Source organism: Ligilactobacillus equi DSM 15833 = JCM 10991, assembly GCF_001435735.1.
Taxonomy (GTDB): domain Bacteria; phylum Bacillota; class Bacilli; order Lactobacillales; family Lactobacillaceae; genus Ligilactobacillus; species Ligilactobacillus equi.
Map to the genome: position 1 here is coordinate 1 of NZ_AZFH01000001.1, position 57,671 is coordinate 57,671.

The following is a 57,671-nucleotide window of genomic DNA, read 5'->3' on the forward strand; positions in this document are numbered from 1 at the left end:
TGGCCCTACACATTTGGTTTGTCGAAACTTTGTTTAGTTTTCAAAGATCTACTCGCCGTCTTGCGACAACTTCTATATCATAACCTTAACAAACAAAACTGTCAAGAATTAATTTTAAATATTTTTATCTAAACTGCTCAAATAACTTTTAAAATTGTACCAAATTCAATTAATTGAGTTAAACAATTAAAAATTGATACCTGAATCAGCAACAATTAATATCATACTTGCTTTTACCAAAATCGTCAAGAACTTTCTCGAATTTTTTTCAAAACTAAACAAAAAATCTTTAGGTCTTTCCTAAAGATTTCTCGCTTTTATTCTTCTGGTAAAATTTCGTAAGCTAACATATCCGCGAAAGTTTCACGTCGAACCACCAATTGTGACTTACCATTTTCACAAAAGACTACGGCTGGACGACCATTACGATTATAATTAGAAGCCATCGTGTAACCATAAGCCCCCGTTGACGGAATCGCTAAGATGTCACCTGGTTGCGTGTTTGGTAAAGGACAGTCTTTAACCAGGATATCACCAGACTCACAGTACTTCCCAACTACAGTAACAATTTGTTCATTTAAGGCTTGTGGAGCTTTGGCCAAGAAAGCTTCGTACTTTGCTTGGTATAAAGCTGGACGAATGTTGTCTCCCATCCCGCCATCCACGGCTAAGAAGTGACAAACCCCATCGACATCTTTACGTGAACCGACTGTATATAAGGTTGTGGCTGCTTCACCTGCTACGGCCCGCCCCGGTTCTATCCAGATTTCTGGCATAGCTAAACCTTGACGTTGCGTTTCATCCTTAACCGCCCCTAAAATATCGTGAGAAAACTGTTCTGTATCAATTACTTGATCTTGGTCAGTGTAGCGAATCCCAAATCCCCCACCAATATTCAGTTCCTTAGTCACGAAGCCCAGTTCATCTTGCCACTGTTTCATCATTTGAACCATCTTCTTAACAGCCATTACAAAGCCAGCTGTTCCAAAAATCTGGGAGCCAATATGGCAATGCAACCCTTCAACTTCAATACGTGGATTGGCTATTAACATTTCCAAAGCTTTCCGTGCTTGACCAGAAATAATATCAAAACCAAATTTGGAGTTCGCTTGTCCAGTGGAAATATAGGAGTGGGTTTCCGCTTCAACCCCGGGAGTAATACGTAATTGAACTTTCATAGTCGTGTGATGTTTCCGCAAAATCTTATCTAAAAATCTAATTTCTTGGAAGTTATCAATAACAATACGACCAATTTTTTCTTCAACCGCCATTTCTAATTCTTCTGGTGTTTTATTGTTACCGTGAAATTCAATCATTTCTGCAGGCATCCCACCTTTTAAGGCAGCATAAAGTTCCCCACCAGAAACCACGTCACAACCAACCCCTTCATTAGCAACCAAACGATACATGGCCAGCGCCGAAAAGGCTTTACTTGCATATGAAACGTGAAAAGGCACCCCAGCTTTAACAAAGGCCTTTTTGAAGTCACGTAATTGTTGTTTAATCGCTGTCACATCATAGGCAATGACAGGTGTTTGGTATTCTTGTGCTAGTTGTAAGGCGTCCACACCACCGATTGTTAGATGTCCAGCCTCATTTGTTGGTACTTTTAACACGTTCTTTCATCCCTTCTTTTAAAAAATAAAGAAGCCAGAAAACCCAGCTTCTTTTCCCACTATTTTTCGTCACTCTTTAAGACGCCACCTACAGCGTAGCGATCTTTTTTCATTTCATTTAAAATAACGTGGACATGTTCAGCTGGGGCACCAGTATTCGCAGTGACCGCTTTAGTTACATCTTCCACCAAGTGTTTCAATTGGTCTTGTGAACGACCTTCGATTAATTCAATATGAACAAGTGGCATAACCCGACTCCTCTTTTCTTCTTACTATATTGCTATCATTATAAACAAGATATAATCAAAAGGCAATAAATTATTAACCTTTCCCCTAAATTTTTAACGGATTTTTTGTTAGAATAAATAAGTGAAAAATAAGAAAAGAGGATTTACATGACAGTAACAAAACAAGAACTTTCAGCTTGCACCAGTATTTTAATTGGGAAAAAAGCCTCTATTGACGGTTCAACAATAATTGGACGCAATGAAGATGCTAAAAGCGCTTGGCCAAAACACTTGGTGATTCACCCGCGGACTAAAATCCCTAATCATACTTTTACTTCCAACGATACCGGTTTAAAGCTTAACCTTCCTGAAGTCGCCTATAAATATAGCGCGACACCTGAATGGACTGATAAATTCGGTTTATTTGAAGAAGATGGTATTAATGAGTATGGCGTAGCCATGTCAGCAACCGAATCAGCTTACGCCAACCAAAGGGTTCTCGGTGCTGATCCGTTCGTAACTGGAGGTATAAGCGAAGAAGCCATGGTGACCGTTGTTTTGCCTTACGTCAAAACCGCCCGCCAAGGAATTTTACGTTTAGGACAAATCATCCAAGAACACGGAACAAGCGAAGCTAATGGAATTTTATTTGCGGACCAAGACGAAGTTTGGTACATGGAAGTTGGTTCTGGCCATTACTGGGTCGCCCAACGCATTCCCGACGATGCTTATGCCGTCGTAGCTAATCAATTAGCAATTCAAGAAATCGACTTTGAAGATCCCGACAACTTCTTGTTTGCTCCGGGGATTCAAGAATTTGTAGCTCAAAACCACTTAAACCCTCACCCTAATGGTTTTAACTTCCGCCAAATTTTTGGAACTCAAACTTTAAGCGATGAGATTTATAGCACTCCTCGGGTTTGGTATGGTCAAAAAATGTTCAACCCTGAAATTAGTCAAGACCCAATGAGCGAAGAACTCCCCTTTATACGCAAAGCCTCTCGACTTTTAGATTTAAAAGATGCTACTGACTTTCTGAGCTCCCACTATCAAGGGACAGAATATGATCCTGTCGGTCAAGGCAGCTCCACCCAAAAACACAAGTTCCGACCTATTTCTTTAGCCAAAACCCAAGAGGCTCATGTTTTACAAATTCGGCCCAACTTACCACCAGCAATTGCTGGTATCCAATGGTTAGCTATGGGAGTCGCAGCGCAAAGCGTTTTTGTTCCTATTTATCCTGGAGCAAGTGACGTTCATCCAGCTTACAAGATAGGGCAAGAAGAATACCAACCAGATTCTGCTTACTGGATCTACAAACACGTCGGGGTCTTAGCTGACGCTCACTACCACGAATTCATGCCTTTAGTCAAAGAAGTGCAAGAAAAATTAAATATTTACTACCGTTATGAAGTTCATGCCAGCGACATACAAGCTCTTAAACTTGAAGGACAAGATCTAACCAATTTTTTAACTGAAAAAAACATTACGTGGCAAGCTAAGGGAATTGAGGCTTACCAACAATTGTCCCATAAATTAATTACCTTAGCCACCGATAAATCACCTTTAAATTTCAAAACTGACGCCAACTTATAGGAGTGTTAACCAATGAATATACAAACCTATCCCACCGGGGTCTTACTCCCTGATTTAGGCTTAGACACTTTAGGACAAACCACGATTTTAACTCACCTTAGTCAAAGCAACCTCGATCTTTTGACCAAATATCCTGACCATGACTTTTACCTCAGTCTTGATTTATTCATGCTATTACAAAAAATGACACGCTTAGGTATCTTAGCTACCTATCCATCAAATATGAAAACTTTACCCTTGGGTTATCCCACTACCATCGGACCTTATACGGTAACTGCCTTAGCTAGTGATAATGGCTATCTTGGAGCCATTGCCCTTATCTTGGAAAAAGATGGTCAAAAAATTGGTTACCTCCCTAGCTTTTTACCACAAGGTATCCACAAAACGCGCATTAAAAAATTAAAAAAGCACTTAAACGCCGCACAACTAGATATACTCTTAATTGCTCAAAGTATGGCCACTGAGCAACCCGCCCTAAACTATAAACAACTAACCAAGTATTTTACTACGCAACTGGCAACAGCGTCTTCCTTTGCGGCATATCCCTACAGTCCCGAGCTCTTATTGAGACTTGATGACCTAGCTCAAAAACAAGGTCACCCCCTAAACTGGCAACCTGACTTCCAGGCATACCTCCAGGCTTTTGACCTTTATCACGATTTTTCATCGGTTGGACAGTTAGAACAAGTTAGCCAAGCGGACTTAACCTTAGGTTACGATTTAAATCTTACCGCCACTATGACACCGGCCGAACTCAGAGAAGTCGTCCACGTAATTGCCGCCCAAAAAACTATTTACTTTTAGAAGAGGAATCACTAACATTCCAAGACGAATGTCAGTAATTCCTTTTTATTATCACAAAACACTTCTTCCTCATCATTAGCTGATGAAATGTGTTATACTAAAGTTAACATAACTAATCAGGAGGTCTATTACTATGGATTACCCTTATCAAGAACAATTCGAACGTTATCTAAAAGATGTTAAAAAACTCAAAGATTCAACCATTGCCGATTTCTATAATGACTTAACCGACTTTTTTAATTACGAATCCCACTTTAATCGTACCTACCAAGAAATTGGACTGGTCAAAGTCCTCAGCGAAAATGACGTTCGTGACTATCTCGAAATGCTATCAATTAAGCGTGAATATAAAAATACCACCTATAATAAGGTGCTCTCTCATCTAAATATTTACTTCATTTTCCTTTTCACCATTAAAGCCTCAGCGGACTTACCAACCATTAATATTCACGGCAAAAAACGTTCTACTGAACTCGCCGTCCCCCTTAATTGGACCGATGATTTGGAAACTTATCTAGCCGACGAAAGACTTACCGACTATACACGCCTAATTATGTTGCTAACTGCACGATTTTATTCCGTCAAAGAAATGATGGCAGAAGGTTTCTATCGCGTCTTAGAACATGAAGACTTCACCCCTAGTCAAGCCACTTTTTATCAAGATTTTCGTCAAAGACAAGCAACCATGCGCTTGCGTCAAGCCTGTGATGACCTCTTTTTGAAGCAACACATCCGACCTGATGCCCCACGTTTAACCATCTATGCCCTGCATAAATATCTTAACAAAGATACTGCAACTTTAGGATTTAAGCCTGCCCCCCGTGAAATGTTACAAGCTGCGGTCATGAACTTTATCATCCAAAATCAAAGCTTAAGTGATACCCAATTGATGAATATTATGCATCTTCCTCCTCAATCCTTAGCTTACTATCGTAATTTAATCCTCAAAAAAATGCGCTGAGATTCAGCGCATTTTTTAGTAGAAATCATTTAATTGATCAGCCAATTCAATCATTTCGGCATCATTTTCATTATCCTGTAAGAATAAGTTCACACATTCGCGTGCTAATTGCCGTTCCCCTGCATTTCTAAAGAAGTAAGCCGCATCCCGTAAGTAATCAGGATTAGATTCCAAAACGGGCTTAGCAGCAACATAGTTCTCCACTGCTCTTTCATAGTCATCTAAACGTGCGTATGATTGTCCCAAATTCCAGTAAATTTGAGCATCAATTTCATCATTCTTCAGATAAGTGGTCAAAAAGTCGATGTTTTCTTGGTCCTTTTGGTTAGTAAGGTAAAGATTACTTAATTCCAGGACTAGAGTTAGGTTATCAGGATCTTGTTCCAGAGCTTCTTGAATATATTTTTCCGCCTTTTGCGGTTGACCCAAAGCTGTCGCATAGCGGGCCGCTAATTGGTATAACAGGACATTATATTCATCGACTGCTAAACCTTCCTGTACCGTAATCAAGGCATCGGCATAATCACCGTGTTTTGCTTGCAGTTCAGCTAAGGCCGGATAAGTCGTCGCATAATCCGCCTTTTCTTCCTTCAACTTAGTGTAGTTTTTGATAGCCTCTTCTTCTTGACCTAATTGTGCTTGGGTAAAGGCCAATTGGAAACGCGTATCGGCATCCAAATCTTCTTCGTGAATCTGTTCTAAGTAAGCCAAAGCTTTTTCAAACTTTCCAGCTAAAGCATAGGCCATCCCTAAGCGTTGCACTAAGTTCACCCGGGAATAGTTGATAACTCCAGACTTGATTAAGTCTAGGTAGTATTCCGCCGCTTGTGGGTATTTCTTCATATTGAAATATAGCTCTGCCAAGGCGAATTGAATTACTTCTTCATCAGGCGCTAAGCGATAAGCTTCTAAGAGTTTTTGCTCACTGACTTCAAACATCGCTTGGGTTTGGTACAAGTCAGCTGCTACTAAAAGGCTAGAAATATATGCCGGTGAGTCTGGACTAATGTCTGCTAGATAATTCAAAGCTTCTCCATCTTGACCATCATTAATGGCAATATCTGCCAAAGCAGTTTTCAAATCATCTTCATTCGGAAAATCCGCTAAGAGCTTTTGGTAGGCACGTTTGGCCATATCATTCAAACCTAAAGCATAGAGTTCTTCTGCCATAGAATAGACCATTTCAGGACTATCCTTACGTAGAGACCAAATAAATTTTTTCTTGGCTAAATCCAAGTCACCATCACTGAGGGCTTGGAGCATTTCTTCTGCAAATGTCATGTTATCTTCCTTTTCTTTTCCAGCAAAAAGACCGAGACAAAGTCCCGGTCTTTGTGTTAAACAAGCTTATTTAACAGCATCCTTTAAAGCTTTACCTGGCTTGAATGCAGGAACCTTGCTTGCAGGAATTTGAATTTCTTCACCTGTTTGTGGGTTACGACCCTTACGAGCAGCACGGTCACGTACTTCGAAGTTACCGAAGCCGATTAATTGTACCTTTTCACCTTCTGCTAAAAAGTCTTGAATTGAACCAAAAACTGCGTCAACTGCAACAGTTGCGTCCTTCTTAGTCAAACCTGTCTTTTCTGCAACAGTATCGATTAATTGTGCTTTGTTTGCCATGTGTAATTTCACCTCCTCTAAAGAGATCGACTGCCAAAGACAGCCTTGCTTACCTGATGCTACAGGTAAAAACAATGACTCACAAAATCATTGCTCACTTAATAAAATACCATATAAAGCTTGATATAGCAAGCTTTTTGCCCCGAATTTTTGCTCAGCTTCAGGGATTTTTTACTTTCTTCTTCTTTCAATTAAGTGAATTGGCGTTCCTTCAAAATCAAAGGCTGCTCGGATTTGATTTTCTAAGAAACGTTCATAAGAAAAGTGCATCAAATCCGGATCATTAACGAAAATTACGAAAGTTGGTGGCTTAACCGCTACTTGGGTTCCATAGTAAACCCGTAGTCGCTTACCATTGTCAGTTGGCGTTGGGTTGTGAGCAATAGCATCCATTAAGACATCGTTTAAGACCGCAGAAGAAATCCGTTGTGAGTGGTTTTCATTAACCTTCTTAATCATCGTTGGCAAGCGGTCTAATCTTTGTTTAGTTTTAGCTGATACAAAGACAATTGGCGCATAGGAAAGATATTGGAATTCTTGACGAATCAAATTTTCGAAATCCTTCATGGTCTTATTGTCCTTTTTCAGAGTATCCCACTTATTAACCACGATAATAATGCCTCGCCCGGCCTCATGGGCGTAGCCCGCCACGTGCTTATCTTGCTCCCGAATTCCTTCTTCAGCGTTTAATACCACACAAACCACATCAGAACGATCAATCGCTTGCATAGCTCGTAAAACAGAATATTTTTCAGTACTTTCGTAAACCTTACCTTTTTTCCGAATCCCAGCCGTATCAATCATAGTGTATTCATCACCGGTTTCTGTGACAAACTTGGTATCAATCGCATCACGGGTCGTCCCTTCAATATTGGAAACAATCACCCGATTTTCTCCTAGAATGGCATTAACCAAAGAAGACTTACCTACATTCGGCCGACCTATAAAGGAGAACTTGATAGAGCCATCTTCTTCATCAGTAATTTTTTCCGGGAAATTCTGGCAAATCAAGTCTAATAAATCCCCGGTTCCAATTCCATGAGTCCCAGAAATTGGGAGTGGATCACCGAAACCCAAAGCGTAGAAATCATAGATTTCCGCCCGCATTTCCGGATTATCAACTTTATTAACGGCTAAAATTACAGGTTTATCTGTTTGATATAAAATCCGTGCAACTTTTTCATCGGCGTCTGTTACCCCTTCACGTCCAGATGTTACGAAAACAATGACATCCGCTTCATCAATCGCAATTTGGGCTTGTTCCGTAATTTGGGTTACAAACGGTTCGTTCCCCATATCAATCCCACCGGTATCAATCAAATTAAATTTTTGTCCCATCCATTCTGAACTAGTATAGATTCGATCCCGAGTAACCCCTGGCGTATCTTCCACAATTGAGATTCTTTCACCGGCAATCCGGTTGAAAATAGTTGATTTCCCAACATTAGGACGTCCAACAATCGCCACAATTGGTTTTGCCATATCCTTACCTCTTTTCTTAAATCAGTTCTTTTTTATCATTTTTCAGCAAAAACTGACCCAAAAGTATGACTTTTGGGTCAGTTTCAAAGTTGACTAACTTAGTCTTGTTTTAATTGGTCACCAATTACATCACCTAAAGTGAACCCAGTTTCTTCTTCTGGAACTTCAACTTTTTCAGGTGCTGGAGCTACTTCTTTCTTTTCAGCAACTGGCTTTTCTTGTAAAGCCTTGATTGATAATGCTAAACGGTGAGCAGCAACATCAACACTTAAAACCTTAACTTGTACAGTTTCACCAGAATTCAATACTTCGTTTGGTGTTGCAATGTGCTTGTGTGAAATTTGTGAAATGTGCACTAAACCTTCTACTCCAGGGAAAACTTCAACAAAGGCCCCGAAAGTAGTTAAACGTTTAACAGTACCTTCTAAAACATCACCTTCGGCAACTTCTTGGGCAACCTTGTCCCATGGTTGTGGTAATGTTTGCTTGATTGACAATGAAATGCGGTCACGTTCTTCGTCAACAGCTAAAACTTTAACGTTAACTTCTTGACCGACCTTCAAAGCATCGGCAGGTTTGTCAATCCGTTCGAAGGAAATTTCTGAAACGTGAACTAAACCATCAACACCACCCAAGTCAACAAAAGCACCAAAGTTAGTTAAACGAGCAACCTTACCTTCGACAACATCGCCGACAACAAGTTTGTCCATAACTTCCTTCTTCTTAGCTTCACGTTCTTGTGCAACTAATTCTTTACGTGAAAGAATCAAACGGTTTTCGCTTGGTTCAATTTCAACAATCTTAAATTCTAATGTTTGACCCTTGAATTGCTTCAAGTCTTCTACGAAGCGGTCGGAAACCATCGAAGCTGGTACGAAGCCGCGTACGCCTGCATCAACAACTAAACCACCCTTAACAATTTGGTTAACTGGGGCTGTAATTGTTTCGCCTGCTTCAAATTTCTTTTCGATGTCTTCCCAAACTTTGCGTTCAGCAAGGCGACGTTGTGACAAGAGGTAGCTACCGCCTTCTTTGTCAGAACCGATTTTAGAAACCACCACTAAATCAAGCACGTCACCAACTGATAATTCAGCATCGTTGCTCAATTCACGCGCAGGAACTACACCTTCAACACCGGCGTTTTCAATTCCAACGATCACTTGACGGTCATCATCAAAGGCTAAAACTTCCCCTTTGACAACGTCACCAACTTTAACATCTTGTACGCTGTTTAAAGCTTCCAATAAATCCTTGTTTGCTTCTGTTTCACTCATGGACTATGTCCTCCTTAACGACTAACTCTAAATTACATTTTATACTATTACTACTTAAAATACCAGTAAAAAATTTATTTTTATCGATTATTTTTCTTTTTGAGCCACCAAATCCATAATCACTGCGACTACTTCATCAATATTTAAACTCGTAGTATCTACCTCAGTAGCATCTACGGCCTTGACTAGAGGCGAAATTTCTCGATGTGAATCTTTGTAATCTCTTTGAGCAATTTCATCTTCTAAAATCTTCAAATTGGAAGGAATACCTTTTTCAAGATTTTCCTTGTGGCGACGTAAAGCTCGTTCAGCTACTGAAGCGATCAGGAAGATTTTAACTTCCGCTTGCGGTAAAACCGTGGTCCCAATATCACGACCATCCATAACGATGCCTCCAGTTTGCGCAATATCTCTTTGCCTTTGAGTTAAATCAGTGCGAACACTAGCTTGAGCCGCCACTGCTGAAACATTGTTAGCTACTTCCGGCATACGGATAGCTTTAGTAACATCTTGACCATTTACTAAAACCTTCTGTTCTGGTTCTGCAGGGACAAACTCTAAACTAAAATCTTGTAATAACTTCGCTAAAGCGAGGTCATCAGTCACGGCGATACCTTTTTGCAGTGCCGCCCAGGTAACCGCTCGATACATAGCACCCGTATCACAATAAATGTAACCTAATTTTTTAGCTACAAGTTTAGCTACTGTACTTTTACCCGCACTTGCCGGACCATCAATAGCAATTTGCATTTTCTTCATCATTTAATACTTCCTTTACACACAAAAATTGTGGCCCAAAGCCACAATTTTGTTTTATTTTACTCTTAACTGTTGTCCCGGTGTTAAATTGCTGTTCGCAGATAAACCAGGATTTAACTGAATTAATTCACTGACTGATAACCCGTGGTTGGCAGCTACCCGATAAATTCCCTGTCCTGCTGCCACCGTAGCATAACTAGCTGTTTCATCAGATGCTTGCGCACTTTCACTTTCAGAGGATTCCGATGTAACAGATTCTTCTGTCGTAGTCATTGTTTCTTCACTAGAGACAGCTTCACTAGCTGACTCTTCTTTTTCACTTTTAGACGTAGCTTTCTTTTTAGAAGAAGTTTTGACTTTACTTGACTTTTCACTACTTGAGGATGCTATGGTCACTTCGTTATCGGAGCTACCCGTAGGATTAGAGGTATTTTGAGAGACAAAGTACAGTCCAATCACCCCTACAATAAGGACAACAAAAATTACTAATAAACCAGTTGTCAACATATTATTTTTCTTATTACTTTTCCGACTAGCTGTTCGTGAAAGATTCCCCTTATCATCTTTATCATCTTCAAATGTATTATTCCATGGTTTCTTTTGATGATCACTCATAATGTTCTGCCCTCGTAATGATTACCGAGGTAAACTCCCTTCTATCGTGAACTTGGCCTTTTTCCCTGACCTTAATACATCTTATTTTATCACACCCTACCTTAATTCGGTAGCTCAAGGTCGCTATTTTTTCCAAAATCCTTAAAAAGCACTTCTAAACATTGCTGATAATTTTGAATTTTTAATTTGTTGGTATCTACCTCGTCCTCTTTTTTTTCTAGTTGCAAAGTCTGGAAGGGGATGGTTGCCGCCCCTAATTGACAACAATTTGTCGTATGCTCAACGACTACTTGCTCATGAAAGTAAGTTAAAATTTGTTGTCGACGACAAGTTTCACTATGAATATATTCTAAAATTTCCTGCAATGCTCGCGCCTTTTCTTGCTTTCTTTGTGTCCACATTTGCTCTAACTGCCCCGCTGTAAAACCATCATTAAAAAAGCGAGCCAATAACGCTTGACCGGGATCTTTTGAATTTAGCGACTGTGGATTTTGACTATAAAAGTTAATCGCTTGTGGATCTGGCAAGTAATCTTGCCCTAAAAAACGGGCTAAGCGCTCATCACCGGGACTATACAAAAGCACCGCAATGGCTTGGCGACCATCTCGCCCAGCACGGCCAATTTCTTGAAGATAATCCTCTAATGTCACCGGTAGGTGGTAATGAATTACATAACGAATATTTTTCTTATTAATCCCCATACCAAAGGCACTCGTAGCAAAGACGACGTCTAGATGTCCACGTAAAAATTGTTCCTGAATAATAAAGCGTTCCTGGTTACTCAACCCCGCATGATAAGCTCCAATCCTTAAATTACTCATCTGCCCCAGAACTTGAGCCATCTGACTAGCCTTCTTCTTACTAGAAAAGTAAACCAGACCAGGGCCTTGTAACCTACCTAATAAGTTCTGAAGTTGAACTTGTTTATCAGTCTCATTTTGACTCTCAAAACTCGCTAAATAAATGTTAGGACGGTCAACCGATAAACGTACTTCAAAGGGGTCTTTCATATTTAAACCTTTTTGAATATCGCCACGCACTCTGGGCGTTGCCGTGGCTGTCAAAGCCAAGGTCGGCGGGTTATGCATTTGTTTTTTTATCCGACCCAAATGCAAATAATCCGGTCGAAAATCCGGACCCCACTGGGAAATGCAATGAGCTTCATCGACGACTAACAAACCTAAATCTAACTGAGCCAAACCTGTACTAACTTCCAAATTTTGAAAAATTTCCGGAGCTAAAAAAATGAATTGATAACTGGTCAAATTCCGCAAAACTAACTGCCGACTAGCCCAGTCTTGCATCGAATTAATCGCTACCACTTTTTTTACTCCTTGCAAGCGCAACTGTTCAATTTGATCTTGCATCAATGATAATAAGGGAGTGATAATAACAACCGTTTTTTGTAAGTAACGTCCGATAAATTGATAACACAAAGATTTTCCTTGACCCGTCGGTAAAATTGCGATGGTATCTTGCTCGGCTAAAAGACTTTCAATCACAGCTCTTTGTCCTGCATGAAAATCTTCATATCCAAAATTAGTTTGTAAAAATTGTTGTAGTTTGTCCATAGCCTACCTCACGCATTTTTTGAATTTGATAAATTCGAAATTTAATAAACTCAACATCTACTCGCTTTTGCTGCATATCCTTATAGCGCCATTTTTCCGGCGAACCATGATAATACTGTCTTAAAATCTCCCGATCAGCAGCTTGAACAAAGGCTTGTTTACGGTCAAAATCAGGATATAAAATAGCCGCTAAGAGAAGATGATCATTAACTGTACTGATTTTAACCCCCCTTAGTTGGGCAATTTTTTGTCGTGAATAACCTTTTAAAAAAAGCCGGTAACTTTCCTGAGCTGGTTCAGAAAAAAGTACATTTCGTCGTAAATAAGGTTCAACTAGACACTTTAACTTATCATTTGCCTGTAAAAAGTATTCCCCCAACCGACTGACCATATCAAGATAATTTACTTCAACTTGTTTGGGTGTCCACCCCACTTTTTTTGCAACCTGTGTTTGAGTAAAACCCGTCTGCTGGTGACCAGCTAATAATAAAGCGAAGGCCAGGGCCGCTTGTGGTTTTTCTTGTGCTAAAAAAGCATCCAAAGCTTGACTAAAATCCACCACGAACTGAGCCTTATCTACCTGTTGCAAAACCATTTTAACTTGATTTTGCAGGAAAATTCTCTGGCTCAAAACCCGGTAATGAGAATTACTATAACTAAGTTCAGAACACACCTGTACCCATAAGGCCAAGGCTTCAGGCCAAAGCTTCATATTGATGCGCCCAAAAAGTTCAGGCTTTTGAATGCAAATTCCAGTTTGCGTAGCCGCCAAAAAAGCTTGTCCCTGATTTGTGAGCACCATCCCTGCCTCACCTTCACTCAGGTAACCTTTTTTTTGTAAGTTTTTAATTTCTTGATCGAAAATCTCTTTCTTTAAATGCGGGTTCAAATAATAGTACTTAAGCCAGTCGTAAGTCCAAGCCCAAAAAGCAACTGACGAGGTTACTTTACCAAGCATTAACTGCCTTAAAACTGCCGGCCTCCGAGCTTGTTGCTGGTCAAAATAACGGAGCCACTTTTCCTCCATAATTGACAGCACCCTTTCTTTTTTCTTTTTATTATACTACGAATTTCTCAAAAATTTCCCTAAAACGCTTACTCATGATTTATTTTTAGGTTAATCAAACTTTTTTTACGGTACACCTAAAAAAACTCTTTTCAGATTGAAAATTTTACGTTACAATACATGAGTACCAAATAAGAAAGGAGTTTTTTCTAGTGACAAACGTAGAAAAAAACGCAAACCCACACAAGTTGGTTTCACGAGCCAACGGTGTTTCTTTAGAGGAAATTAACGGAACAGTGGAAGTTCCTAAGGGAAAAAGCTTCTGGCATACTTTACTCGCCTACTCGGGACCAGGTGCTTTAGTAGCTGTTGGCTACATGGATCCAGGTAACTGGTCTACCTCAATTACTGGTGGTCAAAACTTCCAGTACATGCTAATGTCAATTATCTTAATTTCAAGTTTAGTTGCGATGTTACTGCAATATATGGCCGCTAAACTTGGAATTGTGACCCAACTTGACTTAGCCCAAGCCATTCGTGAAAGAACCGGTAAAGGTTTAGGAATTGTCCTTTGGATTATGACTGAGCTCGCCATCATGGCCACCGATATCGCTGAAGTTATTGGGGCTGCCATTGCCTTATATCTTTTATTCGATATTCCTTTAATTATTGCCGTTTTCATTACCGTTGTTGATGTTTTCGTCTTACTTTTATTAATGAAAGTCGGTTTTAGAAAAATCGAAGGGATTGTTGTTGCTTTAATTTTAGTAATTTTATTCGTTTTTACTTACCAAGTAATTTTATCTAACCCTAACTGGGGCGATGTCTTCAAAGGATTTGTTCCAACTGGAGAAACTTTCTCTACTCACCATGCAGTGAACGGTATGACTCCTTTAAGTGGTTCCTTAGGTATTATCGGAGCTACTGTAATGCCTCACAACTTCTACTTGCACTCCGCTATCTCTCAGACCCGAAAGATTGACCATAACAACGAACAAGAAGTTACTAATGCGGTCCGCTTTACCACTTGGGATTCTAACATCCAATTATCAGCTGCCTTCATCGTTAATTGTTTACTTCTAATCGTTGGGGTCGCAGTCTTTAAATCTGGAACTGTACAAGACCCATCCTTCTTTGGTCTTTATGATGCTTTATCCGACCCAAGCAAATTAGGTAACGGTGTTTTAGCAAGCATTGCCCGTTCTGGAATTTTATCAACCTTGTTCGCGGTAGCTTTACTAGCCTCTGGGCAAAACTCCACAATTACCGGAACTTTAACTGGGCAAGTTATTATGGAAGGGTTCATCCACATGCGCATGCCACTTTGGGCTCGACGTTTAGTGACGCGTCTACTTTCTGTGGCACCAGTTTTAATTGCCGTTTCTTTAACTAAAGGACAATCAGATATTCAACAACATGAAGCCTTAAATCGCTTAATGAATGACTCGCAAATTTTCTTATCTTTTGCCTTGCCATTCTCAATGTTACCTCTATTAGTTATGACCAATAGTAAAAATACTATGGGTAAATTTAAAAACGGATTTTGGATACAGTTTTTTGGTTGGATTTCTGTTATTGGTTTAATTTTCCTAAACCTTAGGGGGTTACCTGATGCGGTCCTTGATTTCTTTGGTAGTAATCCTAGTGCCAATGAAATTAACCTTGCTAACTGGATTGCCTACACTTTAATTATCGCCATTTTAATCTTACTCTTCTGGACAACTTACGAAGTTGCTAAAAAAGATAAAGAAATCGCTAAGAAACATCAAAGTCAAAAAGCTTAGGGAGGAATTTATAATGCCAACACTTGCAAACTTTGAAATTAAGCCATTAACATTTTCAAAAATTTTGGTCGCTGTCGATGAAGATGATTCTATTTCATCAATCCGCGCCTTTAACTATGCCGTAACTACGGCCAAGCGGCTTAATATTCCCTTGGGAATTGTTTCCGTGATGGAAATTAATGAATTCAACGTCTTCGATGCCTTGACACATGAGGTTTACGACTTACATCGTGACACTATCCAAAGAGATTTAGCACGTTATGTTAACAAAGCCAAAAGTTTCGGGGTTGAAGATGTTACTTCCTTTACTGGTGAAGGTGTTCCCGCTAAGGTTATCATTAACGAAATTATTCCACAGTTCCAACCTGACCTCTTGGTTTGCGGTTCTGAAACTAACAAACATCACGGGCACGTTTTTATCGGTTCGCAAGCTAGTGCGCTCGCGCAAAATGCTCCTTGCTCCGTTAGCGTAATTCGTTAAGTAAGTAATTAAGTTAAAAATCCGTCTGGCAATTGCTAGGCGGATTTTTAGTATCTAACTTATTCGATTTTTTCAAAAACTTCACAATAACAACGCGCAGTTTGTGGGTCAAAAACTTGCCCAGCTTGCGCGTATTCTTCTTGGAAGAATTCCTCGTGGACAGCTTTCCAATAAGCCAAGGAGCGATCACCTTCTCCTTCATGGTAAGCATGTTCGGCCGAAATATTGGCATAAGCAACCGTTTCGGTAACTACCGTGCGCGTAACACAAACCGGCTGGTCCTGCCCATCTAGAATTATGTTATAATCGCCAACTTGCGGAAATCTTTCTTCTGGAGCATACATATCGTAAGCTGACGTGGTTGCCGTTTTAATTCCTTGATTTACTAAAGTTGCTAAATCATCAGCTTGCCTAGCATCCATCCCAAAAGCATAAACTTCAACATGACATTGTGGGTTAATCCCCCGTTTTTGACAAAATACTTGCCAAAATTCTTTAATTTTCTTTTCCATTTTCCTTTTCGTACAAAAAAACGCCAACTAGCAACGCTAATTGACATTTCTTTCATTCAACAACTAACTCTTCTTAGCCGTTGATTTGAGCAGCAACTTCAGCAGCAAAGTCACTTTCTTGCTTTTCGATACCTTCACCAACTTCGTAACGTACAAATGTTACAACAGAGGCATCAACTGATTCCATGTATTGTTCCACAGTCTTGCTGTCATCCATGATGTAAACTTGTGCAAGTAAAGTGAATTCTTGGTCAACCTTAGTGTTGTCCAACATGAAGCGGTTCATCTTACCTGGGATAATCTTGTCCCAAATCTTTTCTGGTTTGCCTTCAGCAGCTAATTCAGCCTTGATATCTTCTTCAGCCTTAGCCACAACTTCGTCTGTCAATTGTGCCTTGGAACCGTATTGTAAGTGTGGCAATGCTGGCTTATCAACCATAGCACGAGCTTCATTATCTTGATCAATCTTGTGGTTCATTTGTGCTAATTGGTCAGCTACAAATTCAGCCTCTAAGTCCTTGTATGATAAAACAGTTGGCTTCATAGCAGCAATGTGCATTGAAATTTGCTTAGCTAAAGCATCATCGCCACCTTCGATGACAGAGATAACCCCGATTCGACCACCATTGTGTTGGTAAGCACCAAAGTGTTGTGCATCTGTCTTTTCAACAACTTGGAAACGACGGAAAGAAATTTTTTCCCCGATAGTAGCAGTTGCATTTACGTATTCTTTTTCCATAGTTTCGCCAGAAGGCATTACTAAGGCAAGGGCTTCTTCGTTGTTAGCTGGCTTGTTTTCAGCAACGACCTTAGCTGTTGCCTTAACTAATTCAACGAACTGAGCGTTCTTAGCCACAAAGTCAGTTTCTGAGTTAACTTCAACCACAGCGGCAACGTTACCATCAACGTAAACCCCTGTTAAACCTTCAGCAGCCACACGGTCAGCCTTCTTAGCCGCCTTTGCCATTCCTTTTTCACGAAGGAATTCGATAGCCTTTTCCATGTCGCCATCAGTTTCTACAAGTGCCTTCTTAGCGTCCATAACACCGGCACCTGACTTTTCACGCAATTCTTTAACAAGTTTTGCTGTAATTTCTGCCATAGTTCTAAAGAACCTCCTTGGATTTGATTAAAAATTTTAAAAAAGGCTGTCACAAACCAAGCTTTGCGCCTGACTTGAGACAGCCTAGTTTTATTAACTATTCAGCATCTTTGTTGTCGCCTTCAACAGCTTCAACAATATCTTCGATTGAGTCAACCTTTGCTTCGGCCGCGAAGTCTGCTTCTGATACTTCAGCGTTATCTTGACCTTGGTTACCTTCGATAACAGCATCTGCCATCTTAGCAGTAATCAAACGAACGGCACGGATAGCATCGTCGTTAGAAGGAATCTTAACATCGATTTCGTCTGGGTCAGCGTTTGTATCAACCATAGCAACGATAGGAATGTTAAGCTTTTGAGCTTCCTTAACAGCAATACGTTCCTTGCGTGGGTCTACGATAAACAATACATCTGGAATACGAGGCATGTCTTCGATACCACCCAAGAACTTTTCAAGACGGTCACGTTGCTTTTGTAATAAAGCAACTTCCTTCTTAGGAAGACGGTCAAATGTTCCATCTTCTTCCATTGCCTTGATTTCTTTAAGACGCTTAATACGTGTTTGGATAGTATTCCAGTTAGTCAAAGTACCACCCAACCAACGGTGGTTCACATAGTATTGACCTGCACGCTTAGCTTCTTCAGCAATTGCATCTTGAGCTTGCTTCTTAGTACCAACGAACAATACAACACCATCGTCAGCAGCTGCATCTTTCATGAAGTCGTATGCATCATCAATCAACTTAACAGTCTTTTGCAAGTCAATGATGTAGATACCATTACGTTCAGTAAAGATGTATTCCTTCATTTTAGGGTTCCAACGACGTGTTTGGTGACCAAAGTGGACACCAGCTTCAAGTAATTGTTTCATAGAAATAACTGCCATGATTCAATTAACCTCCATGTAAATAGTTTTTAATTTCCTCCTCTGGGTTCAACTGCCAAAAGACTCAAAAGAGCACTCTTTTGTCTATCGCCCAAAGTGTGAATTGTACCTTTACAGCACTTTTATTATTTTAGCCCATCTAGGTTTAAATTGCAATAGCTTTTTCACGATTTTAGCCAACAACCACGGTCGGTGCTGTCCCCGTAGTTAAAACATCCTTAGCAGAATCTAAAGAAACCCTCACCATATTACCCACCGCAATATCCGTGTAAAAGGCAATGTGTGGTGTTAAAAGAATTTCATCCATACTTAACATTTCTGTCAATAGAGGATCGCTTAGTGTTTGACCACGTAAATCATGGTTAAAAAATGAGGCTTCATTTTCATAAGTATCAAGCACTGCCCCGGCTAACTTACCGTTTTTCACAGCAGTCACTAATGCTGGCGTGTCAATTAAAGCACCTCGAGAAACATTAACGATAATAGCTCCATCACGCATTTCAGCAATCGTATCTTGATTAATCAAGTGGAAATTATCCTTAGTGGCTGGTACATGTAAGGAAACGATATCGGCTTGTTTAAGCACATCATCCGGACTATCCAAGTAGATACCTTGCTTAGCGAGGTCAGGATTGGGGAATGGATCATAAGCCACAATCTTAGCTCCGAAACCTTGCATAATTTTAATCATAACTTGGCCAATTCGACCAGTGCCTAAGACACCTACCGTTTTACCATTAATTTCACCAGCTACATTGGGAGCCCACCGAAAGTCATGCTGACTAATTTTACGATCGTAAACCTTAGCATTCCGTAATAATTTCAAAACTTGGCTCACTGCAAATTCTGCCACGGCATTTGGTGAGTAAGCTGGAACGTTGGTGATGGTAATCCCATTTTGCTTGGCACTTGCTAAGTTGAGGTTATCTACCCCAACATTACGAACTGACAGGTCCTTAATTCCCATAGCCTGCATGCGGTCAAAAAGGTCTGCTGGATATTCACCAGTTTGGAAAGCTACAATAGCATCAAAACCTCGAGCCTCTTCTAAACTTGCAACCGTTAACTCTGTCGATACTAACTTCACTTCAATATCTGGATTTTCTCCCTGCCATTGAGCAAAAGCGGCTTTTTCATCTTCACGTACAGCATATGCTATAATTTTCACTTTGATCACCCTTCATTTAAATTTTATCTATTTTATTATAACCTAAGTAAGAACTTTCAGACTATTACTTTGCTAAAGCTTAAGACTTTTTTAGCTGCCAAGCACTAGCTTTAAGCCCCTTTCGTTTAAGATAGTTTTCTTTTTGGATACGACTTTGATGTTTGAAAGCATACTCCGCCTTTAAGGCCCGACTTTTATCAGCAAATTCTTCATGGTAAATGAGTTCTACTGGTCTATGCGTCCTGGTATATTTGGCACCTTTACCAGCATTATGAGCCGCCACTCGTTTGACTAAATCAGTGGTAAAGCCACCGTAGAAACTCCCATCCCGACATAAAAGTACATAGAAGTAATATTTTTTAGAGTCATTCTTTACCATATAGCAACTCTTTCACTATCCCCGTATAGTTCCCGGCTTCATCAGCAGCGACAATCGCCGGTAAAACTCGAACTCCATTCGGTTTACCGTCCTTAATAGCTTCAATCAAAACCATGTTGGCTTCTTGACCTGGTTTGGGGTGGATAAATTGTATCCGCTTAGGTGCCAAACGATTTTCCACCAAGGTGGTGATTAGTTCCGGTAAACGATCGGGACGATGAACTAAGTACAACTTTCCACCCATCTTCAGAAGTCCCGAACTAATTTGACAAATTTCAGCAAAATTAACCGCAATTTCATGGCGTGCTAAGGCCAGATGTTCATTAGGATTACGCTTGCTTTCCACCTCTAAAGGAAAATACGGCGGATTACACGTAATCGTGTCAACTGTGTCCTTAGTTAAATAATTAAACGCGTCTTTTAAGTCCGCATTACGCACTTCAATTTGATCTTGCAAATTGTTAAGTTGCACGGAGCGCTGAGCCATATCGGCTAACCTTTCCTGAAGTTCTACAGCCATAATATGAGCCTGCGTTTTATGGGCCATAAACAAGGCCACCGCCCCGTTACCTGCACATAGGTCAACTACTAACCCTCTGGGCTTTCGAATAGGCTGAGCAAAGTGCGCGAGTAGGACGGCATCTAATGAAAATGAAAAAACTTGGGGAGATTGAATGATTTTAATGTCATTGGCATACAAAGCATCAATTCTTTCCCCAGCATATAAAACTGATTTGGTCATCTAAATTTCCTCTTTATCTAAATTATTTCTTGAAATTGTGCGTAAAATTCTGCATACTTAAGCAGATAGCTAAATTACGAAAGGAGCTTATCTTTGTTTTATTCATTTATCCGCGTAGTTGCACGCATCGTTGTATTTATTTTAAATGGAAATGCCCACTACCTCAATAAAGACCGCTTACCCGAAGGAAATTATATCCTCGTGGGGCCACATCGGACCTGGTGGGATCCCATTTACTTTGCCTTAGCTGGTGCACCAAAAAAGTTTTCCTTTATGGCCAAGCAAGAACTTTTTAAAAATCCCATCTTGCGTTACATCTTAGTACACGCTAACGCTTTTCCAGTCGATCGGGCTAATCCTGGTCCGTCAGTTATTAAGACACCGGTTAAAAACTTGCGTAAAAAAGATTTATCCTTGATTATGTTTCCTTCGGGAACTCGCCACTCTCAAGAACTCAAAGGGGGCGTGCTTTTAATCGCCAAAATGGCGGGTGTGCCAATTGTACCAGCTGTTTACCAAGGTCCGGTAACATTCGGTGGCCTCTTAAAGCGTCAAAAAATCACTGTTAGCTTTGGCGAACCCATTATGATTGATCGCCGGGTTAAATTAACCGAAGAATATCAGGCTGAAATTCTAGCTCAAATGGACCAAGCTTTTGAAAAAATTGACCACGAAGTTGACCCCAACTTCGTCTATCTCGATCCAGCTGAGACTAAAAAAAATGCAGAAAAATAAAAAAGGTCGCTCACATCGGGGCGACCTTTTTAGACTACTTTTTACCGTAGCTAGCTTTCATTGAGGCCATCATTTGGTGAAGCTTCTTTTCAGAAGGTTTTTGTCCCATTTGAGCCATCATTGTTTTCAACATTTGTTCGTTGATAGGAGGATTCTTTTTCAAGTAATCTTCCATGTACTTACGAGCAGCAAAGAAACCACCAACAAGCCCTAAGACTAAGGCCAAAATAACGATTAAAATCCATACACCTGTTGTCATTAGATATCTCCCTTCTACTGAATCCTAGGTTAAACTAGGTCTCTTAAATAGTTTACACAAAAAGAAGACAAAGATAAAGCCCCTTAGGTTAATTAATTGTCACGTAAACCACGTTTTCTTTGGATATCAATAACCTTTTGCGGAGTAACTTCCTTACCATTTTTATCGTAAACCTGTAACATTTCGACATGACTACGGAAATTTTCACGAAACATAGCCAAGTAAGTTTCACGTAATGTTGCTTGTTCTTGACGTTCAACATCAGTCAAGCCAACCGTCTTTTTCTTCTTGGCTAATTCATTGATGCGGTCAATTAATTCTTGAGGAATTGCACCCGCTTGAACTTTTTTATTCATATCTTTCTCCTTATTTTCACTTGTAATTGGACCTTAGCCCTCGATTTAAGATGAAACATCAAAAAAGCTGCGCTCAGAGCCAGCTTCTTGTTACACTACTTAATCTTCACCTAAATTTTAAGTCATTTTATCTTTTTTGACAAGCAATCCACTCTAATTTCTTGATTTTTCTGTAACTTGCGACTACGGGAAAAACTATGCTACAATGCCACGAGGAGGTGGTCACATGAGTCGCCAAGCACAAAACGAAAAAAAACAAAGAGACATTCTATCCTTTATTTATAATTATCTAGAGGCTAAAAACTATTCCCCTAGTATACGAGAAATCCAAGCGGGACTTTTAATCAAGTCTCCGGCAACCGTCCATAAACATCTCAATGAGCTTGTTAAAAAAGGTTTCTTAGCCAAGGATCAAGGTGAAGATAACAGTTTGCGACGTAAATCACGGAATGTGACCGTCACAGCTTCTGGAGCCAGTTTTCTTGGACGAGGATTGAACCGTAACCACATTCCCCTTCTAACCGAAGAAATCACTTCTCCAGTTATTGAACTGGGGGATAAGTCGGGACGGACCTACTTTCCCATTCCACCAAATCTGGACCGCACCGATCCACTTTTTATGGTTGCCTTGGCAGATGATGCCATGCTTGATGCCCACTTACTCAAAGATGATTTGGTAATTGTCCGAAAACAAGAAAATTTCAAGGACGGTGATATTGTGCTTGTCCTTGGTCCCCAAAACCTTCTAACCTGTCGCCGATACCGTTATAAATCGGAAAAAGTACACTTAGTAGCTGAAAACCCAACAGCTAATGGCTATTATTTAGAAGAAATTCCCCCTATTTTAGGCAAAGTTCTCTCCGTCTATCGTATTTTGTAAACAAAAAAACTTAAGAAGTTAACGTTCTTATCCGCGTAATTTCTTAAGTTTTTTAAGTTATAAGGATTTTTCTCGCCACTATTTAATCTGTTGACGGATTTTAGCAGAAAGTTTGAGTAATTCCTTGGCATGTTGTAAGGCTAAATCCGTAATCTCACTTCCGGCTAACATCCGTGCAATTTCCTTTACCCGCGCTTCATCAGCTAAAATTTCTAGGCTCGTTTCCGTACGGCCATCATGAACGTGTTTGGCGATGAAGTATTGATGTTGCGCAATGGCTGCCACTTGCGGAAGGTGGGTGATACATAAAACTTGAGAATTGCGTGCTACCTGACTAATTTTTTCAGCAATTCCTTCAGCAACCCGACCTGAAACCCCAGTATCTACTTCATCAAAAATAATCGACGTAACCCCTTGTTGTTGGGAAAAGATGGTTTTTAGAGCCAACATAATTCGAGATAATTCTCCTCCGGATGCAATTTTAGCTAGAGGGCCCATAGATTCTCCTGGGTTAGCTTGCAAGTAAAACTCGACTTTATCCAAACCATGACTGTTCAAAGTTGAACCCTTTTTAAATTTAACTTCAAAAATGGCCTTTTCCATGTAAAGTGCAGCTAACTGTTTATGAACTGCTCTTTGGAGATCTTGAGCAATTTCCTGGCGCTTTTGGCTCAGTTCTTGAGCCAACTTTAAGGCCTTTTGTTTGGCCAACTCCACTGCTTGCTTTTGAGCCGCAGAATCACCATTGCCCTCTTGCATTTCATTAAGCTCCGCTACAATTTTTTGATAGTACCTGAGAATTTCTGCCACACTATCACCATATTTACGTTTTAATTGGTAAATCAATTCCAGACGTTGCTCAATCTGATTCAAGCGATTTTCATCCCATTCCATCTCATCCAATTGATCGTAAACATCCCGCGAAGCATCTTGCAAAGTATAGTAAGCGTCGGCCAAACTTTGAGCAATTTCTCCAAACTTTGGGCTTAGGTCACTAATTTTTTGCATGCTTTCTAAAGCCACACCTACATTTCCTAAAGCATCATGGGTATCCCCTGACAAAAATTCATAGCTTTGTCGCAAGGCCTTATTGATCGCTTGGTAGTTATCTAAACGGTCCTTTTCTTCTTTAAGTTCCACTTCTTCATCGACACGCAAATTAGCTTCTTTGATTTCTTGGGCCTGAAATTCTAACATGTCCATTCTTTGTGCCCATAGTTTTTCGTTTTCTTCTCGCTTAGCTAAGGCGGTAGCTAACTTTTGATAGTCATCGTAGGCTACTTGATATTCCTGTAAAAGAGGTTGTAAGTCATTGGCATAAGAATCGAGCAAATTAATATGATTTTCAGGCCTCATTAACTCCTGGTGTTCATTTTGACCATGAATATCGATTAAAGTTTCCCCTACCCGCCGTAAAGTTGCCAAATTAACTAAGTTACCGTTAATCCGACAAACATTACGTCCGCTACGGTAAAGGTCTCTTTGTAAAATTAACCCATCATCTTGATTTTCAATGCCAACCTCTTCTAAAATGGCAAGGGTCTTAGCCTTATCAGGAATTAAAAATAAACCTTGAATAACCGCTTTATTTTCACCTTTACGTATGAAATCACTCGACCCCCGGCCACCAGCTAGTAAGCCTAAGGCATCAATAATAATTGATTTCCCAGCTCCCGTTTCTCCGGTTAAAACCGTCATTTCGTCTTGAAAGTCCACATTCATCTGCTCAATCAACGCAAAATCACGAATACTTAATTCTTGTAGCATAGCATTCCCCTTTCAAAACAAAACTAATCGAGCTTAACCCAACTATAAAAGGTTTTGGCTAATTGTTGTGCCGCTTGAACTGATTTAGCAAAAATCATAACCGAGTTGTCATCACATAAGGTCGCAAAAACTTCTTCAAATTTATTTTGCTCAATCATGCTTGATAAAATTGGTCCGTTTCCCGGAAGAACCTTCACAAAGCACATTTCATTATGTGTATCACAAGACACAAAAGAGTCACTTAAAATTTTTTCCAAACTTAATTGGTTACTTTTTTCTGTCGGCACATTATAAATATACCCACCATCATCTTGAGGAATTTTTACTAATTGCATTTCTTTGACATCCCGAGAAATCGTGGCTTGAGTAACGTAAATTCCTTGCTCATCCAAGCGTTTAACGAGGTCTTCTTGACGATAAATTTCCTCGTTTTGCAATATTTGTTTAATCAATTCTTGACGATCTTTTTTTCTCATATTACAACTTCACCTACTTAATCAACTTTTTATCCTTTAATTCTAAAGTTTGGTGAGCCTGCTTGACAACAGCATCAATGTCAATATCGGCCGCAATGGCGCCAGTTTCGACAGCCTGTAAGTGGACTAAAAATTCGATATTACCTTCACCACCCGTAATTGGTGAAAAGTCTAGCTCAGCCACTTGGTAACCACTTTTAGCTGCAAAATTAAGAATCTCTTCCAAAACATCTTGATGAACCTTTGGATCGCGAACAATCCCATTTTTGCCAATCCGTTCCCGACCAGCTTCAAATTGCGGCTTAATCAAGGCAACTACAGAGCCCCCAGGTTGAATAATAGTATGAAGATTGGGTAAAATTAATTTCAAAGAAATAAAAGAAACATCGATAGTCGCAAAATCTGGTTGACCAGACGTAAAATCGGTTAACTTAGAGTAACGAAAGTTAGTATTTTCCATCACCACTACACGTTCGTCTTGTCGCAATTTCCACGCCAATTGATTGGTCCCCACATCTAAGGCGTAAGATAGCTTCGCCCCTTTTTGAAGAGCCACATCTGTAAAACCTCCCGTTGAAGAACCGATATCCAACACCGTTTTATTCTTAATTGAAGTATGAAAAACCTTCAAAGCTTTTTCTAGTTTCAAACCTCCACGACTAACATAAGGCATTTTGGTACCTTTAAAGTGAAGTTTGGTTGCCACATCAATCTTCATTCCGGGCTTATCTAAGCGTTCCTCATTTTCACCTAAAATCTCCCCGGCCATCACCGCTCTTTTAGCTTGTTCCCGGGTATCAAAGAGTCCTTGCTCAACCAATAATACATCTACACGTTCTTTTTTCATTCAAATAAAATCCTTCATCTTAAATTTCAAAATATTCTAAAAATCCTGTTAATAGCGTGACATCATAACCCATTAAAGTAATGTCAGCTAAAACATCAGTGGCTTGACTCAAGGTAGCCTGGAGTTCTTGCTTGGCTCCGGCAAGACCTAAGAGGGCGACATAAGTGTTTTTCGCCTCTGCAACGTCCTTACCGGCTGTTTTCCCCAGTTCGACAGTTGTCTTGGTCACATCCAAAATATCATCATAAATTTGGAAAGCTAAGCCAAATTCAAGCCCAAATTTACTGAGTTTAGCCACTAAATTATCATCAACTCCAGCTAAAAGTGCTCCAGCTTGACAAGCATAGGCTAGCAAAGCCCCAGTCTTTTCGTTGTGGAGTTTCTTCAACGATTCCAAACTTAGTTGCTTACCTTGACCAGCCATATCAGCTACCTGGCCAGAGACCATACCTTGAACACCTGCAGCCCGACTAAGATTTTGAGCCAATTTAACCTGCAAATGCGGATTTAACTTGGTACTTAAGATCAAATCAAAAGCATTAGTCAAAAGGCCATCTCCAGCCAAAATCGCCAAAGCTTCCCCAAAAATTTTATGATTAGTGGGCTTCCCCCGCCGTAAATCATCATTATCCATAGCGGGTAAATCATCATGAATCAAAGAATAGGTATGGACCATTTCTAAGCTAGCCGCCACTTGAAGACTATTTTGATCAATCTTACCATTTAAAACATACAAACTTGCTAACATTAAAAGAGGACGAATCCGTTTCCCTCCCGCCTTTAAGGAGTATTGCATAGCTTTTTTCAAGCTAGCTTGCCCTTTAATTTGTCCTAAGTAATCTTCTAAGGTCTGCTCAATTTGGGGTAAGTAAAGATTTTGAAAATACGTTACCTGTTGATTCATGACTAAAGTTCCTCAGAGAACGGTTCTTCTTGGCCGTTATCATTGACCATCTTGGTAAAGGTCGTTTCGGCTTGGGTTAAAGTGTCTTGAAGTTGCTTGCTTAAAGACATACCTCTTTGGAATTGTTGCAGTGAGTCTTCTAAGGAAACATCCCCTTGTTCTAGACGATTAACGATTTGTTCTAATTCTGCTAAGTTTTGTTCAAATGTTCTTTCTGTCATCCTATTCACCTTTAATTTCTGTAATTTTTGCTTGTGCGCTCCCGTCAGCTAACTGTAGGGCCACTTGACTACCAACTTCTAATTCCGCCACACTGTGAACCACTTGGCCTTTCTTTTGGACATAGGCATAACCTCTTTGCATAACCTTAAGCGGTGAGACAGCATCAAGCCGTCCAATTTGACGTTGCCAATTAGCTTGACTAATTTCGATTTTACGTTTTTGCGCCATTTGCAGACGAGTTTGTAAATTAGCAATGTTAGTTTGCCCTTGGTGAATCCGCGTCAGCGGACTTTGATTTTGCAAACGTTGGGATAGATTATCCACCCAAGCACGGCGATTCTGTAACCCTGTACCAAAAATCTGTTGCAGGTTTTGTTTCAAAAAGTCGACCTGTTGTATCTGACGTTCATAAATCCGCAAAGGATTGGTAAAAACATAACTTTGCATCAATCTTTGATAAATTTGTTGTTTAGCTGCTAAAGTATTCCGTACGGCTTGTTGCAAACGCAATTGAGCTTGTTGAATTCTCATTATCTCTTCAGCTAGAACCGGCGTAGCTAATTCCGCTGCGGCCGTTGGCGTAGCCGCCCGCACATCAGCTACCAAATCACTTAAAGTGGTATCAGTTTCGTGCCCCACAGAAGAGATAATAGGAATTTGGCTAGCAAAAATTTCCCGAGCCACGGCTTCTTCATTAAATGGCCAGAGGTCTTCTAGCGAGCCACCCCCACGTCCAATAATGATAGTGTCGAAATCACCACGAGCGTTAACTTCCTTTAAACGACCAACTAATGAAGCTGCTGCATTTTGGCCTTGTACCACGGCTGGAAATAAAACTAATTGTACAATTGGATAACGACGCTTAACCGTGGTGATAATATCCCGAATTACCGCTCCTGATGGCGAAGTAATCACTGCAATTCGCTTAGGATAACGTACAAGTGGTTTCTTATAAGCCGGATTAAACAATCCCTCTTGGTTCAATTTAGTTTGTAATTGTTGGAAAGCTTGGTATAAAGCTCCAATTCCCAAAGGTTCCATATGCGTCAAACGAATTTGATACTGCCCCCGACCTTCATACAAGCCAACATCCCCAATGACTAAGACCTTCATCCCGTTTTCCGGTTGAAAATTCACTCGAGCAAAATCATTACGAAACATGGTCACACTAACTTCAGCGTTTTCATCTTTCAAACTAAAATACTGGTGGCTAGGTCGTAACCTAAAGTTAGAAATTTCTCCCACCACCATCACCTGCCTGAGATAAGGATCCTTACTAAATTTCAAGCCGACATAGTGGTTTAACTGACTAATCGTCAAATATTTCTTTTCTTCTGCCAAGAAATCACCCTCTTTGTGCAAATTCAACCGTTTGTTTCATTAACATGGCAATTGTCATCGGACCCACCCCACCAGGCACAGGTGTTAGATAAGCAGCTTTGCCTAACATACTTTCAAAGTCCACATCCCCAACCAAGGATCCGTCTTCCAAACGATTAACCCCGACGTCCACGACAACAGCTCCTTCTTTAATGTAAGAGGCATCTAGCATTTGTGCTTGCCCCGTAGCTACAATCAAAATATCAGCCTGGCGCGTCTTTTGTGCGAGATTTCGTGTTCGACTATGAGTCACTGTGACGGTCGCATCGGCATTCAACATCAAAGCCGCCATCGGACGCCCCACAATATTAGAACGTCCCACAATAACTACGTCCTTACCACTAGGATTGATTTTGTAGTGCGCTAACAGTTCCATAATTCCCCGAGGGGTACATGGTAAAGAGTAAGGTTTGTTCATGAACAAGTGTCCTAGATTAATCGGATGAAAACCATCAACGTCTTTTTGAGGTGAAATAGCATGCGTTATCTTAGCTTCGTCAATTGAGTCTGGCAATGGCAATTGGACCAAAATACCATGAATATTAGGGTCTTCATTATATTGATAAATCAAATCTAAGAGTGCTTCTTGGCCCACCGTCGCCGGTAAATGATGGTCGACCGTTTTTATACCAATTTTTTCAGCCGCTCTTTGCTTATTGCGCACATAAACTTGACTGGCGGGATCATCCCCCACCAAAATCACTGCTAAGCGTGGGACAAGCCCATTTTGAGCTACTTCGTCTTTTAATTGGGTCCGAATTTCTTGCGCCAACTTTTTTCCGTCCATTAGGGTTGTCACAATTAACCCCTCCGTTCCTAAATATCATTAAGATAATTTTAGCATATTTCCCGATGATGCAAAATAAAAAAGCAGTCCAAAATTGACTGCTTTCTCTTAGGCTAAGAAATTTGCTAAAACGGCGTTGATAAACTTCCGGGATTTATCATCAGAAAATTCCTTTGCTAATTGTAAGGCTTCATTTAAAGCAATTTTTGCGGGTGTTTCAGTGTACTTCATTTCATACACTGCTAAACGAAGAATTGCCAAATCAGCCTTGTTTAAACGGGCGATTGACCACCCAGCTTTTAGGTGTGTCCCTATTAAATCATCGATTGCCAGGCGGTTAGTAAGTACGCCTTCAACCAACTCTTTAATATCTGCTGGCACTTCATTTTCAACGTCAGTTTGATTATCTAATAAATGGGCAAAAACTTCTTGTGCATTTGTTTCTGGATTACTACTCATTGCAAATAAAGTTTGAAACGCATAGGTCCGCTTATCGTGTTGTGTGATTGTCATTATTTTTCTTCCTCTTCGCCAAATAAGTTATCTGGATCAATTGCAGGTTGACCATCATTTTTTTCTGGTACAACCCCTTGCACATGAACATCAACTTGATCAAGCGTTAAGTTGGTCATGAACATAACTTGTTGTTTCACTTTTTCTTGAATTTGTTCAGCAACCTTAGGTACACTAACTCCATAATTCAAGTAAGCATAAACATCAACCTTCAAACCTTGTTCATCTTGGTTAAGTTTAACACCTTTACCCCGCGATTGACGTCCAAATAATTCAGAAAAGTTATTCGCAAGCGTCCCACGCATGGAGTAAACACCGTCTACTTTGCGCGCAGCAATGCCAATAATCACTTCAATAACTTCGGGTGCGATTTGCACCGTCCCTAAGCTAGGTTCGTCACTCGCTAAGACAATGTAATTATCTTCAGCCATTAGCAAAAACCCCCTTTGAAAAATTAAGCACGTGAAATGTAGGAACCATCCACCGTGTTAATTGTTAGAACATCCCCTTCGTTGATAAAGAAAGGAACTTGGACAACAACACCAGTTTCCATTGTTGCAGGTTTAGAACCACCAGAAGCGGTATTACCTTTAATAGTAGCTTCAGTTTCCTTAACTTCTAAATCAACAGTGTTAGGCAATTCTACTCCTAAAGTTTCGGCACCGAACATAATGATAGAAACAATTTCGTTTTCCTTTAAGAATTTCAATTCTTCTTGAATTTGGGAACCTGGTAATTCTAATTGTTCGTATGTGTCAGTATCCATAAAGACATGGTTGTCACCATCAGCGTATAAGTACTGCATCTTCTTACGATCAATTTGAGCTTGAGCCACTTTTTCTCCGGCCCGGAAAGTCTTTTCTTGTACCGCACCTGTCCGTAAGTTCTTTAACTTAGAACGTACAAAGGCACTACCTTTCCCTGGTTTAACGTGCTGAAATTCTACGACACGCCATAATTCACCATCAACTTCGATGGTTAAACCATTTTTAAAATCATTAACTGAAATCATGAATAATCCTCCTACAAAATTTTAGTATACACTCCATAATATCAATATTTTCACCACGATTGCAAGCTCTTTTTACAATTCCAGCCATTCTTGCTTAAAATCTGTCAAGTTTTCATAACCATTTTCAGTTACTAAAATATCATCTTCAATCCGAACCCCACCAACACCAGGTACGTAAATTCCTGGTTCAATGGTAATAACTTGGTTAGCTTGCAAGTAATCTTCAATCCGGCTAGAAACATTCGGACCTTCATGAATATCTAAACCAATTCCATGCCCCATCCCATGGTTAAAGTAAGGACCATAACCTTTGCTTTCGATATATTGCCGACCAATTTGGTCAAGCTCTTGTCCGTTAACCCCCGCTTTAATCGCGGCAATCGTCCGATTCTTGGCTTCCAAAACGATTTGATAGATCTTTTTAATTTCGTCAGACTGAGGTCCCAAAGCAAAGGTTCGGGTCACATCTGAGGTGTAGTAGTCTTTGTAAAAACCAAAATCCAATGTAATTAAATCACCTAGTTGAATCAATTTATTCCCCGCAACTCCATGTGGCCAAGTCGTTTTTTCACCACTCGCCAAAATTGTTTCAAAAGAAGCCTGACTCGCTCCTTTTTGTTTCATGAAGTATTCCAAGTCGTTAGCTAAAGTAATCTCTGTCATTCCAGCTCGTACATGGTTTAAGATAAAATCATAACCTTGAGCCGCTAATTGACAAGCTTGGCGAATTTTTTCGATTTCATCGGTATCTTTAACCGAACGTAATTGTTGAATCACACCACTTAAGGCCACCACATCTGACCAAGCGTTTTCATCCAAATAATCATAAGATGCATAATCTAAATCACTTTCAAAAGCAAGCGCGACGACCCCATCTTTTTGACTACATACTAAGGCTTCTTGCAAATAGGCGCGGGTAATTTTAACTTGATAACCTTGCACCTGACTTTTAATTTGTTCTTCAAAACGGCTATCCGTAATAAGATACTGGTCTTTTTCGGTAATTAAAAGTAAACCATCATCACCTAAAAACCCACTCAAGTAATAAATATTAGTGCGATTGGTTACTAAGAAACCATCAACACTCATTTGGGCCATTAAAGCCCGTAATTTCTTCAAGCGCGTTTGATACATCTAGTCACCCCTCTTTAATCCACGCATCCAACTCAGTTTCGGAAATTTGCAACTCCACCAAACCAAACTTTATAATAATATGCCAAGCATGGGTGAAAGCTTCCATGTCATTACTAAAAAAACTCTTATTCACCAATTGATTCATAATCAAAAAGACACTACTTTGACTTGGAGCTTGCCACTTATTCTTAAAGTTAGCAATTGTGGTTTCATCGAGCAATAATTTGTATGCCCATTGTCTTTGATTGGCAATGCGAGCAAAGGCCAGTAAAAATTCCCCGTAAGCTGCCAAAAGCTGGTCAGGTGCAACTTTAACTGCTTTAATTAAATCAGCCTGAGCAACTTGCCAGTTGATATAGGCCTGACCTAAAATTTCTTTATCGGAAAAATCTCTTTGCACAAGGTAATTCTTTTTTTCTTGTCGCCGTGCTCGCACTAAAATTTGGGATACATCCACATTATTCACATCCTAATTTAAAAATAACGGGCATCCGAACGAATGGCCACTTCTGCTTGATTAGTCAAATACCAGTCTCGTAAGAAATCATATTTAAGCAAGAGTTTTACCAAAGAAACTTCTTGCTTTTCATCCCTTACACCTAAAACCCATTGATGTCCTTTGCCCTCCTCAACCAGGTCCACATCAAAGGCAGTTAAAGTTATGCCCCCATTAAGTTCCAAAATTGCGCGACTATAAATATCCGTTTGTAAACGATAGTTAGCCTTTTGTGCTTGAATAAAGAGGCGATCTAATGCGGCTTCAGGCGTTTTATCACTAATCATCGGATAGACTCCGTGGTTATCAGGGTCCAAGACATTGAAGTCCACATCAAAACCATATTGTTCCTTAAAAATTAAGCCCAGGTCTAAGAAATAATCCACCAGACTTAACAACACCTTTGGGGGCACCGCAGCAGCCTGGTACTTTTGTAATAACAGTTTGGTGAATGCTTCACTATTAAAGCGTAAAATTCCATCCTTAAAGTCTAAATAAAAGATATCTTGCCCACTTTGAACTTCTGTATAGTAGGCCTTGGCTTGGTCTAACTTAGTAAAGACAAAATTACTTTGGTCTTCAATTCCTGGAAATTGATGGCTCAAAGCCAATTTAGCCTTTTCGCTTTGGAGATTCATCGATTTTTTTCTTGCTAATTCCGATAAACGGTTCAAGAACAAAAGGTAGTAATCTGACTTACTATACTGTTGCGGATAAGTTACATAAGCAGTATTTAAATCATAAGCCGCCAATTGTCTGATGGCATTGAATAGTTCTTGGTAATCCTTAGTTGCCACTAAGGTATCAATAATTTGGGTAAACTCCATCCCATGTTTGAGCCCATCTTTTAAATGTTGACTATAAGCTAAAAGTTGGTCACTGGCTGTTGGCGTTACTATTTTAGTACTATCTTTTTGACCAGTACTTTTTTTCTTATCAATTTGCTTTTGCTTTTTTGTCATCTGTACTCACCTACCCCTTTTGCGTCATTAATTTTGTCAGGTAGTTATGATATAGACTAGCTACTTGTTTTTGGAAAGTTTCAAAACTACCAAATTTCGTCACGATACTTTCTCTTTCATAACCTAATAAGGTATCTTCCTTAGATAATTCTAGAACAACCTTTTCATTATCACGAATTTTTTGGTAGGCTTCGTTAGCTTTTTGGTCAAGATCACTTAAATCGCTTAATTGAGCTTGCAATTTTTGCTTTTCATCTTTTTGTTCGCCCGACCGCCAAAAACTTGTTTTTTCTTGCGCTAGTTCTTTAATCTTTTGTCGAATTTCATTCTTTTGAGCATCACGTTCATCTTGACCATCAATTAAAGCTTGTAAGCGATCGTTTTCTGATGCTAATTCGTGAATTCGAGTACTGTTATAGCGTTGACCTTGAGCTTCAAGTTCGAAAGATTCCTTAAGCTTAGCTAATTCTTCTTGGTCAAAGTTTAAGGCTAAATGCAATACATCCAATTGCCCAAAAAGTCGCCGGCCCCACCAGTTACCAAAGTAAAACTGAAATTGACCAAGATCGGTCTTTTCAAAATAAAAGAACGGATATTCTTCCCGCAAGTAGGCAATCAATTTAGTGCTTAAATATTCATTTAAAAAAGCATAGCTGTCATTAATTAAATGGTCATATCCCTGGTTTTTACGACCATGACGTGCTTGGACAACTTCTTTATCATACCGTTCCGTGTCGATCAATTCATAAACCAGACGATCATCTTGCCGCTTAACAGCATCTTCTAATGATTTTAAATATTCAATCTTTGCAACCAAAACCTGAGTTAGATCGTCAGTAGCTTGGTCGTGTTGTGGCAATTCAAACTGATTTCCATCCACCATTCTTTACATCCCCTTAAATTATTTCTGTATACCTCTATGTTACACAATTTTAACTAGCTTGAAAATACTCTTAAACTTTTCTTATTCTTGTCTTTGGTATTGGCGTTTAAAGTCTTTAACTCCAGCCAAAACAAATTGACCTGGATCTGCACTCACCTCGAGCTGACGATTAGCTTCATTTGCGAGCACACTTTGATAAAACTGTTCATATTCAGCCACACTTACTTGTTTTCTGTGTGCTAAAAGTTCTTGATGTCCAATTAAAGCATCCTGGAAACCTGGTTGTAGAATTCCGGAGAAAAACTCAGCTTGAGCCCCAGATCCGTAACTGTAAAGGCCAAGCCTTTGTCCCGCCACTAAATCTTGACTATTTTCCAAGAGAGAAAGCAAACTCAAGTATAAGGAACCGGTATAGAGGTTACCAACATTACGATTATATTCTCGAGCAAATTCAAATTGTGCTAGCAAACGCGCTTGGGTCGCTTCATCAGCATGTGCGACTGCTTGACGTAACCCTTTGAGTCCTTGCTTGGTGTAAGGTAAGTGAAATAAAAGAGCACCAAAATCTTCTACCGTACGTTTTGTTTTCTGACTGTAAGCACTAAAAACCTGATTGAAGAAATCAAGGTAAACATTGGTAGAAAACTTTCCGTCAACCATAGCTTCACTATGTCCCAAAGGTCGCCAAAAATCCATGATATCTTTGCTGTAATAACTTGCTTCTGCATCCAAGGCCAAAATTTGCGGGTCCTTAGCTACCAACATCGCTACAGCACCACCACCTTGGGTGGGTTCGCCCTTAGTTTTTAAGCCATAACGAGCAATATCGGCACCGATAATCAAAGCTTTCTTATTTGGATTTAAAGCAATATGACCTTTAGCTAACTGTAAGGCTGCTGTGGCTGCATAACAAGCTTCTTTCATCTCCACGGCTCGTATTTGATGGGATAAGCCTAATAAATTAGCCACATAGACTGCGGCCGCCTTAGAATTATCAATACCAGATTCAGTCGCTACAATCACTAAATCGATGGCTTCCTTATCTATTGGACTTAAAATTCTAGCGGCAGCATTAGCTGCTAAAGTTACAATATCTTGACTAGGGGGGATAACGGCCATTTTACTTTGACCAATCCCCACTAAATATTTACCGACCTCTTCATTTCTGGCCTGAGCTAATTCAGCCATATCGACATAAAGATTACTGGTATAAAAACCGATTTTATCGATTCCGATTTGCATATAAATTTTTCCATCCTCTCAAAAATTTTCTAGTTCTATTATCTCATTTTTTGCTGGTAAGTGCTACAATTTAAGTAAGAGAAGCCCTACAAATTTAGGAGGTGGCAAGATGGAAAAAGCATATCAACTCTACGTTTATGGTCACGTGCAGGGAGTCGGTTTTCGTTACTTGACTAAGATGCTGGCCGACCAGTTAAAATTAAGTGGGATGGTTAAAAATCTCCCAGACAGTCGTGTTTACATCGAAATTCAAGGACCTAGTTTAACGGTTAGTCAATTTATTTCGGCCATCAAGAGCAATCCTAGTCCCGCTGGGCGCGTAGATCAGGTTGATATAAAACCCCTAGCGCTTGATAAAAAACGCCAAGATTTTGTTATCTATTACTACAGTTAATTTTGTATAATCGTTGAAATTACCGACTTTTTCCAGTATAGTAAGGTTTGTGAATATTTTGAGAGGAAAGGAATTTTTAGACTTTCATGAAAAAGAAACGTTATCTCACTATGGTCCCCCTCTTTTTGACCATCATTTTATTTTTAAGTGGTTGTGTCCGCCGGACAGCAGAGGGTAAACCTTACGGCTTTATTTACGAAAAAATGGCCGTCCCTACCCAAAATCTATTGGAATGGATTTCCAACTTACTGGGTGGTAATGGTAACAGTTATGGTTGGGCCATTATTATCATCACTTTAATTGTTCGCCTGTGCTTATTACCCTTAATGTTGGGACAAATGAAAAAGTCTACCATCCAACAAGAAAAAATGGGGCGGATTCGTCCGCAAATGCAAGCAATCCAAGAACGACAAAAACAAGCCCAAACTCCGGAAGAAAGAGCTGCTATCAGTCAAGAAATGATGGCTCTCTACCAAGCCAATGGTATTTCTATGACCGGCGGAATCGGCTGTTTGCCAATCTTGATTCAAATGCCAATCTTTGCAGCGCTATACGCAGCCATCCAATATTCAACTGAATTAGTTAAAACTAACTTCTACGGTATCAACCTTGGTTCGCGGAGTTTCACATTTGTGCTCTTAACCTTTGCGATTTACATGTTACAAGCTTGGTTGTCCATGCAAGGCATTCCTGAAGAACAAAAGCAACAAATGAAATCCATGATGTTCTTAACCCCTATCATGACGGCTACTTTTACTTTTGCCTCACCAGCTGGTTTAGGACTCTACTTCTTTGTCGGGGGGATTATTGCTTGCTTGCAAACCCTTTTAGTCAACGCCATGCGTCCACGCATTCGCCGGGAAATCGAAGAGGAAATGAAAAAAAATCCGCCTAAACCAGTAGCTACCCCAGCGCGAACAGAAATTAAGGCTACAGAAAAGACGGTAACGGAAACAACTACCAAGAACAGTGTCCACCCAAAACAAAATCAACGTCGTAACGCCGGTAAACAAAACCGTCGCTAGACGCCAAAAGCTCACTTTCCATTTTTGAAAAGTGAGCTTTTTGATTACTTATTTATCTATCATCGAATAATTTGAAGCTATTTTCGAATCTAATTCACTGCACTTTTCTAAAATGAAATCGTACATACCCACAAAATAAAAGCACACTTGAGACATTTCTCAAATGTGCTTTCTTAAATCATATCAGTTATTATTTCTTATTCACCAAAGGTAAAGTTACTCGAAAAATAGACCCCTGCTCAAGGACACTATCAACCGTTAATTTACCATGGTAACCTTCAACTAAACGTTGGGCAATAGCTAATCCCAGTCCATTGCCCCCTTTATCACGACTGCGGGCTTTATCTACTCGATAGAAGCGAGAAAAAACTTTCTTGAGATTTTCTTCAGAAATTCCTTCTCCAAAATCTTGCACCGCAATTTGAACATATTTACTATCACGCGATAAGGAGACATGTACTTCCTTGCGCTCACGGGAGTATTTCACCGCATTGTCCATGAGGATAATCATGATTTGTTCCAAGTGGTTACGATAAATTTGTACCATAGTGTCTTTTTTCAAGTCATTATCTAAAACAAAGGTAAAATCAGGATGAATCATTCGGAAATTATTAAAAACCTGTAACCCTAACTCCCAGGCATCAGTTTCTTCGTTCTTAAAATTGATTTCCACCTGTTCAGCCCGAGAAAGATCCAACATTTCTTGAATCAAACTCTTCATCCGCGAAATTTCTTGTAGAGAAGCAGAAATAGATTCTTCAAGCACTTCAGGATCATCTTTCCCCCAACGTGATAAGAGATCCAAGTGTCCTTGAATAATTGCCACTGGCGTCCTCAATTCATGGGAAACATCTTCGACAAATTGCTGTTGTTGTTCAATATAACCTTGCATTTGATCCAACATGGAGTTAAACATCAAACTTAACTGAGTTAATTCATCATTTTGACTGGAGATTGGCACTCGCACTTTGGCCAAAGCATCCCCTTCTTTATCCACCTTGATTTCTTCAATTGTTTCATTCAAATGATCAACTGGACGTAAGAGCCAGTTGGTCAACATGTAACATGCCAATCCCGTCATCAAGGCTGCGGCCAAACCAAAAATCATAAAGACCAACATCAACTTATTCATAGTGGTGTCATAATCAGTTAGCTTGTTAGTCACTTGTACATAACCTAGAAGTTGGTTAGTTTGTTTGGAGCGAACTTTTTCGGTCGTCGCATAAATGGTATGACCATTTTTCTTGATTACACGACTCTGAATATCGTTATTCTTATTAAACTTAACTTGAGCCTTCCGCGATGCAAAAACCTCGTCACCGGAAAGATTGTAAACACTAATCCCGATATTTTTGCGGGACAGATTCACAAAAACAGAATCCGAATAAAAAGGTAAACTCTTAGTACTTTCATTCTCACGAGCATTTGTAAAGGCTTGAATATTTGCCATCAGTTCTTTTTTAACTTTAGTCGTGGTCAGCTCACTATTGAGTGCTTCTAACCGCACGACGGTCGTCGAAATAGCAGAACGGGCATATTGTTTTTCTTGTTGTAAGAGCAAAGTGGCAAAACTTTGGTACAACAAGATAGCAAAGATTGTAAAAATAACCAAGACACCCGTTCCTAGGCCAACTGACCATTTTAGTTTTAAGGACATAAACTTCTTAAGTGGGACTTCTTCTTGATTGCTTTGCATGACTTAATCACCAAATTTCCATTTAGGAACGCATAACATAACCAGTCCCACGTACAGTTTGGATGTAACTATCTTCACCAGGAACATCAATCTTATTCCGTAAGTAACGAATGTAAACATCCACCACATTAGTTTCAATTTGTGTTTCGTAACCCCATACTTTCTTTAAAAGAACGTCACGAGCCAAAACAACGTTGATATTTTCCATCAAGGCTAATAACAATTCGTACTCACGCTTTGTCAGTTCAATAATTTCATCACCCCGACGAACCACACGATTTTCTTTTTCAATCGTTAAATCACGATAAGTGACCGTTGTCTGCTTAGAAGCGTTTTGTTCACTTTCTAAGTCAACCCGGCGTAAAACGGCCCGTAAGCGAGCTAATAGTTCTTCAATTGCAAACGGCTTCACAATATAGTCATCAGCCCCGTGATCAAGTCCAGAAACACGGTCAATAACGGAGTCACGAGCCGTCATCATAATAATTGGAGTATTCTTAACTTGACGTACACGACGACAAACTTCCAAACCATTTAATTCTGGAAGCATTAAGTCTAACAAGATGGCATCCCATTCTTCTTCCAAAGCTGCTTCAAGCCCTTCCCGACCATTTTTGCAGGCTTTAGTTTCGTAACCTTCGTGTTGTAACTCAAGTTCAACAAAACGTGCAAGATTCTTTTCATCTTCGACAATTAAAATTTTGCTCATTTATAATTGCTCCTTTTCCATTTTTAAATTTTCATCAGTCTAATCAAACTATACATTAAATTTTAACATTTTTTGGCTATTTTTGATATACATATTTGGGGAAAAACCTAATTTTAAGCAGAATTTACCGTCCGAACATAATAAGATATCTCCTCATAAAAAAATAAAGAGACGCTTAATAAACGTCCCTTTACCTTAAAAACTTCTTATTGTTCTTCATACCATGGGTAGTGGTACATACCTTCACGATCAGTCCGTTCATAAGTGTGGGCCCCAAAGTAGTCACGTTGAGCTTGAATCATGTTAGCTGGTAATACAGCTGAACGGTATTGATCATAATACGTAATAGCTGCTGCAAAAGCTGGGCTAGCCACCCCAGCTTTAATTGACAAGGCTGCCACATCACGAACTGCCGCTTGGTATTTAGCTGCAATATCCTTGAAGTAATCATCTAACAAGAGATTTTGTAATTCGTTATCTTTGTCAAAGGCATCCGTAATCTTTTGTAAGAATTGAGCTCGGATAATGCAACCTTCACGCCAAATTTCGGCTAATTGACCAAATTGTAAATTCCATTCGTAGTTAGCAGACGCTACTCGTAATTGTTCGAACCCTTGTGCATAAGACATAATCTTACTGAAGTAAAGGGCTTGACGAATCTTTTCAACCAAGTCCTTCTTGTCGGCATCCGATAATTGGAAGTCTGGACCTGCTAATACTTGGCTAGCTTGTACCCGTTCATCCTTGAAAGTTGAGATGTAACGAGCGTAAACTGATTCAGTAATTAATGATTGTGGCACCCCTAATTCAAGTGCAGATTGTGATGACCACTTACCAGTTCCTTTGTTACCAGCCCGGTCTAATATCATATCCACAATCGGCTTGTCTGAACCTAAATCATCCTTACGAGTTAAGATATCTGCAGTGATATCAATCAAATAAGAACTCAATTCGCCTTGTTTCCATTCTTGGAAAATGTCAGAAATTTCTTCCACAGATAAACCTAAAACATTCCGTAATAAGTTGTAACTTTCAGAAATTAATTCCATATCACCATACTCGATTCCGTTGTGAACCATCTTGACATAATGACCAGCACCGTTAGGCCCAATGTAGGTTACACATGGCTTGCCATCTTCTGCCTTAGCAGAAATTTGTTCTAAAATTGGCGCTACCAAATCATAGGCATCTTTTTGACCACCTGGCATTAAGGAAGGACCTTGGAGGGCGCCCAGTTCCCCACCGGAAACACCCATCCCGATAAAGTTAATACCAGAGTTGTCTAAGGCTTTATTACGACGAATCGTATCTTCAAAGTAGGTATTTCCGCCATCAATTAAGACATCACCTTGGTCCAACAATGGCACTAATTTTTCGATAAAGGCATCGGTTGGTGCCCCAGCCTTAACCATCAATAAGATTCGACGTGGCTTTTCGAGCGAGTTAACAAAGTCTTCTAAAGTGTAGCTAGGTACCAACTTCTTATCAGCGTGGTCTTGCATCACTTGTTCCGTCTTAGCAGCGGTCCGGTTGAAAATTGCAACAGTATATCCTCTGCTTTCAATGTTTAAGGCCAGGTTTTTACCCATCACGGCCATTCCAATAACCCCAATTTGTGGTTTATCCATGTGCATTTGCCTCCTGCGTATTAAGTAGTCTTTAGACTCAAATTTAATTATAATATTGCCATAGTTTCAAGTAAAGCCTTATTTGAGCACAACTTCTGGCGCGGTCCCCTCATTAACCGTTGTGGGCGTGATGACCACTTCTTTAATATCATCACGACTTGGTGTTTCAAACATCACATCACGCATGGTATCTTCGATGATAGAACGTAAACCACGGGCCCCCGTATTACGGGCCAAAGCTAAGCTAGCCATAGCTTCTAAGGCCGCTGGTTCAAAGGTTAATTCCACATCATCTAAGGCGAGTAACTTCTTGTATTGCTTAACCAGAGCATTGCGTGGCTCAGTTAGAATCCGTACCAAGTCAGCCTCTGTTAACTTTTCTAAAGCTGTTAAAATTGGTAAACGTCCAATAAATTCGGGAATTAAACCAAACTTCAACAAGTCTTCCGAAATGATTTGTTGCATAATACTTTTAGACTCATCAAATTCTTGCTTATTATCAGTCCCAAAACCAATGGTCTTTTCTCCTAAACGGTTCTTAACCATGGTTTCAATGCCATCAAATGCTCCCCCCACAATAAACAAAATATTAGTGGTGTCGATTTGAATAAATTCTTGTTGGGGGTGCTTTCTTCCACCTTGAGGCGGTACATTAGCAATAGTACCTTCCAAGATTTTTAATAGAGCTTGCTGAACCCCTTCACCAGAAACATCCCGAGTTATAGACACATTTTCGCTTTTTTTAGCAATTTTATCGATTTCATCGATATAAATGATTCCCCGTTGGGCACGTTCCACATCATAATCGGCATTTTGTAAAAGCTTCAAAAGGATGTTTTCCACATCTTCTCCGACATAGCCTGCTTCGGTCAAAGTCGTAGCATCAGCAATGGCAAAAGGCACATTTAAAATTTTGGCCATACTCTGAGCTAAGAAGGTCTTCCCAGAACCTGTTGGCCCGACTAAACAAATATTACTTTTTTGCAATTCAGTTTCATCATCACTGGTTAAGTTAGCATTGATACGCTTATAGTGATTGTAAACCGCTACAGCCAAAGTTTTTTTGGCTTCATCTTGCCCAATCACATATTGGTTCAAAGTATCTACAATTTCTTTGGGTGTTGGCACTTCGCTCATAGATGGGGTTGCTTTTTCTTGACTTTCTGTTTCAAGCATGGACTGAGCTAAGTCCACACATTCGTTACAAATGTAAACTCCAGGACCGGAAATCATACTTTTGACTTGATCTTCAGTTTTACCACAAAAGGAGCATACTACTGCTTCTTGTTCATCTGGATTGTCGTACATATTCTTACCACCTTATATCTTCTTGTATGTTAAGCATATTCTAACAAATATTTGTCACATTGCCTAATAAAAAGCTTGCTTAACTTAAAAAATCACAGCAGGACAGCCCCGCTGTGATTTTTAGGGAAGAATTTTATTCTTCGTCCTTCTTACGAGTTTGCTTTGCTGAGTCAGCAATCTTTTCAACCACTTTACGCACAGCAATATCGTGTTGAAGCATGTCGTCTGATAATGCAGAGCGAACTGCAGCTTCTTCCATACCAAATTGACCAGCTAAGTTCTTGATTTCAGCTGCAATTTCTTCTTCGCTAGCCACGATACCTTCAGCCTTCACGATAGCTTCTAAAACAAGGTTAGTTTTAACGCGCTTTTCTGCACCATCTTCGAATTGTTTGTGTAGGTCATCTTCAGTTGTACCAGTTAATTGGTAGTACATTTCTGGTGAGATACCTTGTTGTTGCATACCAGCTAGGTATTGTTCCATTTGACGGTGTACGTCTTCATGAATCATAGCTTCTGGAATTTCAGCAATTGTAGCATTTTCCACTGCCAATTCAACCGCTTCATCTTGAATTGCAGTTTTAGCGGCAGCAACTTTTTGTTTCTTCAATTCATCAGTGATCTTAGTCTTTAATTCTTCTAAAGTGTCAACATCTTCGTCGGCATCCTTAGCAAATTCGTCGTCTAATTCAGGTAATTCTTTAGTCTTAACTTCGTGAACAGTTACTTCAAAGACTGCGTCCTTACCAGCTAAATCTTCAGCTTGGTAATCTTCTGGGAAAGTAACGTTAACATCGAAAGTTTCGCCTGCCTTGTGGCCTACGATTTGGTCTTCAAAGCCAGGGATAAAGGAACCAGAACCCAATTCAAGTGAGTAGTTTTCGCTCTTACCACCATCAAAAGCTACACCATCAACCTTACCTTCAAAGTCAATCACCACTGTGTCACCATTTTCAGCTGCAGCATCTTCTTTAAGTACTAATTCAGCTAACTGATTACGACGTTTTTCCAATTCTGCTTCAACATCAGCTTTAGAAACACGAGTGTTTTGACGGTAAACTTCTAAGTCCATGTATTGACCTAGAGTAACTTCTGGTTCAACTGTCACCTTAGCAGTTAAAACCCAAGCTGCATCTTTTTCCATTGATTCAACATCAATACGAGGTTGGTCAACTGGTTTAATATCAGCTTCAGCAACAGCCGCAGCGTAAGCTTCTGGTAAAACTGCATTCAAAGCATCTTCGTATAAAGCTTCTTCACCGTACATCCGATTGAAAACTTGACGTGAAACTTTACCTTTACGGAAGCCAGGTACGTTTAAGTTCTTCTTCACCCGGTTGAACGCAATATCCAAACCTTCCTTGATTTTTTCTGGTTGCACTTCGAAAGTTAATTGACCTTCATTAGTGCCTTCTTGTTTTTCCCATTTAGTAGACATTATGTTTCCTCCATTAAAATTGTATTTTTACAATCTTAGTAATTGCATACTATTTAATTTTAACCTAGAAAAGCCCTTTTGTAAATATTTGCAGTTCTATTTTTACATCTTTCAACCACTTTTATTTTGGAAGGCAAAATAAAAAAGCCCGTAAAACGGACTTTTTTAAACAACTATTAGTCGTCGATTTCTGAAACCACACCGGCACCAACAGTACGGCCACCTTCACGAACAGTGAACTTAAGACCTTTTTCGATGGCAACTGGGGCAATCAATTCAACAGTGAATGTAACGTTATCCCCTGGCATAACCATTTCAACGCCTTCTGGTAATTCGATAACACCAGTAACGTCAGTTGTGTGGAAGTAGAATTGTGGACGGTAGTTTGAGAAGAATGGAGTGTGACGACCACCTTCGTCCTTAGATAAGACGTAGACTTCACCCTTGAACTTCTTGTGAGTTTGGATTGAGCCTGGCTTAGCTAAAACTTGACCACGTTCGATTTGATCACGGTCAACACCACGAAGTAAGGCACCGATGTTGTCACCGGCTTCACCCTTATCAAGAGTCTTACGGAACATTTCAACACCTGTAACAGTTGTCTTCAATACTTCGTCCTTAAGACCAACGATTTCAACTTCTTCACCGACTTCGATAGTACCACGGTCGATACGACCAGAAGCAACAGTACCACGACCAGTGATAGTAAATACGTCTTCGACAGGCATCAAGAATGGCTTGTCAGTTGGACGTTCTGGAGTTGGGATGTATTCGTCAACGATGTCCATTAATTCTTGAATCTTAGCCTTTGCATCAGCATCGTCTTCCAATGCTTTCAAAGCAGAACCACGAACAACAGGAATGTCATCACCAGGGAAATCGTATTCTGATAATAAGTCACGAACTTCCATTTCAACTAAGTCTAACAATTCTTCATCGTCAACTAAGTCGCACTTGTTTAAGAACACAACGATGTATTCAACACCAACTTGACGAGCCAATAAGATGTGTTCACGAGTTTGTGGCATAGGACCATCAGTTGCGGCTACAACCAAGATTGCACCATCCATTTGAGCGGCACCAGTGATCATGTTCTTAACGTAGTCAGCGTGTCCTGGAGCATCGATGTGAGCGTAGTGACGAGTTTCTGTTTCATATTCAACGTGAGCAGTGTTGATAGTGATACCACGTTCACGTTCTTCTGGAGCAGCGTCAATAGAAGCGTAGTCAGATGCTTCAGCCAAACCTTTTTCAGATAACACCTTAGTGATAGCTGCAGTTAATGTAGTTTTACCGTGGTCAACGTGGCCAATAGTACCAATGTTAACGTGGGGTTTTGTTCTTTCGTAATGTTCTTTTGCCATTAAAACGAACCTCCTGATATTTTGCAAGAATAACCTGCAATTAAATTGCCGATAATTCTTTGATTTTATTATACTACTTTCCTAGCTAAATTCCAACAAAATTGTTTAGAGAAATTTATTACTAAGTAAGTTTTCCTTGAATTATTATATAGACCTTCGCTCCTTTTGTAAACAGAAAAAGCTTCTTTTTTTGAAAAAATTTATTTTTCCCACTCTGTAAGTGTTTTCTCAAGTAAAAGTGCTAGTTTCAAGTCACTTTCCATCTGAATTTTTTCTTCCTCGGGCAACAGAATCGCGAGGGCTTTTTCGGCCTGGTCTAACCAAGTAATTTTTTGCTGCACAATTTCGGGCCACAGCAATAACAACTTAAGATTTAAAATTTGCCAAAGATAGTTCTGACCTTTTTGACTAAGCCTACTTTGAATTTGCTGGGCTAAAGCTTGATAATCAGAAATTCCCTCCAACATAGGGAGTTCTGCCGGTAGCAGCTCACTTTCGCCGCCCGTCACGGTTAAAAATTTAACTGATTGCTTACTTTGCAGTTCAACCAAGCTACGTAAAATCTCAATCCGGATTAAGGTAGCCACGTTGCAATCGCTAAGTGCACCTTTTGTTGCTTCAATAAATTCGCTCCCTGTTAATTTTTGCGCAGCTTGTAAACTTGCACGTTGTTCAAAGATATCTTCCGCTCCCAAATATTGTAGTTGCTTCATCACTGTAGTATGTTGACTTTGATAGGATGCAGAAAATTCACCCCGACTTCGAGCCACTGTTTTTTGCCACATACTTTCTTCAGTAGCTGTTAAATAAGGTTTAAGACTAGCGAATAAAATATCTAACCAAAGATTCCGTTGGGCAGCGACTGCCACCTTCAAAAAGCGTGGCAAAAACTCATTATCCGCCAAATAATCCTGTAGGCGTTCTTGACTAATTTCAAAGGCCTGGGCATACTCTTGAGCCAAATAAAGACTCTCCATCAACTGGTAGTTATGGCGAAAACTGGGCTTCTTAGCATAGAGTTCCGCATATAATTGACTGGCTTGTAGATAATTTTGGGCTTTCAAAGCTGCCTGGGCTCGAGCGTTCAATCCATCCATTTTTTCCTCCAATTTAAAATAGCTCCTGAGTTAGGAGCTACTTACTTTAAACCCGCTTATTAACACTTCGGTTGGGCTTAACTTGTTTATTTTTATCTTTGGCTGATTTTTTCATACTTTTTTTGCTAGCTTTTATCTTGGAATTTTTCTTACTTTCCAAGTTATTCTTGCTATTTTTCTTGCCAAAGTTACGGTACTGGTTAATTTCCATAATGACTGGCAAGATTACTGGACGCCGTTTAGTTTGTTCATATAAGAACCGGTTCAATTGCTCACGTACATCCTGCTTTAAGTGAGACCAATCAAATTCCTTGTTATCTAAATTAGATTGCACAGCTTTTTTGACAATTTCACTGGCTTCCGTCATTAGATCACGACTAGTTTTCACATAAACAAAGCCTCTTGAAGTCAATTTAGGTGTATCAACAATCTTCTTTTTGCGTCGATCGATGGTTACCACAGCCACAAAAATTCCATCTTCTGAAAGAATCTTCCGGTCCCGTAAAACAATATTACCAATATCACCGACCCCAATTCCGTCAATCATTGTATCCCCGACTTCAACGGAAGAAGCGACTAACATCTTGCCATTAGTATATTCGGCCACATCTCCCTTGTTTAGGAGAAAAACATTTTCGGCTGGAATTCCCAATTCTTGAGCGTGACGACCATTAGCCGCCATCAAACGATATTCCCCTTGAATTGGAAAGACATATTCTGGCTTCAACAAGTTCATCAGTAACTGTAAATCATTACGACTAGCGTGACCAGAAGTATTGAATTCTTCGGAAATCGAACGCACATCGGCCCCAGAGCGGTAAATTAAGTCCCGTGTTCGAGCCATGGCGGTATCCATGGCATGCGATGGCGTGGTCGTAATCAAAACTTGGTCGCCTTCATGTAAGTTGACATAACGGTGACGACCCAAAGCCATTTTCTGTAAAGATTTGAGTGGTTCACCCGAACGACCAGTCTCCAAGATTACCAATTCATCATCCGCGTAGTCATCAATCTTATTAATATCAATCAATAAATCATCGCTTGGCAAAGTTAGTTTCTTTCTTTGCATAGCTGTACGCACAATCTTTTCGATATCATGCCCGGTTAAAGCCACCTTACGTTCATTTTCCGCAGCTGCATTTAAAATTTGTTGCACCCGCAAAATATTGGAAGCGACACAGGCGACTACGATTCGTCCTGGACGGTATTCGAAAGTTTCACTAATGAAATTGTAAACTTCTTGTTCATTAGCAATTTCGGTCGGGTTATCAGCGTTGGCAGAATCAGACAAAAGCGCTAACACGCCTTCTTGACCAATTTGGGCTAAGCGCCCTAAGTCAGTTTGGTAACCCTTTGCCGCAGTTTGGTCAAACTTAAAGTCACCAGTGTAAACAATGTTACCTTCGTCTGTCTTCAAAACAATCCCTAAGGATTCAGGAATCGAATGGCTCGTCTTAAAGAAAGAAACAATCACATCACCAAATTCAATCTCAGTTTCCGCATTAATCACATGAAAATCTCCGAACTTCTTAGTTAGTCCTTCATTTTCACAGTAAATTTTGGCCAAAGCTAAAGTTAATTCAGAACCAAAGACTGGAACGTTAAACTCTGAAACAAAGTATGGTAAGGCCCCAATAGCATCGGCGTGGCCGTGCGTTAAGAAAACCCCGACAATACGACGTTTATTTTGCTTCAAGTATTCAAAATCAGGAATCACAATATCAATCCCTAAAAGTTCGTTTTCAGGGTATTTTAACCCGCAATCTAAGATGAAAATTCGGTCGTCAATTTCGACGGCATACATGTTCTTGGCGTTTTCTCGCACCCCGCCAAGTGGGACAATTTTTATTGTGCTCATTTTACTTCCTCTTATAATCCTAAGTCAAGCATCAACTTTTGTGCTTGTTCATCCGTCAAATCTACTAAAGGCAAACGTGTTTTCCCCACTGGTATTTCCAATCGATTTAAGACTGCTTTTACCGGTGTTGGTGACGGATATGAGAAAAGCAACTTCATTTTCGGTGTTAATTGCCGCATTAAACGCGCCGCTACCTCATTTTCCCTTGCGGCATAAGCTGCATACATTTGCACCATTTCAGAGCCATATATATGACTCGCCACGGAAATGATTCCTTGTGCACCAATCGCCGCTGCTGCTAAACTTTCTGCATCTTCACCCGAGTAAACAAGAAAATCTGCTGGCGTTTCTTCTACCAACAAGGCTAAATCCTCTACCCCTGTACAACTCTTAATCCCCGCGATTCGAGGATGCTTGGCCAAAGTAACGACCGTTTCAACTTCCATCTTAACTCCAGTCCGACCAGGAATATTATAAATAAAGACTGGCAAGTTACTTGCATCAGCTACTGCAGTAAAATGAGCTAACATGCCGGCTTGGTTAGGTTTATTGTAGTAAGGTACCACAACTAAAACTGCGTCAACCCCAGAAATTTGACTTACTTCATGGGTAAATTCGAGCGTTTGCGCCGTAGCATTACTCCCCGTTCCAACCATCACCGGAACCCGTCCTGCAACGTACTTGACCGTTGCTTCAATCAAAGCTATCTTTTCAGCGTGACTTAAGGTGGGGCCTTCACCTGTTGTCCCATTAACTAAGATTCCTTGACTGCCTGTGGCAATCAAATAATTAATTAATTTTTCTAATCGGGAAAAACTCACCTGATTATCATCATCAAATGGCGTTACCATTGCGGTAACGACCTTGGCTTGTGTAAAATCCATATTATCAACCTTTCCTCATGGGAATACTTTAAAAGTCCCCTTAAACAAAGAAGCATTAAATCAACTTCCCGTCATTTTGACGGTAATGAGCGAGTAATTGAAGAAACCTTCTAATCGTTTGTGTGACCTTTCAAAGCACCCTATTTTTTAACTGTTACATTGAGTATTAATTATATCATAGTTTGGCTGATTTTTCGATTTTATCACAAAAAAAGAGGAACCTTCCCTAAAGGAAAGTCCCTCCCAGTGAATTAACGACGTAAGCCTAAGCTCTTAATTAATTCACGGTAACGTTGTACGTCAGTCTTACGTAAGTAAGCTAACAAGTTACGACGGTGACCGATTTTCTTCATCAAACCACGTTGTGAAGCGTGGTCTTTCTTGTGTTGACGAATGTGTTCGTTCAACTTGTTGATATCTGCAGTCAAGACAGCGATTTGAACTTCAGCTGAACCTGTGTCGCCTTCGTGACGTGCGTATTTTTGCATAATTTCTGTTTTAGTCATGTTTTCCATTATGGGAAATCCACCTTTCAAATAAATAATTGCCATCAACCGGGTAAAACGTCGGTGTCGTCGTTAAACTAAGTTAATGGTTTGTATTTTTAATACCAGTTTAGTGTAACGTTTTTCCACTTTAAATGCAAGAACTTTTTTATACAATTACTGTCAAGGAAATTTTCTTGACAGTTCCCGAATTTTTTTATTGCAATGTTTGCGGGCCTCTTGTATAATGATTTATGTTGAAATTATGTGAGACCGAAAATGGAATCATAACTTGGAGGTGAAATTAATGCCAATCATCAAATCAGCTATCGAACGTGTACGCACAAACGAAAAAGCTAACGCTAAGAATTCTGCTCAATTAAGCAAAATGCGTACTGCTATCAAGAAATTCGAAAAAGCTAAAACTGCAGGTGCCGACAACGTTGAAGAATTATTCAACCAAGCCGTATCAGCTGTTGATAAAGCACAATCAAAAGGTTTAATCAAGGCTAACAAGGCTGCTCGTGACAAGTCACGCATGGCTGCTCGCTTAGCTAAATAATAAGCTTAAAAATCCCTTGCCGTTGGGCAAGGGATTTTTTATGCGCTTTGCTTTTGATTGGTGTATTTTAATAAGAACAGTTGGAATAGTAATTCTGGATCTTGATTAGTTGATTTCAACTGTTCTTCAATACCAACTAAACCTAAATAAGCCCGTTTTAAATCTCCTACTCGAAAGTAGCGAAGTTTTTTTAAGGCAAGACTAACCCGATATGGGTGGACTTTTAAGGAAGAAGCAATACTACCTTGGTCATAATTACTCCGCTTTAAAACGGCCGTCTGCAGTAATAGTCGAAATTGTCCCAATAAAATTGCATTAATTTTGAGCGGTTCTTCCTTTTGTAAAAGCAAATCATGATATAGAGTCAAAGCATCTTGTAGGCGCTTTTGCAAGACAAATTCTACCAAGTCAAAGACAGTTTGCTCGAGAGAGCGGCTGACCATCCGTTCAACTTGATCCTGGGTGATAAGCTTATCGTCCTGGGCTAACAAGAATAATTTAGGCAACTCGGCCATAATCAAAGATAATTTAGCATCAGTTCTTTCTAAGAGACTTTGAAAAGCGACCGGTTGCATCTGATAACCAGCTTGCATTAATTCATTATCCAAATAGTTCCGTACTTCATTTTCTTGTAAAGGATTAACATCAATCAAGACAGCTTGCTTTTTTAAAACCTTAGTAACCTTTTTACGCTCATCTAATTTCGCATAAGGTGCCATAATGACTAGAGTTGTGGTCTCTTCTGGTTGTTGTAAGTACTTGACTAAACTGTCAATATCTTGTTCAAAAGGAACCTTTTTATTTTCCCCGGTCAAAAAATAAGGTCGGTTAATAAAGACGAGCCGGCGTTCCCCAAAAAAAGGAATGGACATGGCATCGTTGACTGCCTCAGAAAGCGGTGTAACTTCCATGTCGTATTGACCGATATTTAAATCTTGTTCTTCTTCCGGGATAGTCTGCATTAATAGTTGATAGGCCCTTTGCGCCAAGTATTCTTCTTGGCCTAAGATTAAATACACCGGTGCCAAGGAACCTTTTGGCAACACTGATGCTAATTCCCAAACTTTCATCAAAAGCCTCCTTCAATTTTTCTACTTATTCATTACTTTATATAAGTGCTTACTTGTGGTCGACCCTTTACTATTCGTAAACTAATCATTCCGCTATGAGCAGTATTTAAGTAAGGCACCCCATAATTTTTTAAAGTTGCCAAGGTTTCTTGGTTGGGGTGACCATAACGATTATTCCGGCCAGCCGAAATGACCGCTAATTTAGGTTGCAAAGCCGCAACTAAACTCGGATCTGTAGCAGTCTTACTCCCATGGTGACCAGTTTTTAAAATCTGGGCCCGTAAAGTAGGATGCTGCTGTAAAATTTGCTTTTCACCATTACGGTCTAAATCACCAGAAAACCAGCAATTAATCCCATAATAGCGGTAAATAAAGGCAATAGAGTCTTCATTACTCCCTTTACCTGGTTGGAAAGGATGTAATAAGGATAAATTAGCCGGCCACCCAGAATGATGCTGAGTCGTGATACCTTTGACTTGTGTAGGCTGAATCCGACTGGCCACTAAGCGCCGCTGAAAAGAAGAGCTCTGCTCCATACCAGCCGGAATCCAAACTTGCTTCACCTTGATTTCTTGGCTGATACTAGGAAAGTTCCCTACATGATCAGTGTCCTGATGAGTTAAAATTAAATCATCGATATGATTGATTCCTTTACTCAACAAATAATTAGCCACTACAGTTTGACCATTGGTTTTACTTTGCCGGGTCTGCCAAGTTTCTTTTTGAAAAGACACCTTACCACCGGTATCGACTAAAATAACTTGCCGATTACGAGCTGTGCGTATCAAAGTACAATCACCTTGACCAATATCAAAGTAAACAATTTCTCCGTGCCAAGGATAGTGCAACCACATAAAGTTTAAACTCACAACTAGAAGTATGCACCAGCGATAATAGTGCTTATGAGGATGCACTTTTAATAATAGCAGCATGAACAGGACAAGGCAAACACTAATTAAGGCAGGCTTACCATAGGTCACTAACCCCGCATGCTGATCTAATCTGGCAAATAATTGACATAAAGCCCACAAAAGACGATTACTAAAGGAGCGTATTGGTTGTAGAAAAGTTCCCAAGAGCACTGTCGGTAAGATTCCGTAGGTAAACAGCGGTCCAAATAACCAACTCAACAAAATTGTCCACAAACTATATTGATAGCTACTATATAAGAGTAAGGGAATCGAAAATAAGTTAAGCATTAAATTTTGCCGCCAGGCCACTTTATCAGGGACCACAATTAATAGTAAAGTTAGAAGATAACTCATTTGGGCTCCTAGATTAAAGACACTTAATGGACGCCAAAGACAAGTTAGCAAACCAACTAAGCTCCAGGCTTCTAGCCGTGATAATTTTCTAGATCCCAGCTGACTTAAACTCCGGAACCATACCATCCCCACTGCTCTTAAAAGACTAGTTGAAGCTCCCGCTAACAAAGCGTAAAAAGGCAACATCACGACTAATAGGAGATTTTCTAACCCTGGCTTTAGCCGGAAAAATTTCGCTAGAGTGCGCAAGAACCCTACCACGTAAAAAACATGCATCCCAGAAAGACAAAAGAGATACAAAAGTCCCAATTTCTTGATTTGATTAAGGGTGGTCTGAAATTCAACCTCACTACTCCCAATTAAGAGCAACTGAGCAAAGGAACTCAGGGGTTGCGGTAGCTTTTGTAAAGCCAAGGCACTCTTTTGTCGCCAAGCATGGATGGTGGCTAACGTTAATCCCCTTTCCTTTAAATCACCCACCCGTCTCAATTTATCCGCCCGTAAACTAAGATACGTTTGCTTACTACGCATAAAAAATTGATAATCGAATTGATTTTCATTGGTAGGAGGGCTAAAAGCTTGGACTTGACCAGTAAAAGCGTACCTCCCACCTTTAGCTAGTTTCTTTAATGCTAACTGCTGGGATTTTTGTTTCAAGTAAAGGTACAGTTGCACCTTTTGTTTTTTCTCTAACCAAACCCCCGTAAAAGTCGCTAAGTCACCGTTAACTTTGACCCCATCGGCATAGACCCGAATGGTTCCCTGGCACTTTTGGACTTCCCGTGGTGTTTGACTTTGAACGGTTCGTTTTTCTTGCCAGCCTACACCTAAAAAGACCACAGCGGTCACCGTAACTAGCAAAATGATTTTTTTATCACGAGTAGCTAACACGCGTAATCCCCACAATAAGGCAATCACCCCGATTAAGAGGTGGGGCTTAATCACGAAAAAACAGGTAATAATTGCGGTAACTGCGCTAAAAAAACAGCGCATCTAGTTTACCTAATTTTCTTGGGTAATCTGACCAACATCTTCTAGATATTGGTCATCAATTTTAACTTGTTGCACAGTTACCTTTTTCTTTTGTAATAACTGCATTGCGTAAGAATCATTGTGATAATTTCTTAAATAGTGGATTTTGGTAATTCCGGCTTGTAAGAGCATCTTGGTACATTGCAAACAAGGAAAATCTGTCACGTAAACTTCGGCCCCGTTAGTAGGAATTCCAAACTTAGCACACTGTAAAACGGCGTTCATTTCAGCATGGATGGTTCTTTGACAGTGACCATCTACCATGTAACACCCCACATCAATACAGTGGTCATCACCCGAAACCGCCCCATTGTAGCCACCAGCAATTACTCTTTGGTCACGTACCAAAATCGCCCCTACGGCTAAACGTTGACAGGTACTGCGCATGGATAAAATACTGGCCTGTAGCATAAAATATTGATTCCAAGGAATTCTTTCTTGCATTATTTTCACCCCGTTTTTTCTAAGTATAACATACTTCCCTTAGATTACTAATTGTGAGGCCAATTTCGCATAGGTTTTTTCACCGATACCACTCACATTTTGTAAATCTTCCAGGCTCTTAAAGCCCCCGTTTTCTTGCCGATAAGCAATAATATCATCAGCTCTTTTATCACCAATGCCACTTAAAGTCATTAATTGTTCCTTACTTGCAGTATTCAAATTAATCTTATCACCTGTTTGATCACTAGCATTACTACTTTTATCCGTATTACTTGTCGCTAAATTAGCTTGATTTTGCCCCACTAAGGCCTGCGAATCCGGCAAATCCGTTTGCCCATTAGTCGGTACATAAATCAACATCTCATCTTCTAAATGATAGGCTAAATTTACTTGATCTAACCATGCGTCCTTCGTAGCCCCGCCAGCTTTGGCTACCGCGTCACTCACTCGAGCCAGATTCGAAAGCCTATAAACACCAGGCTTTTTAACCGCCCCCTTCACGTCAACATAAATCATTTTCCTTTCTGTCACCTCACTACTAACAGGAAAAGCGGAATTTGAAGACAAACTTGACACGCTAGTTTCTGCGCTAGCACCCCATGTCTCAGTCTGTGCTGAAGCGAGACTATAATCCGTGCTCTCCGCAGGGCTCCGAATCAGATAAAACCATCCGCCAACTAAGAAAATAGCACTGAGTCCTAAGATTAGCGGTAACTTCTTAGCTTGCCAAAATTCCCAAATTTTACTTTTGAGTTCTTCCATTAAAACACCCCCTCTATATATTAAATACGCAAAAAAAATTATTTTTTGACAAAAAAGTCAATTTTTTGCACAAAAAAACCTAGTCGTCATGTTACGACTAGGTTTCCATTACTTTTAGTACATTTCGAGATATTGGTCAAGTTCCCATTGGGAAACTTCTAACCGATAAGCATCCCACTCCAGACGCTTAGCTTCCATAAAGTTCGAGTACAAGTGAGGCCCCATAGCTTCCTTAATCACATCATCAGTACGCAATTCCTTTAAGGCATTGTGTAAGGTTGATGGCAAGTCGGCAATGTTGTTGGCTTCCCGTTCTTCTTGAGTCATGGAGTAGATGTTGCGGTCTACCGGTGATGGTGCTTCTAATTTGTTCTTTAACCCATCTAACCCAGCGGCTAAAACAGCGGCCACAGCTAAGTATGGGTTAGCAGATGGATCTACGGAACGTAATTCCAAACGGGTAGAAGCACCACGAGCAACAGGAACCCGCACTAATGGAGAACGGTTGTGACCAGACCAAGCTACGTAAACTGGTGCTTCGTAGCCAGGCACTAAACGCTTGTAGGAGTTCACCAATGGATTCATCAAAGCTGTGTAACTACGGGCGTGCTTCAACACCCCTGCTAAGAAATGACGGGCATTATCTGATAATTGTTCGTCGCCATTTTCATCAAAGAAAGCATTACCGTCCTTATTAAATAAGGACATATTTAAGTGCATCCCAGAACCATTGATTCTTTCCAAAGGTTTGGGCATAAAGGTTGCATGTAAACCGTGCTTACGCGCCACAGTTTTCACAACCAATTTAAAGGTTTGGATATTGTCACATGCAGTCAAGGCGTCTGCATATTTAAAGTCAACTTCATGTTGGCCAGGAGCGACTTCGTGGTGGGAAGCTTCCACATCAAAGCCAAGTTTTTCTAATTCTAAGACGATATCACGCCGGCAGTTTTCTCCCAAGTCAATCGGAGCCAAGTCAAAATAGCTCCCCTTGTCATTTAAGTGGGTCGTTGGACGACCGGTAGTTTCATCCATCTTAAATAAGAAGAATTCTGGTTCAGGTCCGATATTAAAGTCCGTGAAACCTAATTCTTTCATTTCATCTAAAATACGGATTAAGTTATTCCGCGGATCCCCATAAAACGGTGTGCGATCCGCATTGTAAACTTCACAAATTAAGCGCGCCACTGTTCCATGTTCGTTTCCCCATGGGAAAATCATCCATGTGGAAAGATCAGGGTATAACCACATATCACTTTCTTCAATCCGAACAAAACCGTCAATCGAAGAACCATCAAACATCATTTTGTTATCCAAGACCTTGTCTAATTGACTGATAGGTACTTCCACATTTTTAATCGTTCCATAAAGGTCAGTAAACATTAACCGTAGGAATTTAACATGTTTCTCCTTAACATCTTGACGAATCTCGTCCTTAGTAAAAACTTTCTTTGCCATTATAATTGCTCCTTGCGTAATAAGTTGACTTAGAGATGTTGATTATGCGGAAAAGTCGTTGGCTTGCCCAACCCACTAACATTAATAAACTCTTTTTGCAAAACGCGACGCATTTCAGCATCCGTCATCACCCGGTTTTTAGCTTCTTCTTGAAGCTTTGCCTTTTTGGCAGCTTCTTGGGCATAGATTTCCTTAATGCCCGCCATATTGATGCCTTCAGCCAGGTAATCCTTGATTTCTAACAATTTATCAATATCGTTCAATGAATACATGCGACGGTTACCCTCACTTCTAGGGGGAACCACCAAACCTTGTTCTTCATAATAACGAATCTGACGCGCACTAAGGTCCGTCAATTTCATTACTGTACCAATGGGTAAGACAGCCTGTGAGCGTCGAAGCTCTTTTTCCTTCATATCTGCACTCCTTACTGAATTACATGCTTATCATAACAAGCAGACCAATACTTGTCAAGCGTTTCATGTAACGTTTTCTTACATAGTATAAAATGTTTCGTTCACGGCGTTGGTAATGGCTAATTTCACATGTTCGTACGATAAGCCCCCCTGAATATAAAGGGCAAATGGTTCACGCAAAGGACCGTCGGAAGATAATTCGACCGTAGAACCTTCAATAAAACTCCCCGAAGCCATAATGATTTCGTCTTCATAACCTTCCATAAAGGACGGTACCGGATCAACGTAGGAGTTCATCGCTGAGTAGTGTTGGATGGCCGCACAGAAATTAATCATAGCGTCACGCTCGTGAAAAATTACCGTTTGTACCAAATCTGTCCGTGGCGCATCCCAGGCTGGTGAGACTTCCATGCCGACCTTTTCTAAAAGCGCAGCTGTGTAAATGGACCCCTTAATAGCCTGTACAGTGGTATGTGGCGCCATAAAGAAACCTTGGTAGATATCACGCATGTAACCCCAAGTTGGACCTTCGCCCTTACCAACCCCAGGAGCCACTAAACGCGCGGCGGCGGCTTGAATCAAGTCCGCCCGTCCAACTAGGAATGCTCCCCCTTTGGCAATACCAGCCCCGGCATTTTTAAAGAGAGAACCAGCCATGAGATCAGCCCCATAAAAGGTTGGTTCTTCGTATTCAGTAAATTCACCATAGCAATTGTCAATGAAGACTACCAAATTGGGGTTAATCTCCTTAACGAACTTAATCATCTTGGCAACTTCAGCCACCACAAAACTATCACGAGTGGAGTAACCACGGGAACGTTGAATAGCGACCATTTTTATGGATTGGTCTGTTTCCAAAACCTTACGGGCATTCTCATAGTCTACTTGACCATTATCTAGTAATTCGGTGGCCTTGAAATTAATTCCAAATTCCTTCATCGTCCCAGGATTATCGCCGGCAATCCCGATAACTTCTTGGATGGTGTCATAAGGTGTTCCCGTTAAGTAGTAAAGAGTGTCACCAGGGCGTAAGGTCGTGTAAAAGGCCGTATGAATGGCGTGGGTCCCTGATACCATTTGCGGCCGCACATAGGCATCTTCCGTCTTAAAATAGTCTGCGTAGATTTTTTCAATCTTTTCGCGACCTATATCATCGTAACCATACCCCGTCGAGCCAACTAAGTCTTCTTCTGATACACGGTGTTTGCGAAAGAGACGGAGGACACGTTGTTGGTTATAGAGGGCCACTTGGTCCATTTCTTCTAAGCGCGGTGCGATTTGGTTTTCGACTTCCGCCACCTTAACTTGTAATTCTTGGGGTAAATCTTGTTTC

At 40.1% G+C, this 57,671-nt stretch carries 59 protein-coding genes and 1 pseudogene (1 of these 60 running past the window's edge); 10 read left to right on the forward strand and 50 right to left on the reverse strand.

Annotated features, from left to right (window positions below; genetic code table 11):
* Positions 1-317: 317 nt before the first annotated feature.
* Together lysA and thmT are read right to left on the reverse strand one after the other, a co-directional pair.
* Positions 318-1,616: a diaminopimelate decarboxylase gene (gene lysA / locus FC36_RS00005; protein ID WP_025020284.1), complete on the reverse strand. Its 1,299-nt coding sequence runs from the start codon at positions 1,614-1,616 to the stop codon at positions 318-320.
* A 59-nt stretch (positions 1,617-1,675) separates the two neighbouring features.
* Positions 1,676-1,867: pseudogene (gene thmT, locus FC36_RS00010) on the reverse strand (2-hydroxymuconate tautomerase); the annotation flags it as partial.
* Positions 1,868-2,011: 144 nt separating this feature from the next.
* Here thmT and FC36_RS00015 point away from each other — a divergent pair.
* The 3 genes from FC36_RS00015 to FC36_RS00025 all read left to right on the forward strand — a co-directional run bounded on the left by FC36_RS00015 (position 2,012) and on the right by FC36_RS00025 (position 5,204).
* Positions 2,012-3,439: a C69 family dipeptidase gene (locus FC36_RS00015; protein ID WP_023858846.1), complete on the forward strand. Its 1,428-nt coding sequence runs from the start codon at positions 2,012-2,014 to the stop codon at positions 3,437-3,439.
* Between the two features lie 12 nt (positions 3,440-3,451).
* The gene (locus FC36_RS00020; protein ID WP_023858847.1) at positions 3,452-4,243 is read left to right on the forward strand and encodes a hypothetical protein; all 792 of its coding nucleotides are present in this window, start codon (positions 3,452-3,454) and stop codon (positions 4,241-4,243) included.
* Positions 4,244-4,376: 133 nt separating this feature from the next.
* The gene (locus FC36_RS00025) at positions 4,377-5,204 is read left to right on the forward strand and encodes a site-specific integrase (RefSeq protein ID WP_023858848.1); all 828 of its coding nucleotides are present in this window, start codon (positions 4,377-4,379) and stop codon (positions 5,202-5,204) included.
* Positions 5,205-5,219: 15 nt separating this feature from the next.
* On the opposite strand, the gene FC36_RS00030 is transcribed toward FC36_RS00025, so the two are convergent.
* The 8 genes from FC36_RS00030 to FC36_RS00065 all read right to left on the reverse strand — a co-directional run bounded on the left by FC36_RS00030 (position 5,220) and on the right by FC36_RS00065 (position 13,555).
* A complete protein-coding gene (locus tag FC36_RS00030) occupies positions 5,220-6,485 on the reverse strand; it encodes a tetratricopeptide repeat protein (protein ID WP_025020283.1) in 1,266 nt (421 codons plus the stop codon).
* Positions 6,486-6,551: 66 nt separating this feature from the next.
* A complete protein-coding gene (locus tag FC36_RS00035) occupies positions 6,552-6,827 on the reverse strand; it encodes an HU family DNA-binding protein (RefSeq protein ID WP_023858850.1) in 276 nt (91 codons plus the stop codon).
* A gap of 171 nt (positions 6,828-6,998) precedes the next feature.
* Complete coding sequence (gene der, locus FC36_RS00040; protein WP_023858851.1) at positions 6,999-8,309, reverse strand: ribosome biogenesis GTPase Der; 1,311 nt, start codon at positions 8,307-8,309, stop codon at positions 6,999-7,001.
* A gap of 98 nt (positions 8,310-8,407) precedes the next feature.
* Positions 8,408-9,583 carry a 30S ribosomal protein S1 gene (gene rpsA / locus FC36_RS00045; RefSeq protein ID WP_023858852.1) on the reverse strand — a complete coding sequence of 392 codons (1,176 nt, stop codon included), beginning with the start codon at positions 9,581-9,583 and terminating at the stop codon, positions 8,408-8,410.
* A gap of 87 nt (positions 9,584-9,670) precedes the next feature.
* Positions 9,671-10,345 carry a (d)CMP kinase gene (cmk, locus tag FC36_RS00050; protein WP_023858853.1) on the reverse strand — a complete coding sequence of 225 codons (675 nt, stop codon included), beginning with the start codon at positions 10,343-10,345 and terminating at the stop codon, positions 9,671-9,673.
* A gap of 51 nt (positions 10,346-10,396) precedes the next feature.
* Positions 10,397-10,957, reverse strand: coding sequence for an SAG1386/EF1546 family surface-associated protein (locus FC36_RS00055; RefSeq protein WP_023858854.1), 561 nt, complete (start codon positions 10,955-10,957; stop codon positions 10,397-10,399).
* 101 nt (positions 10,958-11,058) lie between these two features.
* Positions 11,059-12,528, reverse strand: a complete 1,470-nt coding sequence (locus FC36_RS00060) for a RecQ family ATP-dependent DNA helicase (protein WP_025020281.1) — start codon at positions 12,526-12,528, stop codon at positions 11,059-11,061.
* Positions 12,497-13,555: a helix-turn-helix domain-containing protein gene (locus FC36_RS00065; RefSeq protein WP_025020280.1), complete on the reverse strand. Its 1,059-nt coding sequence runs from the start codon at positions 13,553-13,555 to the stop codon at positions 12,497-12,499. The genes FC36_RS00060 and FC36_RS00065 overlap by 32 nt, the downstream gene beginning before the upstream one ends.
* Positions 13,556-13,746: 191 nt before the next feature.
* Between FC36_RS00065 and FC36_RS00070 the strand changes: the two genes are divergently transcribed.
* Both FC36_RS00070 and FC36_RS00075 read left to right on the forward strand, forming a co-directional pair.
* Positions 13,747-15,318 carry an Nramp family divalent metal transporter gene (locus tag FC36_RS00070; protein ID WP_025020279.1) on the forward strand — a complete coding sequence of 524 codons (1,572 nt, stop codon included), beginning with the start codon at positions 13,747-13,749 and terminating at the stop codon, positions 15,316-15,318.
* A 13-nt stretch (positions 15,319-15,331) separates the two neighbouring features.
* Complete coding sequence (locus FC36_RS00075; protein WP_023858858.1) at positions 15,332-15,799, forward strand: universal stress protein; 468 nt, start codon at positions 15,332-15,334, stop codon at positions 15,797-15,799.
* A gap of 59 nt (positions 15,800-15,858) precedes the next feature.
* On the opposite strand, the gene FC36_RS00080 is transcribed toward FC36_RS00075, so the two are convergent.
* The 6 genes from FC36_RS00080 to FC36_RS00105 all read right to left on the reverse strand — a co-directional run bounded on the left by FC36_RS00080 (position 15,859) and on the right by FC36_RS00105 (position 20,588).
* A complete protein-coding gene (locus FC36_RS00080) occupies positions 15,859-16,311 on the reverse strand; it encodes an ASCH domain-containing protein (RefSeq protein WP_023858859.1) in 453 nt (150 codons plus the stop codon).
* Positions 16,312-16,384: 73 nt separating this feature from the next.
* Positions 16,385-17,413 (reverse strand): translation elongation factor Ts, encoded by a 1,029-nt coding sequence (tsf, locus tag FC36_RS00085; RefSeq protein ID WP_023858860.1) that lies wholly within the window; start codon positions 17,411-17,413, stop codon positions 16,385-16,387.
* A gap of 97 nt (positions 17,414-17,510) precedes the next feature.
* Positions 17,511-18,299: a 30S ribosomal protein S2 gene (gene rpsB, locus FC36_RS00090; RefSeq protein ID WP_023858861.1), complete on the reverse strand. Its 789-nt coding sequence runs from the start codon at positions 18,297-18,299 to the stop codon at positions 17,511-17,513.
* 172 nt (positions 18,300-18,471) lie between these two features.
* Positions 18,472-19,467, reverse strand: coding sequence for a D-2-hydroxyacid dehydrogenase (locus tag FC36_RS00095; RefSeq protein ID WP_025020278.1), 996 nt, complete (start codon positions 19,465-19,467; stop codon positions 18,472-18,474).
* Positions 19,468-19,546: 79 nt separating this feature from the next.
* Positions 19,547-19,846 carry a GIY-YIG nuclease family protein gene (locus tag FC36_RS00100; protein WP_025020277.1) on the reverse strand — a complete coding sequence of 100 codons (300 nt, stop codon included), beginning with the start codon at positions 19,844-19,846 and terminating at the stop codon, positions 19,547-19,549.
* Positions 19,833-20,588, reverse strand: coding sequence for a tRNA1(Val) (adenine(37)-N6)-methyltransferase (locus FC36_RS00105; protein ID WP_025020276.1), 756 nt, complete (start codon positions 20,586-20,588; stop codon positions 19,833-19,835). The genes FC36_RS00100 and FC36_RS00105 overlap by 14 nt, the downstream gene beginning before the upstream one ends.
* Before the next feature lie 93 nt (positions 20,589-20,681).
* On the opposite strand from FC36_RS00105, the gene FC36_RS00110 reads away from it, so the two are divergent.
* Complete coding sequence (locus FC36_RS00110) at positions 20,682-21,323, forward strand: lysophospholipid acyltransferase family protein (protein WP_025020275.1); 642 nt, start codon at positions 20,682-20,684, stop codon at positions 21,321-21,323.
* Between the two features lie 34 nt (positions 21,324-21,357).
* On the opposite strand, the gene FC36_RS00115 is transcribed toward FC36_RS00110, so the two are convergent.
* Entirely contained in the window at positions 21,358-21,582 is a 225-nt protein-coding gene (locus FC36_RS00115; protein ID WP_023858866.1) for a YneF family protein, read from the reverse strand.
* 92 nt (positions 21,583-21,674) lie between these two features.
* Complete coding sequence (locus tag FC36_RS00120; RefSeq protein WP_023858867.1) at positions 21,675-21,938, reverse strand: DUF896 domain-containing protein; 264 nt, start codon at positions 21,936-21,938, stop codon at positions 21,675-21,677.
* A gap of 226 nt (positions 21,939-22,164) precedes the next feature.
* On the opposite strand from FC36_RS00120, the gene FC36_RS00125 reads away from it, so the two are divergent.
* On the forward strand, positions 22,165-22,818 hold the full coding sequence (locus FC36_RS00125; RefSeq protein WP_025020274.1) for a LexA family protein: 654 nt from the start codon (positions 22,165-22,167) through the stop codon (positions 22,816-22,818).
* Between the two features lie 78 nt (positions 22,819-22,896).
* Here FC36_RS00125 and recN read toward each other — a convergent pair whose 3' ends face one another.
* From recN to FC36_RS00200, 15 genes are all read right to left on the reverse strand, one after another.
* Positions 22,897-24,585: a DNA repair protein RecN gene (gene recN, locus FC36_RS00130; RefSeq protein ID WP_025020273.1), complete on the reverse strand. Its 1,689-nt coding sequence runs from the start codon at positions 24,583-24,585 to the stop codon at positions 22,897-22,899.
* A 23-nt stretch (positions 24,586-24,608) separates the two neighbouring features.
* Complete coding sequence (locus FC36_RS00135; RefSeq protein WP_025020272.1) at positions 24,609-25,061, reverse strand: arginine repressor; 453 nt, start codon at positions 25,059-25,061, stop codon at positions 24,609-24,611.
* A gap of 13 nt (positions 25,062-25,074) precedes the next feature.
* Positions 25,075-25,908 carry a TlyA family RNA methyltransferase gene (locus FC36_RS00140; protein ID WP_023858871.1) on the reverse strand — a complete coding sequence of 278 codons (834 nt, stop codon included), beginning with the start codon at positions 25,906-25,908 and terminating at the stop codon, positions 25,075-25,077.
* 19 nt (positions 25,909-25,927) lie between these two features.
* Positions 25,928-26,812, reverse strand: a complete 885-nt coding sequence (locus FC36_RS00145; protein WP_025020271.1) for a polyprenyl synthetase family protein — start codon at positions 26,810-26,812, stop codon at positions 25,928-25,930.
* Positions 26,813-26,814: 2 nt separating this feature from the next.
* Positions 26,815-27,033, reverse strand: coding sequence for an exodeoxyribonuclease VII small subunit (locus FC36_RS00150; RefSeq protein ID WP_025020270.1), 219 nt, complete (start codon positions 27,031-27,033; stop codon positions 26,815-26,817).
* Between the two features lies 1 nt (position 27,034).
* Positions 27,035-28,375 carry an exodeoxyribonuclease VII large subunit gene (xseA, locus tag FC36_RS00155; protein ID WP_025020269.1) on the reverse strand — a complete coding sequence of 447 codons (1,341 nt, stop codon included), beginning with the start codon at positions 28,373-28,375 and terminating at the stop codon, positions 27,035-27,037.
* A 4-nt stretch (positions 28,376-28,379) separates the two neighbouring features.
* Positions 28,380-29,213, reverse strand: a complete 834-nt coding sequence (gene folD, locus FC36_RS00160) for a bifunctional methylenetetrahydrofolate dehydrogenase/methenyltetrahydrofolate cyclohydrolase FolD (RefSeq protein ID WP_025020268.1) — start codon at positions 29,211-29,213, stop codon at positions 28,380-28,382.
* A gap of 96 nt (positions 29,214-29,309) precedes the next feature.
* Complete coding sequence (gene nusB / locus FC36_RS00165; protein WP_023858876.1) at positions 29,310-29,714, reverse strand: transcription antitermination factor NusB; 405 nt, start codon at positions 29,712-29,714, stop codon at positions 29,310-29,312.
* A complete protein-coding gene (locus tag FC36_RS00170; protein WP_023858877.1) occupies positions 29,714-30,145 on the reverse strand; it encodes an Asp23/Gls24 family envelope stress response protein in 432 nt (143 codons plus the stop codon). Before FC36_RS00170 ends, nusB begins: the two co-directional genes overlap by 1 nt.
* A gap of 23 nt (positions 30,146-30,168) precedes the next feature.
* Positions 30,169-30,726, reverse strand: coding sequence for an elongation factor P (gene efp, locus FC36_RS00175; protein WP_023858878.1), 558 nt, complete (start codon positions 30,724-30,726; stop codon positions 30,169-30,171).
* Positions 30,727-30,798: 72 nt separating this feature from the next.
* The gene (locus FC36_RS00180; RefSeq protein WP_025020267.1) at positions 30,799-31,860 is read right to left on the reverse strand and encodes a M24 family metallopeptidase; all 1,062 of its coding nucleotides are present in this window, start codon (positions 31,858-31,860) and stop codon (positions 30,799-30,801) included.
* A gap of 4 nt (positions 31,861-31,864) precedes the next feature.
* Positions 31,865-32,317, reverse strand: coding sequence for a hypothetical protein (locus FC36_RS00185; RefSeq protein ID WP_025020266.1), 453 nt, complete (start codon positions 32,315-32,317; stop codon positions 31,865-31,867).
* A gap of 17 nt (positions 32,318-32,334) precedes the next feature.
* Positions 32,335-33,318 carry a hypothetical protein gene (locus FC36_RS00190; RefSeq protein ID WP_025020265.1) on the reverse strand — a complete coding sequence of 328 codons (984 nt, stop codon included), beginning with the start codon at positions 33,316-33,318 and terminating at the stop codon, positions 32,335-32,337.
* 10 nt (positions 33,319-33,328) lie between these two features.
* A complete protein-coding gene (locus FC36_RS00195; protein WP_023858882.1) occupies positions 33,329-34,201 on the reverse strand; it encodes a hypothetical protein in 873 nt (290 codons plus the stop codon).
* An 81-nt stretch (positions 34,202-34,282) separates the two neighbouring features.
* Positions 34,283-35,443, reverse strand: coding sequence for a hydroxymethylglutaryl-CoA synthase (locus FC36_RS00200; RefSeq protein ID WP_023858883.1), 1,161 nt, complete (start codon positions 35,441-35,443; stop codon positions 34,283-34,285).
* A gap of 109 nt (positions 35,444-35,552) precedes the next feature.
* On the opposite strand from FC36_RS00200, the gene FC36_RS00205 reads away from it, so the two are divergent.
* Positions 35,553-35,837 (forward strand): acylphosphatase, encoded by a 285-nt coding sequence (locus tag FC36_RS00205; protein ID WP_023858884.1) that lies wholly within the window; start codon positions 35,553-35,555, stop codon positions 35,835-35,837.
* 86 nt (positions 35,838-35,923) lie between these two features.
* Positions 35,924-36,862 (forward strand): membrane protein insertase YidC, encoded by a 939-nt coding sequence (gene yidC, locus FC36_RS00210; RefSeq protein ID WP_023858885.1) that lies wholly within the window; start codon positions 35,924-35,926, stop codon positions 36,860-36,862.
* A 190-nt stretch (positions 36,863-37,052) separates the two neighbouring features.
* On the opposite strand, the gene FC36_RS00215 is transcribed toward yidC, so the two are convergent.
* The 10 genes from FC36_RS00215 to rpsO form a co-directional block, all read right to left on the reverse strand.
* A complete protein-coding gene (locus tag FC36_RS00215; protein WP_025020264.1) occupies positions 37,053-38,558 on the reverse strand; it encodes a sensor histidine kinase in 1,506 nt (501 codons plus the stop codon).
* Positions 38,559-38,580: 22 nt separating this feature from the next.
* A complete protein-coding gene (locus tag FC36_RS00220; protein WP_023858887.1) occupies positions 38,581-39,267 on the reverse strand; it encodes a response regulator transcription factor in 687 nt (228 codons plus the stop codon).
* Between the two features lie 206 nt (positions 39,268-39,473).
* A complete protein-coding gene (gene gnd / locus FC36_RS00225) occupies positions 39,474-40,895 on the reverse strand; it encodes an NADP-dependent phosphogluconate dehydrogenase (RefSeq protein WP_025020263.1) in 1,422 nt (473 codons plus the stop codon).
* A gap of 78 nt (positions 40,896-40,973) precedes the next feature.
* A complete protein-coding gene (gene clpX, locus FC36_RS00230) occupies positions 40,974-42,203 on the reverse strand; it encodes an ATP-dependent Clp protease ATP-binding subunit ClpX (RefSeq protein ID WP_025020262.1) in 1,230 nt (409 codons plus the stop codon).
* Between the two features lie 133 nt (positions 42,204-42,336).
* Positions 42,337-43,641: a trigger factor gene (gene tig, locus FC36_RS00235; protein WP_025020261.1), complete on the reverse strand. Its 1,305-nt coding sequence runs from the start codon at positions 43,639-43,641 to the stop codon at positions 42,337-42,339.
* A 176-nt stretch (positions 43,642-43,817) separates the two neighbouring features.
* Positions 43,818-45,005: an elongation factor Tu gene (tuf, locus tag FC36_RS00240; RefSeq protein WP_023858891.1), complete on the reverse strand. Its 1,188-nt coding sequence runs from the start codon at positions 45,003-45,005 to the stop codon at positions 43,818-43,820.
* A 200-nt stretch (positions 45,006-45,205) separates the two neighbouring features.
* On the reverse strand, positions 45,206-46,102 hold the full coding sequence (locus tag FC36_RS00245) for a hypothetical protein (RefSeq protein WP_025020260.1): 897 nt from the start codon (positions 46,100-46,102) through the stop codon (positions 45,206-45,208).
* Positions 46,103-46,148: 46 nt separating this feature from the next.
* A complete protein-coding gene (locus FC36_RS00250; protein WP_023858893.1) occupies positions 46,149-47,960 on the reverse strand; it encodes a ribonuclease J in 1,812 nt (603 codons plus the stop codon).
* 11 nt (positions 47,961-47,971) lie between these two features.
* Positions 47,972-48,844, reverse strand: coding sequence for a 4-hydroxy-tetrahydrodipicolinate synthase (dapA, locus tag FC36_RS00255; protein WP_023858894.1), 873 nt, complete (start codon positions 48,842-48,844; stop codon positions 47,972-47,974).
* A 251-nt stretch (positions 48,845-49,095) separates the two neighbouring features.
* Entirely contained in the window at positions 49,096-49,359 is a 264-nt protein-coding gene (gene rpsO, locus FC36_RS00260) for a 30S ribosomal protein S15 (RefSeq protein ID WP_023858895.1), read from the reverse strand.
* A gap of 277 nt (positions 49,360-49,636) precedes the next feature.
* Here rpsO and rpsT point away from each other — a divergent pair, with 277 nt between their 5' ends.
* The gene (gene rpsT / locus FC36_RS00265) at positions 49,637-49,891 is read left to right on the forward strand and encodes a 30S ribosomal protein S20 (protein ID WP_023858896.1); all 255 of its coding nucleotides are present in this window, start codon (positions 49,637-49,639) and stop codon (positions 49,889-49,891) included.
* A 38-nt stretch (positions 49,892-49,929) separates the two neighbouring features.
* Here the strand turns inward: rpsT and holA are convergent, their stop codons facing one another.
* The 7 genes from holA to FC36_RS00300 form a co-directional block, all read right to left on the reverse strand.
* Positions 49,930-50,961, reverse strand: a complete 1,032-nt coding sequence (holA, locus tag FC36_RS00270) for a DNA polymerase III subunit delta (RefSeq protein ID WP_023858897.1) — start codon at positions 50,959-50,961, stop codon at positions 49,930-49,932.
* 32 nt (positions 50,962-50,993) lie between these two features.
* The gene (locus FC36_RS00275; RefSeq protein WP_056986643.1) at positions 50,994-53,219 is read right to left on the reverse strand and encodes a DNA internalization-related competence protein ComEC/Rec2; all 2,226 of its coding nucleotides are present in this window, start codon (positions 53,217-53,219) and stop codon (positions 50,994-50,996) included.
* Between the two features lie 9 nt (positions 53,220-53,228).
* The gene (locus FC36_RS00280; protein ID WP_035187701.1) at positions 53,229-53,702 is read right to left on the reverse strand and encodes a ComE operon protein 2; all 474 of its coding nucleotides are present in this window, start codon (positions 53,700-53,702) and stop codon (positions 53,229-53,231) included.
* 39 nt (positions 53,703-53,741) lie between these two features.
* On the reverse strand, positions 53,742-54,464 hold the full coding sequence (locus FC36_RS00285; protein WP_025020256.1) for a helix-hairpin-helix domain-containing protein: 723 nt from the start codon (positions 54,462-54,464) through the stop codon (positions 53,742-53,744).
* Positions 54,465-54,578: 114 nt separating this feature from the next.
* Positions 54,579-55,922, reverse strand: a complete 1,344-nt coding sequence (glnA, locus tag FC36_RS00290; protein ID WP_023858901.1) for a type I glutamate--ammonia ligase — start codon at positions 55,920-55,922, stop codon at positions 54,579-54,581.
* A 29-nt stretch (positions 55,923-55,951) separates the two neighbouring features.
* Positions 55,952-56,338, reverse strand: coding sequence for a MerR family transcriptional regulator (locus FC36_RS00295; protein WP_023858902.1), 387 nt, complete (start codon positions 56,336-56,338; stop codon positions 55,952-55,954).
* Positions 56,339-56,416: 78 nt separating this feature from the next.
* Positions 56,417-57,671, reverse strand: partial view of a methionine gamma-lyase family protein gene (locus FC36_RS00300; RefSeq protein ID WP_056986644.1) — the 3' portion only. The gene runs 17 nt beyond the window's last position; 1,255 of the gene's 1,272 nt are visible here — the last part of the coding sequence; its start codon lies off the right edge, out of view — the gene reads right to left on this strand; it ends in the stop codon at positions 56,417-56,419.

Excerpts from the sequence above, each read along its gene's own strand:
- FC36_RS00015 (WP_023858846.1), top strand. The coding sequence starts at position 2,012 with ATGACAGTAACAAAACAAGAACTTTCAGCTTGCACCAGTATTTTAATT.
- FC36_RS00020 (WP_023858847.1), top strand. The coding sequence starts at position 3,452 with ATGAATATACAAACCTATCCCACCGGGGTCTTACTCCCTGATTTAGGC.
- FC36_RS00025 (WP_023858848.1), top strand. The coding sequence starts at position 4,377 with ATGGATTACCCTTATCAAGAACAATTCGAACGTTATCTAAAAGATGTT.
- FC36_RS00030 (WP_025020283.1), bottom strand. The coding sequence starts at position 6,485 with ATGACATTTGCAGAAGAAATGCTCCAAGCCCTCAGTGATGGTGACTTG.
- FC36_RS00035 (WP_023858850.1), bottom strand. The coding sequence starts at position 6,827 with ATGGCAAACAAAGCACAATTAATCGATACTGTTGCAGAAAAGACAGGT.
- der (WP_023858851.1), bottom strand. The coding sequence starts at position 8,309 with ATGGCAAAACCAATTGTGGCGATTGTTGGACGTCCTAATGTTGGGAAA.
- rpsA (WP_023858852.1), bottom strand. The coding sequence starts at position 9,583 with ATGAGTGAAACAGAAGCAAACAAGGATTTATTGGAAGCTTTAAACAGC.
- cmk (WP_023858853.1), bottom strand. The coding sequence starts at position 10,345 with ATGATGAAGAAAATGCAAATTGCTATTGATGGTCCGGCAAGTGCGGGT.
- FC36_RS00055 (WP_023858854.1), bottom strand. The coding sequence starts at position 10,957 with ATGAGTGATCATCAAAAGAAACCATGGAATAATACATTTGAAGATGAT.
- FC36_RS00060 (WP_025020281.1), bottom strand. The coding sequence starts at position 12,528 with ATGGACAAACTACAACAATTTTTACAAACTAATTTTGGATATGAAGAT.
- FC36_RS00065 (WP_025020280.1), bottom strand. The coding sequence starts at position 13,555 with ATGGAGGAAAAGTGGCTCCGTTATTTTGACCAGCAACAAGCTCGGAGG.
- FC36_RS00075 (WP_023858858.1), top strand. The coding sequence starts at position 15,332 with ATGCCAACACTTGCAAACTTTGAAATTAAGCCATTAACATTTTCAAAA.
- FC36_RS00080 (WP_023858859.1), bottom strand. The coding sequence starts at position 16,311 with ATGGAAAAGAAAATTAAAGAATTTTGGCAAGTATTTTGTCAAAAACGG.
- tsf (WP_023858860.1), bottom strand. The coding sequence starts at position 17,413 with ATGGCAGAAATTACAGCAAAACTTGTTAAAGAATTGCGTGAAAAGTCA.
- rpsB (WP_023858861.1), bottom strand. The coding sequence starts at position 18,299 with ATGGCAGTTATTTCTATGAAACAATTACTTGAAGCTGGTGTCCACTTT.
- FC36_RS00100 (WP_025020277.1), bottom strand. The coding sequence starts at position 19,846 with ATGGTAAAGAATGACTCTAAAAAATATTACTTCTATGTACTTTTATGT.
- FC36_RS00105 (WP_025020276.1), bottom strand. The coding sequence starts at position 20,588 with ATGACCAAATCAGTTTTATATGCTGGGGAAAGAATTGATGCTTTGTAT.
- FC36_RS00115 (WP_023858866.1), bottom strand. The coding sequence starts at position 21,582 with ATGACAACAGGTGTATGGATTTTAATCGTTATTTTGGCCTTAGTCTTA.
- FC36_RS00120 (WP_023858867.1), bottom strand. The coding sequence starts at position 21,938 with ATGAATAAAAAAGTTCAAGCGGGTGCAATTCCTCAAGAATTAATTGAC.
- FC36_RS00125 (WP_025020274.1), top strand. The coding sequence starts at position 22,165 with ATGAGTCGCCAAGCACAAAACGAAAAAAAACAAAGAGACATTCTATCC.
- recN (WP_025020273.1), bottom strand. The coding sequence starts at position 24,585 with ATGCTACAAGAATTAAGTATTCGTGATTTTGCGTTGATTGAGCAGATG.
- FC36_RS00135 (WP_025020272.1), bottom strand. The coding sequence starts at position 25,061 with ATGAGAAAAAAAGATCGTCAAGAATTGATTAAACAAATATTGCAAAAC.
- FC36_RS00140 (WP_023858871.1), bottom strand. The coding sequence starts at position 25,908 with ATGAAAAAAGAACGTGTAGATGTATTATTGGTTGAGCAAGGACTCTTT.
- FC36_RS00145 (WP_025020271.1), bottom strand. The coding sequence starts at position 26,812 with ATGAATCAACAGGTAACGTATTTTCAAAATCTTTACTTACCCCAAATT.
- FC36_RS00150 (WP_025020270.1), bottom strand. The coding sequence starts at position 27,033 with ATGACAGAAAGAACATTTGAACAAAACTTAGCAGAATTAGAACAAATC.
- nusB (WP_023858876.1), bottom strand. The coding sequence starts at position 29,714 with ATGACAATCACACAACACGATAAGCGGACCTATGCGTTTCAAACTTTA.
- FC36_RS00170 (WP_023858877.1), bottom strand. The coding sequence starts at position 30,145 with ATGGCTGAAGATAATTACATTGTCTTAGCGAGTGACGAACCTAGCTTA.
- efp (WP_023858878.1), bottom strand. The coding sequence starts at position 30,726 with ATGATTTCAGTTAATGATTTTAAAAATGGTTTAACCATCGAAGTTGAT.
- FC36_RS00180 (WP_025020267.1), bottom strand. The coding sequence starts at position 31,860 with ATGTATCAAACGCGCTTGAAGAAATTACGGGCTTTAATGGCCCAAATG.
- FC36_RS00190 (WP_025020265.1), bottom strand. The coding sequence starts at position 33,318 with ATGACAAAAAAGCAAAAGCAAATTGATAAGAAAAAAAGTACTGGTCAA.
- FC36_RS00195 (WP_023858882.1), bottom strand. The coding sequence starts at position 34,201 with ATGGTGGATGGAAATCAGTTTGAATTGCCACAACACGACCAAGCTACT.
- FC36_RS00200 (WP_023858883.1), bottom strand. The coding sequence starts at position 35,443 with ATGCAAATCGGAATCGATAAAATCGGTTTTTATACCAGTAATCTTTAT.
- FC36_RS00205 (WP_023858884.1), top strand. The coding sequence starts at position 35,553 with ATGGAAAAAGCATATCAACTCTACGTTTATGGTCACGTGCAGGGAGTC.
- yidC (WP_023858885.1), top strand. The coding sequence starts at position 35,924 with ATGAAAAAGAAACGTTATCTCACTATGGTCCCCCTCTTTTTGACCATC.
- FC36_RS00215 (WP_025020264.1), bottom strand. The coding sequence starts at position 38,558 with ATGCAAAGCAATCAAGAAGAAGTCCCACTTAAGAAGTTTATGTCCTTA.
- FC36_RS00220 (WP_023858887.1), bottom strand. The coding sequence starts at position 39,267 with ATGAGCAAAATTTTAATTGTCGAAGATGAAAAGAATCTTGCACGTTTT.
- gnd (WP_025020263.1), bottom strand. The coding sequence starts at position 40,895 with ATGGATAAACCACAAATTGGGGTTATTGGAATGGCCGTGATGGGTAAA.
- clpX (WP_025020262.1), bottom strand. The coding sequence starts at position 42,203 with ATGTACGACAATCCAGATGAACAAGAAGCAGTAGTATGCTCCTTTTGT.
- tig (WP_025020261.1), bottom strand. The coding sequence starts at position 43,641 with ATGTCTACTAAATGGGAAAAACAAGAAGGCACTAATGAAGGTCAATTA.
- tuf (WP_023858891.1), bottom strand. The coding sequence starts at position 45,005 with ATGGCAAAAGAACATTACGAAAGAACAAAACCCCACGTTAACATTGGT.
- FC36_RS00245 (WP_025020260.1), bottom strand. The coding sequence starts at position 46,102 with ATGGATGGATTGAACGCTCGAGCCCAGGCAGCTTTGAAAGCCCAAAAT.
- FC36_RS00250 (WP_023858893.1), bottom strand. The coding sequence starts at position 47,960 with ATGAGCACAATAAAAATTGTCCCACTTGGCGGGGTGCGAGAAAACGCC.
- dapA (WP_023858894.1), bottom strand. The coding sequence starts at position 48,844 with ATGGATTTTACACAAGCCAAGGTCGTTACCGCAATGGTAACGCCATTT.
- rpsO (WP_023858895.1), bottom strand. The coding sequence starts at position 49,359 with ATGGAAAACATGACTAAAACAGAAATTATGCAAAAATACGCACGTCAC.
- rpsT (WP_023858896.1), top strand. The coding sequence starts at position 49,637 with ATGCCAATCATCAAATCAGCTATCGAACGTGTACGCACAAACGAAAAA.
- holA (WP_023858897.1), bottom strand. The coding sequence starts at position 50,961 with ATGAAAGTTTGGGAATTAGCATCAGTGTTGCCAAAAGGTTCCTTGGCA.
- FC36_RS00275 (WP_056986643.1), bottom strand. The coding sequence starts at position 53,219 with ATGCGCTGTTTTTTTAGCGCAGTTACCGCAATTATTACCTGTTTTTTC.
- FC36_RS00280 (WP_035187701.1), bottom strand. The coding sequence starts at position 53,702 with ATGCAAGAAAGAATTCCTTGGAATCAATATTTTATGCTACAGGCCAGT.
- FC36_RS00285 (WP_025020256.1), bottom strand. The coding sequence starts at position 54,464 with ATGGAAGAACTCAAAAGTAAAATTTGGGAATTTTGGCAAGCTAAGAAG.
- glnA (WP_023858901.1), bottom strand. The coding sequence starts at position 55,922 with ATGGCAAAGAAAGTTTTTACTAAGGACGAGATTCGTCAAGATGTTAAG.
- FC36_RS00295 (WP_023858902.1), bottom strand. The coding sequence starts at position 56,338 with ATGAAGGAAAAAGAGCTTCGACGCTCACAGGCTGTCTTACCCATTGGT.